Source organism: Bacteroides sp. D1 (assembly GCF_000157095.2).
Lineage (GTDB): Bacteria > Bacteroidota > Bacteroidia > Bacteroidales > Bacteroidaceae > Bacteroides > Bacteroides xylanisolvens.
The window spans coordinates 364-58,034 of sequence record NZ_JH114337.1; the positions used below are offsets into that span (position 1 = coordinate 364).

Consider the following 57,671-nt stretch of genomic DNA (forward strand, 5'->3'; position numbering starts at 1 on the left):
AACTTTTACGCCCAAAAGGAGAGGACTTCAAATGCATTTGTCGGGCCAGTTCCGAGAAAGGGAACAGAGAATGGAGGCGACCTAATTCACTCGTTGCAAAACTTTGACGATATTTTTTAAGCATATCGAACTCGGTAAAACCTAAACAAGGTTCGATTTCTGAGATTTTTTGTATCTTTACCATGTGTTTTTATTTTTAATTACCCCCGTTTTGGCCGTCAAACCGTTTTTTGGGGGGAATGCTTAAAGATACAAAAAAGGCAACTAACTCGCAATGAATTAGTTGCCTTAAATTTTATTATTTTAGGAATATCCCTAGTTAAATATCAGTGCGATAAACAATAGAAATTTGTTTGTCGCACTGGTGTTTTATACTCTTTGATGGTGTAGTTTATTTGTCTAAAGTTCCATATCTTTGTTTCTCCTCAAGAATATTGGTAAAAGGAATTCTAAGACTTGGTAAGTCTTTTCTCCTTTTTTATTGCAAATTCCTTGTCGGCTATCGCTGCATACTGTTTCTTTGAAAGGAAACCCGCCATTGATGTGAGGTTTATCAATGACGGGCAACTGACTATTTTTTCCACATTTCAGGTATTCCTTCATAAGTCACATATACTCCTTTTTCCATGGGGAGAGGAGCGAGTTTTTCCAGAACGTTTTTCCATGACTCTTCTGGAGGTAAGCCAAGGCGTTCTCTCCATTTTGGGTTTAAACTGAAATTCTTTATTCATACAACTGTAGTTTCTCATTAATTGGAAACTATACAGTTGTAAATAATGGAAGAATGAAGCACCGGGGGCATTAGAGAACCCTATATATTGCTTCCGCTATCTTCTTCATGCCTTCGTCGTCGGGATGTGCGATGATGAAATCCTTGGTTACAGTATATGGCTTTCCGTGTATGTCATAAAGAGTGTCTCCGACTTTCGGACGTGAATTATACAAGCGGTCTATCCAGTCAATCGGAATGAAAGTGAGTCCATGCATATGCGCAGCGTTGATGATGGCACGTTCTTTTTCCTCATCCTTCCAGAAACAACCGGTGATGACTACTTTGTCTGCTTTCCGCTTGCAATATTCCACCAATCGGAGGATACCTGATTTGAATGCTTCCTTATCTTGTACGTTTTCTCCCAAGCGGATAACAATCACATCCTTGTCCGTAACATGAGTGCCAATCAGCGAGTCGATATTGCAATTCAGGTTACGTTCCCAATAAGCGATGTTCAGCGGGGTAACCACTGTGCCGGGACGGTTTTGCGAGAGCATCTTCTCCAATTGATGGCAATAGTCGTTTTCTTCTTTGGATGCTGCCATGCCCCATTCGGAGAACCATTCGATGTCCGCTTTATATTCGTGGCGGGTGATAGAGTTGCCTAAGCAAAGAACACGTAACGGAGGGCGTTGTTCTATCCGGTTGTCGGAAAATGAGGGAGTTACTTTCTCCAGATAAAGCACGCGGCTGGCATATTCGTTTTGTTTCGAAGGTTCCACTCTGTGGGTAGAGGGAATTTCCAGTCCGTTGTCATTCAGATATGCACCGCTGAAACTTTTACCTTCAAATTTCAAAGGTTCAGTGTCGATGCGGTTCAGCTCATGCACCTTATAATATTTGTCCGGAGCAAGTCCTGCCATCTTCACCCGTGGCAAGTGCCGGTTGCAGAAATGTTCCGTTTTCCACCAGTAGAATACGGCTTTGTCCTTTTCTGGCGATACATACATCAGCGAAGCTGCGCCCTGTTTGTCATACGGAGAAAGTAAACGGTAAATATCTCCGAACTGTACGACGGGACGTATCGTCTTGTATTCGGCAATAGCGTTTCTGCACAATGCCTTTTCCTCTTCCGTCATATTCTTGGGCTGTATTTCCATACCTAATCGTCCGCTCATCGCTACATCAATACGGAACTTCAACGGAACGGAACGCGATGTCTGATGGTTGGGGCTTGCGCTGATATGCGCCCCCATGCCGATGGCGGGGAAGAAATAGGAAGTTCCCCATTGGATGTAGATACGCTGAAGTGCATCCGTATTGTCGCTTGTCCAGAATTCGTCGAAGTAGGGAAGTACGCCGTAGTTGACACGTCCGCCGCCGCTGGCGCAAGCTTGTATCGTCAGTTGCGGATAGCTGGCGCGAATGCGTCGGCACACGTTCTCAAAACCCCGGTGGTATTCGATGTTCAGGTGGCTTTGATTGTCTTTGGTCAGGTATTGCGAACCTTGGGTGATGATGGACATATTGGCGTCCCACTTGATATAATCAATGTCGGGATAGGAATTCATCAGTTCGTCCACCGTCTGTACGATAAAATCCTGCACTTGCGGGTTGGAGAGGTCGAGCACGACTTGTGTGCCGCCGCGGGCGCATACCACTTCCCGTTCGGGTGCCTTGATAATCCATTCGGGGTGCTTTTCGTACAGTTCGCTTTTGGTATTAGCCATTTCCGGTTCCAGCCAGATGCCGAACCGTATGCCGTGTTTCCGGGCGTTGTCAAGTAATGATTGCAGTCCGCCGGGGAGTTTGGTCTTGTCTACGGTCCAGTCGCCTAAGGCATAAGAGTCGTTTTCGCGCGGATATTTGTCGCCGAACCAACCGTCGTCCATTACAAACAGTTCGCCTCCCATGGCAGCGATATCACCCATCATCTGGTCCATGCCTTGTTCGTTGATGTCGAAATAGACGCCTTCCCAACTGTTCAGCAGAATTTTGCGGGGAGTGTTCCCGTTGGCGAGTTTATGCAGGCGTGCCCATTGGTGGAATTTCCGGCTGCATCCGCTCATCCCTTCATCGCTGTAGGTTAGTGCCAATGCGGGGGTGCGGAACACTTCTTCTTTTTTCAGGTTGTACCAGGAGTTTTCTTCGTTGATGCCGGCGAGGAAATGGTGCCAGTCGTCTTCTTGCGTGTCAATACGCAGTTTGTAGTTGCCGCTGTAGCAAAGCGCTGCGCCGATGACGCGTCCCGTGTTCTCCTGCGGTTTGCCGTCGAGCGAGAACATCACTTCTGCATGTGCCGATTGGGAGTTGCGTACCCCGTCCGTGTTTTTGATGACTTTCATACCCGGTTGCAACGCTTCCTGGCAGAGTTGTCCTTCGTTTGCCCAGGCACCGGAAAGATGTGACAGCCAGACATTGCCGCGGCGGACAGGCAAGTAGGCAGAAGCAAACTGCTGAAGTTGGACAGGCTTCTTCTCTTCGTGACGGATTTCAGTCCATGTCTCGATGACATCCGCATCCTGCCATGCTTTGTAGCAGATGTTGACGAAGAAAGGATACACTTTGTCTTTCAGTTCTATCACCGTCAAAGTGGCATTTTCTTTTGTAAGGCGTGTTTCTTTTACGCCTATGACTGCCATTTGAAGTGTCAGGTTGCCGTCGGCATGGCGGACAGACAATGCCGTTTCGCATGGATACCCCATTCCATAGACGGGATAAGCATTTCTTCTGCATGCTGTTTCACAAATGCTTCGGATATCCGCATCGGAGGTGCGTGAGCCGTAATACAGTTGTTCCGGTGTACCGCCGTTTGGTACCGAGAGGAGCAACTGTGTCTGGGGAGTAGATATGGTGACATTCTGCGCTGACAGAAGTGTAGACAACAGCCAGACGGAAATTAGGAAAAACAGATTTCTTTTGTTAATAATTATCATAATAGCAAATTACGTGTTTTCTATGTTTACTAATGGAAACTTTTTGTATAAAGTGGATTCTCACATGAAGGCCAATCAAGAAAGCGACCTTCATTATCATTGAATTTTTCAAGTCCGTCTTCTCCAATTCTCGTCATTATAAGTTGCAACAAGTCACATAGATGGCCTTTTTGTTCTTTCAAATAATCCAAGTTGCCTTGATAAAGATACCAGTCTCTCTGAATCAATATCCACCAAAGAGAATACGTACACATTGTCATCCATTGGGGAAGTGGTGTAGAGTCACGGATCAAGTCGAGGCTTTTGGGGATCACTTCATTATACCCAAAAACCGTATTGACTGTCATCACTTCGGGATGCAAGTCTCTAATCCAAACCAAGCGGTCACGTTTTATCCCATCCCAGATATAATCTTGCATATTCAAATGCACCGTATAAGCTCCAGTTTGCCATATCTGATTCAAGCGTTCGTCATTACATCGGAACGAACCTTTGTAAGGGATATCTTGAAAAATAGAAATAGCCCGTATCTCTTTGAGGTGCAATTCTGCAGAATCGTCCAAAAGGTCAATCCGGGCAAACCGGAAACCGGAATTCCCGACTTCCAAGACCCCAAGCCAAGGTACACTAATAACAAAATCACGCATAGCATGATCGTTTGTCGCTCCATTCACTTCGTCTATGTCACACATAGCTTCGCTTACCGACTCTCCTAAGCGAACACGAATAGTAACAGGAGCATGTGAGGCTGGCATACCGGTGACAATTTGTAAGCCGCCTTGCAATTCCTTTCCGAAATCGAAAAGAATAGCAGGATGTTGCTGCCCGGTACTCGAAAGTTTACAGAGTTCATTATTCACAAGATTTGCTTGTCCATGCCCTGATCGGAGTAAATATTCTGCTCCTTGTATTAGTTGACTCTCCTGTTGCCAAACAATGTGTATCGGAGAAAGATACTCCCGTACACGGCTATCACGTTGTTGAGCAAATGATGTGACAACATGGAATAGAAAAATAGGAATGAGTACTATTATCTGACATTTTTTATACAGCATCAATTTTTCCATTATTTAGTAATTCGCATTTTTAGGGCTTGTAATCATATTCACCATTCATTACCCGTTTTACGGCATTCAAGTAACCATAACCATGCTTCATATCGGGCAAGAGATAACTTCCTTCCACCCATTCGTTCCACGAGTTGATTGTAATCAGTTTGGGGCGGTCGGGGCGTTGGTCTACATATTCTTTCGTCTTCTGCAAGAAAGCTGCAAAACTTTCTGGCGAGTCATTGTAATGAACCACTTCTTTGGCTGTTTTATTCGGGAAACGCGGGGTGTCATCCCATCCTATTGATGCATTTGGGAAGAATGGCACACCCAATGAATCCAGTTTCGCTGTCCATTGATCGCGACGTTGCATGGCTTTTGTACCCCATGCCAGATAATCTTCTTCGTATGGCCATCCCCAATTGTATTTTGTCACACTGTTTACTTCTGCCTTTACAACAAGTTCTATAAACTTGTCGGTGGGAGACCCGTCACCGATGAGTTGCAAGTGCAAATCAGGGAATCCTGCCTTTTTCACTTCGCTACGGAAATAATCCATAGCCTTCTTCACACCGTCTGCATTACCGAAACTTTCCAACAGTTCATGAAAACCAAATATGGAAAATACCGGACAATTGTCTATCTTGTAATAGTTGGGCTTGTGAAAGTATTGGCGTATCACTCGTTCTACAATGATTTTAAAGTTGGCCCAGTCTACCACACCGGTCCACAGACGCGAGTTGTTGTCCTTGTAACGGTGTACATTCCAATAGTTGTGTGCCACGTTATGGTTGGCCCACATCAGGTAAAACTTCATTTTTTTATTATTCTTGGCTTTCAGAAATCCATTGTTTACGGTGCTTTCTAAAAAAGGCTGTCCGTTGAACCAGTACCAATCGAAGATAAACGTATTGATGCCGTGAGCGGTTGCCACGTCAATCCATTTCTCCATCACCTGCGTGTCATCGTCCATTTCGTATCCCCACAAAGGAACCTTTGGCTGATAGTGTCCTTCGAAACGGGGATTACCTTTTTTGATAATTTCCCATTCGCCTGTACCTTCACTCCACAGTGTGTCGCGTCCCATCGGATCATTGTGACACGACGGCCAAATATAAGCTGCCACATCATATTCATCTTGTTCTTTCAACTGTCCGCTTCTTTGGGGTGTAGAGACACAGGAGCAGATTGTTGTGATAGCAACCATTAAAAGAAGAGTAAGTAAACTCCATAAATAAGTCAGTGTTCTTAAATAATGCATATCTTTTTTTATTTTAAATAGTGAATAATTTAATCTGTTCATTAAAGTAGAAGGTACACCTTGATTTCATTTAAAGGTAACGTCGCGCTGATTTCTTCCGAGTTGCAGAACTTTCCTCATAACAAAATCATAGTGTCGGCAACAATATCTTCGGCTTGTACTATGTCATGAGTGCAAGCTCGTGCGATTATAATAAGTACTCCCTACAATACAACTTTTATCAGGTGTTACTTTATTCTGCTTGGAAACTTTTAGTTTGTACATCACGGGAGTTCGGCCCTACCATAACATCAAATTCTCCGGGTTCGTAAACATAGTGTAATTCGGAATTATAGAATTTCAAGTCATCTTTCGTAATAACAAACTTAACATCACGACTTTCCCCGCTTTTCAGGAAAATGCGTTCAAAACCTTTCAACTCTTTCATTGGACGGGCGACCTCCGCGTAAATATCACGAAGGTACAGTTGTACCGTTTCATAACCATCATAGTTCCCCTTGTTTGTTACAGTGACAGACACAGTCAACTCACCATTTTTAGGCAAGGTTTCCGAGCTAATCTGCAACTCACCATAAACAAAGTCCGTATAACTCAAACCATATCCGAACGGATACAGAGGTTCATTGCTCTCATCCAGATAATTGCTGGCATAGCGGTTGAATATATGACTGTCGGGATCAGGACGACCTGTATTCAAATGATTGTAGAATAATGGCAGCTGTCCCACCGAACGCGGGAAGGTAGTTGTCAGTTTGCCACTTGGAGTGATCTTGCCAAACAATACATCGGCAACCGCGTCCCCTGTTTCGCTACCGCCAAACCAGACATTCAATATGGAATGAACATTCGCATCCTCCCAGTTTAAGACTAAAGGACGTCCCGTGAACAGAAGAAGTACGACAGGTTTGCCCGTCTTCACTAAAGCCTTCAATAAATCCTGTTGTGCATCGGGTATCTCAAGACTGGTGCGTGAAGCCGATTCACCGCTCATTTCCGCACATTCACCCAAAGCGGCAACAATGATGTCTGAACGGGAAGCCACGCGTAAAGCCTCGTCCAACAGTTCCCGGTTGTCTCCACGTTCCAGCGGGCGAATGCCCGTAGCTGCTTTTTCTGTTTCCGCATCATAATATATGTTGCTGCCTTTCGCATATAGAATTTCAGCCTTGTCACCCGCTGCCGCACGAATTCCTTCCAACAATGTTCTGTGACGAGACGGCGTACATGTCATGCTCCACATACCGCACATATTATTACGTGCGTCTGCCATTGGACCGATCAGGGCAATCCTGCCTTTTTGTTCAAGTGGAAGCAGGTTGTTGTCATTCTTCAACAGAACAAATGTTTCAGCTGCAATCGCACGTGCAGCAGAACGGTGTTCAGGCGTATAAAGTTTCTCTTTGGCACGCAGGGCATCGCAATATTTATACGGATTGGAGAACAGTCCCAGTTTATATTTGGCTTCCAATACACGGCGACAAGCCATATTAATCTGCTCTTCCGTTACCTTCGCTTCTTTCAGGGATTCCTCCAATGTATTGAGGAACCCGCATGAAACCATATCCATATCCGTTCCTGCCTGTAAAGCGCGAATGGAGGCTTCCTTCAGAGGGGCGACACCATGGGAGGACATTTCGGCTATCGAATTGTAATCTGTTACCAATAGTCCTCCGAAGCCCCATTCATTCCGGAGCAGGTCGGTCAGTAACCATTTGTTGGCTGTGGCTGGAATACCGTCAACGATATTAAACGAGCTCATGATGCTGCCTACACCAGCGTCAACGGCAGCTTTATAAGGAGCCAGATATTCGTTATACATACGTAGTCGGCTCATATCCACTGTATTGTAATCGCGTCCCGATTCGGACGCTCCATAAAGTGCGAAATGTTTCACGCAGGCAAGAATTTCATCGTTGCCTTGCATATTGTTTCCCTGATAACCACGCACATACGCTTTTGCCATTAAAGAACCCAGGTAAGGATCTTCTCCGTTCCCTTCTGCGATACGTCCCCAACGGCCATCACGACAAATATCGACCATCGGGCTGAATGTCCAGTTAATACCGTCTGCGCTGGCCTCAATGGCGGAGATGCGTGCCATACGTTCGACGGCCAGCGTATCCCAACTACAGGATAGTGCCAATGGGATTGGAAAAATAGTTTCGTAACCGTGGATAACGTCTGCACCTACAAGTAGAGGTATTTTCAACCGGCTTTCTTCTACCGCAAGGTGTTGCAGGGCATTAATTTTCTGGATCCCCTTGACATTGAAGAAGCCGCCTATTTCCTGTTTGCGAATCATATCGCTAAGTTCACCGTTCATCACCGAACCCGTCACGAGATCACCGCCCGAAGGCAGGTTTAATTGTCCGAGTTTCTCACGGAGAGTCATCCGGTCCATTAAGTCGGTAATGAAACGGTCCATTTCCCTATCTTTCCCTCCCCCGGATGGTGAGCAGGCAAAGAGAGTAAGCCCGCAAAGGGCGCAAGATATAAGATTTCTTATCTTCATTTTTCTTGTTATTGGGTTATTTATACTTGTTGTCCGATTTTTCTTTCCACACCACTACTCCCGCAGGTTCAAGGCGTGCACTGCCAATCAGTACTTCTGCCTCATCGGGAATGACTATTTCCTGAATGTCCGACGTATAATTCAAGGCGATGTAAAAACCGTCACGCCATTCCTTCACCACTCCGTACGGTAAATCTTCAGTCGGTACGCCGGCTTCCGTATATACACGACGTACTACTTCTTTCTCCAATTTGCCGTCATCGGTATCCGTTCCGATATAGGTGACCGTTCCTTTACCCAGCCTACGGTGTATCACGGAAGCAGCTCCCTTATAAAACTGGTCCGCATACACAGCCCACACATCTGTTCCGGCAGCCGGGGTTAGTACGTCCGCCCAATTGTTCCAGGCGTATTCCTCACTGCCGAAATCTACTTTTCCGTAGAGACTGTGAGGCAGATGGTCATAGTACAGGCTGTTTATTCCGGCCAGTTGATGAATAGGAGCAGCCAAAGGAGCCTCCCACAATTTGGCGTCACGGTCTTTCTGACCGGTACGGCAGGTCAGAATCAGATGTCCCCCATTCTTCACGTATTCAGTCCAACGTTTTACCAAATTGTTATCAAGCAACTGATAAGCCGGCGCAATCAGGAAGGGATAATCTGAAAAATCCTCCTTCTCCGAGATCACATCGACGGGAGCGGCGAAGGACTTTAGCAGGTTGTAATACTTATGTATGTGCGGCATCGTCCGCCACTGGTCTGTCTGACGCTGGAACTCCATTTCCCAATAGTTGTTCATATCGAAAAGCAGTCCAATGCGTCGGGAAGCCAGCTGTTTGGGCATACGGCTTTTCTTATCGTAGGCGGCACGAAGCTTTTTCATCTCCTGCGTAATACGTACATATTCTTCACCGCCCGGAGAAAGAGTCACCCCATCGGTCATTATCATGCCGTAATGGTATTGCTCACTGCCTTTCAGAGGTTGACGGAAACGGTAATTGCACACAAACTTCCCACCACCTGCAAAAACGTGATACACCCACATACGCACAGCGCCGGGTAAGGGTTGAGGGTTATACACTCCCCAGTTTACTTGACCGGGCTGTAGTTCCATCACTCCGAATGTTTTGCCGACACGGTTACGAAACTGGTCATTTGAAAATCCGAGATCTTCGGGAATCCCCATCCGGAAACCTTGGCTACCTATTCCCTGATTATGTCCAGTCACCAGATAGCGGGTGTAGGTCAGGAAGTCCGTATGATCGATCCGTACCGGATCAACCGGATTGAAAACAGGAATCAGGTTGGTAGTGATCCATTGGTCTTTGTGGATATGCCGCCGGAGGATGTCTGCCTGCATATTAACAAAGCCCGCCAATTCGTCCGCCATAAAACGGTTCAGGTCGAGCATGGCATGAGGATTGGGCTTTTCAGGTACCTCCTGCTGGTTGGGAAGGCGAACCTGCTCGAAGTTCTGATAGGTTTCGCTCCAGAAAGAGGTGCCCCATGTATCATTCAGTTTGTCGATGGTGCCGTATTTCTTCTGTAACCAGACACGGAATTTTATTTGTGCATTTTCACTGTAATCCACTACTCCGTAATGTCCCGGCTCGTTGTCAATCTGCCAGCCGATAACAGCAGGGTGATTGCCATAACGCATTGCCAGACGGGAAACAATGTTTTCTACATAACGACGGTAACGGTCGCTACTCCAGGAAGCATGCTGACGCCGTCCGTGTTGAATAGAAACTCCATTATCCCGCTGAATCAGTATGTCGGGGTACTTTTTTGACAGCCAGACGGGAGGTGTGGGAGTAGGAGTACACATAATTACCTTCAGACCATATTTCTCTGCTAAAGAGACGGCACGATCCAGCCACTCAAAATCATACTTTCCTTCTTCCGGCTCCATCATGGCCCAGGCGAACTCCGCAAAATGGGTGAACTTGATTCCCATCTCCGACATTTTCTTCAAATCACGTTCCCATTGGGAGGAATCCCATTGCTCGGGGTAATAGTAAGATCCTAGAGCAAACAACTCTTCCGGAGGAAAAGATTTATCGACCGGAGATTGAGCAAAGGATACCAATGAAAACAATAAAGCTAAGACTAATAAGGACTTTTTCATGGATATTATTTTAAGTTTCATCGCTATAATAAATAACAGGTTAGCGCAGTGGTCTGGCTTTTATTCCGCCGGAGGTCATTTTTACAGGTTTGATAGTACCGTTTTTATTAAAATACATTCGGTCAATGCAAGTAATGCGGTAGTTCCCATCGGTTTCACCCAAAGGGCGGCGATGATAGACAATATACCATTCATCCTTTCCCGGACCTTTGATAATGGAATGATGTCCGGCACCATTAGCTATTTTAGTGTCCTGCTCCAAAATCTTTCCGACTCTTTTGAACGGACCAAAAGGCGAATCCGCAATGGCATACGCTACACAATAATCGGGTCCTGTCCAGTCGCCTTCTGACCACATGAAATAATATTTGCCATTGTGTTTAAGCATAAAAGGTCCTTCTATATAATTTTCCGGAGTCACTTCTTTATAAGTTGTTCCGTCTTCAAAAGGTACGATACTGATTAGATCAGATCCCATCTTCACCATATTGCAATGTCCCCAACCGCCGTAATACATATAATACTGACCGTCATCGTCCTTGAAAACAAACTGGTCAATAGGTTGCGCTCCGTTCACGATCTTGCCAATCAGCGGCTTTCCGAGCGCATCCTTGAAAGGACCTTCCGGACGATCGGCTACAGCCACACCTATACCTCCCACTTCACTCTCATGATATATGTTGTTTGCTCCAAAATAGAAATAATATTTCCCATTTGCTTCTATCACGGCAGGTGCCCATAAAGCATTCCTTAACCAGCTGATATTTTCGACAGAAAGGACTTTCGGGTGTTTTCTCCAGTGTACCAAATCTGGGGAAGAAAAGGCATCCATGTACAATTGTTGTTCGAAAGGAGCTGAATAAGTCGGATAAATCCAGTATTTATCACCGAAAACGACTCCTTCGGGATCTGCATACCAACCGTCAAAAACCGGATTAGTACTTGTCTGTTTTTTGCCCGTATTTGTTTGAGCAAATAAGGTTACTGAACAGCAACACATAATCATGAAAAAGAATACTATTTTGGAATTCATGTCTATAAATATTAAAGTTATGCCACAAAAATGATGAAAAATCAATGAAATAAAGGTTGATTATTTGCCAATAAATAGCGAGAATCAACCAAATTGCCGGAAAAATAATTATTTCATATATTGCTGCTTGTAAAGGGCTGTTTTGATTTGTTTTTTCACTTTCTTTGTTTGCAGATTCAACACTTTTGTTATATATTGCCGTCCCATTTTCGTTGTATCTGTCTTGAATTTCTTAATTGGTCATTTAACAGGCTATTATTTATATATATTATAAGTATTACTATGCGAATTTTATTGTATTTTCTCCTTATTCTTTTAGTGGGTTGCTCATCCGGTCAGAATAAAAAAACACATGAGCGGGTAGACCTCGATTCCGTACCTGTTTATACGAATCCGCTTTTGTCAAGAGGAGGAGACCCATGGGCGGTATTCCATAACGGAATATATTATTATACCCAAAGTATGAGCGACCGCATCACTTTATGGGCAACAGATGATATAACCCGGTTGGCGGAAGCATCCCAGAAAGATGTGTGGGTACCTCAAAATTCGTCAAACGCATTTCATCTTTGGGGACCTGAAATACATTACATTAATAATAAATGGTATATTTATTGTTGTGCGGATGATGGAAATATTGATAATCGTCAGATTTATGTGCTTGAGAATGAGTCTGCTGACCCGATGAAAGGGGAATTTGTCATGAAGGGAAGAATATCAACTGATGAAGATAATAATTGGGCAATTCATGCCAGTACTTTTGAACATGGAGGAAAGCGTTATTTAATCTGGTGTGGATGGCAGAAACGTAGAGTTTATCAGGAAAATCAATGTATTTATATTGCCGAAATGGAGAACCCATGGACACTGGCTTCTGACCGTATTTTGATTTCCGAACCAGAATATGAATGGGAATGTCAGTGGATCAGTATAGATGGTAATAAAACTGCCTATCCGATTCGTGTCAATGAAGCACCGCAATTCTTCTATTCTTTGAAGAAAGATAAGTTATTGATTTATTATTCGGCAAGTGGTAATTGGACTCCTTACTACTGTGTAGGACTGCTGACTGCCGATACTGACAGCGATCTGCTGAATCCGGCTTCTTGGAAAAAGGCACCGGAGCCTGTGTTTAAGCAAGCACCGGAAAATCATGTATATGGACCCGGTAGTATCTGTTTTATTCCTTCACCTGACGGTAAGGAATGGTATATGCTTTATCACGCCCGCAAGAGTTTGTATGATATGCTTGTTTTGGATAGCCGGACGCCGCGTATGCAGAAAATAGAGTGGGATAAGGAAGGAATCCCTGTTTTAGGAATTCCGCAGAAAGAAGGATTCCCGCTTCGCAAACCGTCAGGCACTCCTGAACGCAAATGAAAATAGGGGGCGTACTTTTTGCAATACGCCCGTTTTATTCAAAAAGAGCCCGTTTCTTTCTTTTCTTATTCAAATGGTCTTCTTTTTCACGAAAAGAAAAATTCTCATCTTTTATTGAATGTTTTTTTTCCTTTTTTTTAGTGCGTATTACTTATGTTTGCAACGTAATCTATTAAATAAATCAACTAATGTAAAACGCGCAATGAGAAATGAAAATCTATTGTCCTTTCTTCTTATAAAGAGAAGAATTTTAAAATTACTGGCTATAAAATATGCATACAGTTTAATTGTTTTATGCGGAATTAGTTTTATGGCATGTTCAGATGATGATCCCGTAAAAAAGAATCCTTATCTGCAAACGAGCACCCGTGCTATGCTGAAAGAGGTAGTGGAAGTGGTGTTTAACAATATCGATAGTAATACTGACATTACTGTCGACTTTGGTGACGGAACGGTCAAGGAAGGGAAAGCTGCTACGCCTATCACTCATGCTTATACACAAAGTGGTGACTACACGATGTTAGTGACAGCGGGTGAGCGCGTAGTACAGAAAAGGATCCGTATTTACGACCTATTGGCGCTGACAGAAGCCATGAAGCAATTCAGGGATGCAGATAACAAAATGGTATGGGCTATGACGCATCGCTCTCATACAACAGACAAGACTATTCCCGAAAATTCGGTATCTGCTGTAGAAGCTGCCATCAATGCAGGAGCGGATGTGATTGAATGTGACACTCATCTCACAAGCGATGGAGTAGTTATGGTGTGCCATGACCAGACAATCAATGCTACGACTAACGGCACAGGGGATATTACGAAAATGACTTATGCTGAAATTCAGCAATATAATCTGTTGGACCGGAATGGAAGGGTGACCGATGAGAAGATGCCCACATTGGAAGAGTTTCTGAAAGCAGGGCGTGGAAAAATATATTTCAATCTGGATTATTCTCCACGTACAGCCTCTACCCAAGAAGTGATGAATGTTGTCAAGGAACTGGATATGATGGAACAAGTCTTTTTCTATTGTAACAGTAGCCAGAAAGCAGAAGAAGTGTTGTCTATTTCTAAAAAGGCACACGTGTACACATGGGCACAAAGCGCTTACAAACCTCTGGTTGGGCTTCCGGGCAATTACTTCGTGCAATATTCTTATGCTCCCGACGGGCAAAGTACTCCTATAGGAACTGCCGTCAGTGAGGGAATGATTCCTACAGTCAATATGCTTCATGTATTATCCGGATTGATACCTGAATATGATATAAATACGACTTATCTGGATGAGCTTCTTCAGATTTATCCTGAAGTACGTATGATACAGACAGATGCACCGGAAGTATTAATCTCCGCTTTACAAGCAAGAGGATTGCGTTAACTTTATCATCTAACATAAAATCATTTATTTATGAAGAATATTCATTTCAAAACGTGTACCTGTCTGTTAGGTATACTGCTGATACTGTTTTCCGGTATACAGGTAAAGGGAGCTTCTTTGGAAGTTCAGCAGGAAAGTAAGGTGTCAGGTACGGTGACGGACGAAAAGGGCGAACCAGTTATTGGCGCTTCCGTAGTAGTCGTAGAATCGAAGCAGGGTACTATTACAGATATAGACGGTAAATTTCTGGTGAACGTACCTAAGAATGGACACCTGAAAGTGTCTTATATCGGTTATGAAACACAAGAAGTGGCTGTTAAAAACGGCCAGTTATTGAAGATCGTATTGAAAGAAGAATCGACCGCTTTGAATGAAGTGGTAGTGGTGGGTTACGGTACGATGAAACGGAAAGAAATGACTTCGGCTATTTCGCATATAGGTGCGAAAGATCTGAATCAGATATCCAGCCTCGATGCCTCCATGCTTTTGCAGGGGAAAGTTTCCAGCGTTTCGGTTTCTAACACAGCTCTGGCCGATCCGAACAATCAAGGAAGTATTCAGATTCGTGGTGTCTCTTCCCGTAATGCAGGTTTAGGACCGTTAATTGTGGTAGACGGAGTGCCGGGAGGTGATATGACGAATATTAACCCTGCCGATATTGAATCGATTGATGTATTGAAAGACGGTGCTGCTTCTGCGATCTATGGTACGCGGGGTAGTAACGGGGTTATCCTGATTAATCTAAAGAAAGGGACCAAAGATGGACAGGTTCATACAACCTATAGTACTTCCGTTACTTTTAATAAAGCTAAAAAAGAACTCGACATCATGAATGCGGAAGAATACCGTGCTTATCGCACAGTGTCTAATCCGCTTTCCGATATGGGAGCTGATTCAGACTGGTTTGATGCCGTTACTCAATTGGGGGTGACTCACATGCATACATTGACATTTTCCGGCGGTAATGCGAGAACCAACTATCGGGTGACCGCCGACTATCGTAATGCCCGTGGTATTGATTTGCGTTCCGACCGTCGTGAATATGGAGCACGTGCCAATATTAACCATACAACCAAAGACGGGCTATTCACGTTTTCTGCTAATATAACTCCTCGTGTTATCGACCGGAACAAATCAGCCAATGTATATAGCAATGCTATTAAAAACAATCCGACAATGCCTATTTATGATTCGGAATCGGCTAATGGGTACTATCGTTTTCCCAGTGGAACGGAAGGTTCTAATATCGTAGAGCAATTGAATGAAGAAGAGAATGGTACGGAAATTAAGTTGCTGGAATGGAATGCTACGGCTGCCGTTAATCTGCTGCCTCTGTTTAATCCGAAGAATCCGGACATGGTATTGAAGTCGCAGGTCACTATTTCTCAATATCAAGTTGATAAATTTAACGGATGGTTTACACCGTCTACTTATGGTTCTAACGTAAATGATGGTGTCACCGGAAAAGCCAGCCGTGACTTCGACAAAAGTACGACTAACAATCTGGAATGGGTAACAAATTTCTCTACACGTATCAAGAATCATCAGATCCGTGCAATGGTGGGGTATAGCTATAATTATGGTGTAAATTCCGGAATGTCTGCTGAAAACTGGAATTTCTCTTCGGATGGATTGACGTATAATAATCTGGGTTCCGGGCTGGAAGCGGCAAAAGATGGAAAAACAATGATGGGCTCCTATAAGAATGACCATAAGTTAATCAGCTTCTTCGGACGTGTTAATTATGATTGGAAAGAGCGCTACCTGTTTACTTTTTCTTTACGCCACGAAGGGTCTTCCCGCTTTGGCGAGAATCATAAATGGGGCAATTTCCCGGCTGTATCTGTCGGTTGGCGTATCTCGGATGAGAAGTTTATGAAAGGACTTTCATGGATTGATGACTTGAAAGTACGTTATGACTATGGGGTGACAGGTAATCAGGAAATAGGAAATTATAATTCTCTGGCTACTTACCGGGCTTTCGGTTGGTATCAATACAATGGTAACCGTTTTCATGTATGGGGACCGAGCAAAAATACGAACTCGGAATTGCGCTGGGAGAAAGGACATAATCAGAATGTGGGTTTGGACTTCTCACTCTTCTCACACAAAGTGACCGGTTCATTTAACTATTTCCATCGTAAACAAAGTGATTTGCTCGGAGATTATTCTGTACCGGTACCACCTAACTTGTTCTCCACCATCTATACCAATGTAGGTACATTGCGTAATACCGGTTTCGAACTTGATGTTACAGTAAATGCTGTCCGGACAAAGGATTTCACTTATAGTTTCACATTAGTGGGGGCTACTAATAACAATAAGTTTGTCAGTTTTTCCAACGATATATATAAAGGACAAAAATATTACTCTACCTGTAGCATGGCGAATCCGAATAATCCGGGATATTTGCAGCGGATTGAAGAGGGGGAACGTATTGGTAACTACTTTACATATCGTTATGCAGGAGTGGATAAAAAAGGTGACTGGCTGATTTATGATAAAAAGGGGAATGTGATTCCTGTAGCCCAAGGTACGGAAGAGGATAAGTCTGTGACCGGAAACGGTTTGCCGAAATTCACCGGCTCTATGACGCATAACTTCACTTATAAGAACTTTGATTTGTCTGTTGCCCTCCGTGGTGCTGCCGGGTTTGACATATTCAACGTGCATGATTTCTATTTCGGATTGCAGAGCATGACTACCAACCAGTTGACGACCGCTTATTCGAAGAATGCACATATCACGACAGGTAAGAATGTGATTACCGACTACTTCATTGAACCGGGTGATTATCTGAAGATAGACAACGTCACTTTAGGATATACCATGAACCTGAATAAGAAATATATTGAAAAGATACGTTTGTTCGGTACGGCCAACAATCTTTATACGTTTACGAAGTTTACCGGTGTAGATCCTTCTACCTACGAAGTGAACGGACTGACACCGGGTACTTTCGGAGGAGGATATAACTATTATCCGTCTGCTTTTCAGTTTATTTTAGGATTACAAGTAAGTTTCTAATAAAAGACGATTATGAAAATAACAAAATATATCATTGGATTAGGGATAATGGCAGGTACAGTCATTAGTTTGCCATCCTGTACAGATCTGTCGGAAACGGTGTATGATCAGGTCATGTCTCAAAACTATTATAATACCAAACAGGATGTTATCAACGCCGTTTTTCGTCCGTTTGAGCATATCTATGAATCCATTGTCAGACGTCATGAACACGAAGAACTGACAGGGGATCAGTTGATAACGCCTACTCGGGGAACTTGGTGGTATGATGGCGGTAAATGGGAAAAATATCATTATCATCAATACGATGACATTAATCAGGAAGACTGGACAAATGAGTGGGAAGGCATGTATGGCGGTATCGGTCAATGCAATCTGGTGTTGGATGATTTGTCTCAATTGAATCCTTCTAAATTTAATTTAAGTGACAGTGAGTTTGATAGTTTTAAAGCGCAACTACGTTGTATGAGAGCTTACTGTTATCTTCGCCTGCTTAATAGTTACCGTAATTGTATCTTAACTACGACTTCTGACCAAGCGGTCAATGAACAGCCGGAAAACCGGAAGCAGGTATCTCCACAGGTTATGTTTGATTTTATCGAAAGTGAGTTGAGAGATGTCTGTCTGGTAGCTTTACCTTCCAAAATCGGACAATCTGGTAATGGCGGTCAACAAGGACAATTTACTAAAGCGGGGGCTGCTGCATTGCTGGTACGTCTTTATTTAAATGCGGAAAAGTGGATTGGACAGCCTAAATGGCAGGAATGTATTGATATGTGTGAGCGTATTACCGGAGGAGAATTCGGCTATTATGCAATCGCTGATAACTGGTACGAACCTTTTGACTGGAATAATGAAATGTGTAATGAAGTAATCCTCGGTTTTCCCGGTTCTTATGGACTGACTAGCTGGCATCTGAAAAATGATAAGAGAACAGTTTACGGGCGGGCCCTTCCTTATGGTTGTGAGAAATATCTGAAAATTGAAGGAGATGGCAGCCGAAATCCCAAATATGCACTTTCGCCAAGTTATAATAACCAGCAACCACGTGCATTGTTTGATTATGAATTGGGCATGGTTACGCAGAAATTCGCCAAGTATGCGGGCGATAAACGTTATAAACAATATGTAAATACGAGTAATAATACACGGGAAGGTATGTTCTTCATGGAAGGGAAAATAGCTAATTCCAGTATTAGTGGGGGATATGCCAAGAATCCGGATAATCAATATGTCCTTTACCTACTTGATCAAGTGGGACGTTTTGAAGGTAACGCAGAATCCGGTTATATTGCCAACCCGAATTATCAGGAGTCTAAACTGGGAAACGGAGATTTCAACTCGGGGCTTTACTGTGTGAAGTATCCTTTCTATCCGTTTGATGGAGGATATTTTATAGAGTCGGATTATACGGAAATCCGTTTGGCGGAGATTATTTATTCGCAGGCGGAATGCCTTCTTCGTCTCGGACAGGCAGGCGAGGCCGGCAAGCTGTTGAACAGCGTGCGTAAACGCAACTATGAAAACTTTACTGCAGATATCGCTTATCAGCCGGAAGGTAACGTGGTACTTGATCTAAAAGAAATGCTTGATGAATGGGGGCGGGAATTTCTTGCGGAGAGCCGTCGTCGTACGGATTTGATCCGCTTCGGAAGATTTCAGGATGCATGGTGGGACAAGAAACGGGATGCAGATACTCATTATGAATTGTTCCCGTTTTCACAGACCCAATTGGAGCAGAATGAATATCTGAAACAGAATCCCGGTTATCCGGATATTGCCCGTTAAGCGGTGAACTGTAATTATTTCAATTTAGTGTACAAGTTTAAAATGAAGAAAAATGAAAAATAAGTTGCTCACAATATCAAAGATTGGGCTTTTGGCCTTCACTATTTTAGTGAGCCAGGCGTGTCAGGAAGATTATGAGATGGTTGATCCTCCGATGATTACTGATTATGATGATGATCTGGATGAAGAAGTTGTCTTGCAAAAAGGACTGGAAAGTTATTTTGTAACTCAATTCGGTGAAGGGGACATGGATGGTACTTCATGGGATCAGGCAATGGATGTAGCTGGTTTTCGCAAATTATTGAGTGGATCTATCGATCTGTCCAAGAGTACTATTTACATGAGCCAGGGAAAATATGTGATGTCCGAGACCGGAGGACTCGGGGTGATTATCCGCAAAGACATTAAAGCGATCAAAGGAGGATATAGTTTGTTGAGCGAAGGGACAGATCTGACTAATCGTCGTATTGATACGTATAAGACAGTGATCAGCGGAGATGTAAACGGTAATAATCAGGCTGATTCCGGTGATTGCGGACTATTGTTGGTGAAAGGAGGGATTATTGGGATTGAAGGAGTTACTTTTCAATATGGGTACCTTTCTAATAATGATGCCAAGTCTAACGAGTGTGGTAGCGGAATTTATATCAATGGTAACGTCAATAGCACCTCTGTCGAATTAACGGATTGTATTATCAGGGATTGTAAAACGGAAGCTGTCAACGGGCAAGGAGGAGTAGCGGGAGGTACAGCTATTCTTATTGCTTCCGGGAGCTCGAAACTGAACAATGTGAAGTTTCTGGATAATGCGGCGGATAGCCGTGGCGGAGCAATACGGTGTAACAGCAATAAGGCTGTTGTGTTTATGAATAATTGCCTGATAACTGGCAATTCAGTAAGAGAACTTTTTGGGGTCGGTATTCAGATATCATCGGGACATATTTGTATGAATAACACAACCATTGTCGGAAATCCGGGAAAAGGTGCTGCTTTAAACGGGGGAGGTAGTTTCATGCTCGCTAATAGTACGATTGTAGGGCATGATATTGATCAGGAGTATGGCGCCTTTCGATGTGAAACCTCTATTGATGGTGATACTAAGTTTATTAATAACCTGTTGATTTCCGAGAATTCTACCGCTCCAAGCTTCATTTTGAATGGAGCGAATAAAGAAGCTTACTCCATGGGATATAACTTGTATCAGCGAGTTAATAATTTCACAATGGACGTTTCTGATACTGCTTATCCTACCCTTGTGAATGGCAACCTGACGGAAGAGGGTGTTTATAAGTGGAATATTGACCAGATCGGACAGGTGACTGGCTATGCTACCAAACAAGCTGTGGTTAATGCTGTGAAAAGTTTCAATCCTGCTGCTTCTCCTGTGGTTAATTTAGGTGAAGTCTTTGTGGAATGGATGGGTGAAGATGCTTTCGGATTGGATCAGCGTGGCGTGACACGCAATCCTGATAAGATGCAAATGGGAGCTTATGATGCTGTATTGTCCAACTGAATCTTTAAAAAGTAATTGTGATATGAAAAACAAATTTTATATAATGACCGCTTTGATCATCAGTCTGACAGGATGTTCAAGCATTGAAGACGGAACACTGCCGACCGTTAACTTTCCCGAAGATCATATAATCCGTGTTGTAACAGAAGTGAAGGCTCCTGTGTCGCGTGCCGGATATGATGCAAGTAATCTGGAGAGTTTCGGACTGATCATTCATAACAGTGAAAACATTGCTTATGATTATAATTCGCAAATGGTAAAATCTGATAATGACTGGAATACGGTGGACGGGCAACAAATGCTTTGGGATAATGCAAGAACTCCGGTAACAGTAATAGCGTATGCTCCTTACATTTCGGAAGCTGGTTTAGATACTCCGTTAGCTATCAACATACAAAGCAACCAAACTACCGAGGAAAATGTGATTGCTTCTGATTTCCTGTTGACTAAATCAATGGTTGATCCGAAACAGGATCTCACCGCAGATGGTAGATTGAAAGTTACTTTGGATCATGCCATGAGCAAGCTGATTATAAAAGTGACGGTAAATAATGGTATGGAAGATGCGGCGATCAGTAAACTGGGCGATATGGCTGTAAATGGTACAATAGTGGGTGGTATTTGTGATTTGTCAGTGCCGGAACCGGTAGTCATTCCACGGGAAGATGCTGTAGCTACAACTATCGCCCCCTATAAGGGTACGGATGGGTATGAATGCATTCTTCTCCCGCAAACAATAATAGAAGGCTTTTCTGTCAATTTCAGTTATGACGGAAAATTGTATATATGGACTGCCGAAGAGCCCATTGAGTTGCAAAAGGGAGTAGAGCATACGCTGACATTGAATGTAAATGAAACGGCACGGTTGGCTACCATGCAAATGAAATATCGGGCAACCGGTCAGATTATCGATCAGAAATAAAAAGGAGGAGATGAGTTATGAAAATTACTAAACATATATTGACTGCATGTATATTAACGGGTATGGCAGCTTGTGATACGGATAAAGAGATAGCCGTGTTCAATGAAGACTCCGGTGCAATCAAGATCAATGCTGTTATTGATGCTGCATATACCCGTAGTAATCCTACAGGAACAAATGAACAGCAAATGCAATTTAATAATGGAGACCAGATTCTGTTGAGTTGCGAAGATGGTAGTGTGACTTATATGTTGTCTGGAGGGCAATGGGCTCCTACGGATAACTATTATCTTAGGTGGGGAAATGAACCTGTTACTTATTCTGCCTTTTATCCGGTGACTGAAGGAACAAGCGTAGCCAACTTCTCTCTTCCTATTAATCAGCAGAGTTTGGAAAATCTGGCGAGCGCAGACTACATGACTTGCACAGTAGAAGATGCTATAAATGAGGGATCAGGTGTCCTTCATCTGAATATGAACCGGAGAATGGCGAAAGTTATCATGACATTGGACGATATAGACTCACAAAGTAAAGCTCTAGGAGTTAAAATCGGTTCCTATCAGGGATATACGGACGGAAATGTTTCATCGGGAACTGCACTTGTTTCACCGTATGTCACCATTCCTGAAGGAGGGAAAGCCGGACAAAGCGGATGTAAATATACGGCGATCGTAGCTCCGGGAACTGCAAATCCTAATAGTACTTTCGTTTCTTTAAATTACAAGGGGGAAGATCTGGTATTGCCGGGCATTCCTGCAATAAAGGCCGGATTTTGTTATGAATTTACTTTGAAAGTAGAAGGTTCGGTCATTAGATTGAGTGAACCGATTGTCACTCCATGGGAGACTGGTACAATCAATGGGGGAGATGCAACGGAATTGCAATTGGACGCTTATTATGTGAAAGAGCATGCTACAGGGAATGCTACCGGTATGGATTGGGATAATGCAATGGGAGTAGACGGGTTACGCAATCTATTGAGAACTAACACTAACAGTGCGATCACGACTGCGAATGCTAAGAAATTGGATGGTAAGAATATCTATGTGGCAGGCGGTACCTATTTGATAGCAGATCAGGAAGCCGGTCTGAAAATAGAGTATAGCGGATATAGTAAACAAGTCGAAATAAAGGTTGTGTGTGGATATGATCCTCAAAGTACCCGGAAGGATTTAAGCAAGCGTGATCCTGTCCGGTATCTGACTACTTTCACAGGAGATGCAAATAATAACGGCATTGCGGATGCGGGTGATTATTCCTTGTTTACATTAGGAAACCAGATAGATATTACATTTGAAGGTTGTACGTTCTCTTGCGGTTATCATCCCAATGAGAAAATAAATGGCTATAGTGGTGGATTCCTGATTGCGAATGGTAGCAGTGGCAATGCAACATTACAGTTGAATCATTGTATCATTGAAAAGTGCTATAATGCGGGAGTAAATGGTTCAGGTGAGGCTGGTGGTTCCGGTATATTCATGTATAAGGGGACAGCCAAACTAAATCATGTGCAGTTGAGAAACAACAAGGCATCTTCGCGTGGAGGCGCAATTCGTGTCAATGACAGTGGGAGTATTCTTTTTATGAATAATTGCTCCATTACAGGCAATGAAGGCGGACAGTTCGGTTATGCTATTCAAATGTCAAACGGTCATTTATGTATGAATAATACAACTGTTACCAATAATAGTGGTAGAGATGGAACCATTAACGGCGCGGGGAGTATGTTGATTGTAAACTCTACCATTATCGAGGATGGTGCTCAAAATAGCGGGGCTGTTATTCGTTGTGAATCCTGGCCGGCCCGGCAATCATTCTTGATGAATAATATCATCCTGAATAAAAATGCAGCTAATCCGGTTGTTGAAATGTCCGGTGATGATACTCGCCATTTGACATCCAAAGGGTATAATCTGATGGGCGGTACGATCATGCCTGCATCAACCAACAAGTTTACAACATCAGAGTTTGATAAGTATAACAGTACGATTAGCTCTTTAAATGTCGTATGGGATGCCAATCGTTCTGTCTATACTTGGGACGGGAATGTGAATGAGTTTACCCGGACTGCTGCCGACGCTGTTAAGAATGCGATCACAACCGGCTTTAAACCGGATAGTTGTCCTTTCCAGAATTTAGGTGAGGAGTTTGGAAAATGGTTGGATGAGATGGATGCTTTTTCCACTGACCAGTTGGGGAATCCGCGTGATAAAAATGCGATGTGGCCGGGAGCTTATCAAGAATAATGATACAATTTATTTAAACGAATGACAATGAAAAACTACAAACTGATATGGTTAGGGATATTCTGTTGTTTGCAACCTCTTATATTGTTTGCGCAACGGGGAGAAATGATCCGTAAGGCATTTTTAGATCCGAAGTCCGATCAGGTGTTAGTCGTGGCACACCGGGGGAACTGGCGGAGTGCACCGGAAAATTCCGTAGCGGCAATTGATAGTGCCATACAAATGGGAGTGGATATTGTGGAGATTGATATTCACAAGACTAAAGACGGACAATTAATATTGATGCACGATGACCGTGTAGACCGGACAACCAATGGTAAAGGATTGATTAAGGATTATACATTGGCAGAAATCAAGAAGTTGAAACTGAAAGATAAGGATGGAAATCTGACAGAACATATTGTTCCAACATTGGAAGAGGCATTGTTGGCAGGCAAAGGTCAGATTATGTTTAACTTGGATAAGGCGTATTCTGTGTTTGACGAGGTATACGCTGTGCTCGAGAAAACCGGAACTGCCAGTTTGGTGATAATGAAAGGAGGCCAGCCGGTGGAAACTGTCAAAAGTGAGTTTGGAGATTATCTGGATAAAGTGATTTACATACCGGTGATAGGACTTGACGGAAAGGATGGCGAAAAGAAGGTCAGGGACTATATGACACAGCTGCATCCTGCTGCCTTCGAATTGGTTTATTCGGATTCTTCCAGTCCTTTGCCTCGAAAAGTGAAATCGATTATTCTGGGAAAGAGTCGGATTTGGTACAATACGTTGTGGGCTTCTCTTGCGGGAGGACATGAAGACGATCAGGCTTTAAAAGATCCGGATGGAAACTATGGATATCTGATTGAAGAGCTAGGGGCACGGATTCTCCAGACTGATCGTCCGGGATTCATGCTGGATTATTTGAGAAAAAAGGGATTGCATGATTAATCGTCTGAAGACAATGAGGTAAATGTATTGTTTGGCACACAGATAACGTCGATGAGATCAATAGACGTTATCTGTGTTGTTTTTATCTATTCTCCAAGTGAAAATAATTTTGAGATTTGGCTTGGGTTACTAAAATAGCTATATTTGACTCGCTGAATCGACATGGGTATATAATATGAAAAAAGCAATAATAGCATTTATCAGTCTTATTATTTTTTGTATTGAGCCATTAATGGCATCTGCAGAGTTTTCTTTTAAGAAATATCAAGTAGAAAACGGATTGTCTCATAACACAACTTGGTGTGCAATTCAAGATAGTTATGGCTTTTTATGGATAGGTACGAGTAATGGGTTGAACTGCTATTATGGTAGCGGAAATAAAATTTATCGGAATGTTCTAAATGACAAATATTCTTTAGGGAACAACTTTGTCGGTTCTTTGATGGAAGAGGGTGAAGACCTTTGGATAGGAACAAGTTCCGGGCTATACATTTATGATCGCTCTGACGATCATTTCTTGTATTTTGATAAGACAACTAAATATGGAGTATTCATTAGTTGCGAAGTCAAGAAAATCGTAAAAACTAAAAATGGTTTGATTTGGATAGCTACTTTGGGACAAGGCATCTTTATTTATGATCCGGTAAAAGACGTTCTGACTCAAAATAGTATCCGGACTTTTTTTGCCTGGGATATTTGCCAAGGTACGGATTCTCTTGTCTATGTCTCTTCTATGCAGGAGGGATTATTGTGCTTTGATGAACAAGGAACTTTTCTGCAAAGTTATCCGGTTTCATTCGAATTGAATATTGGCAATCAGAGGATTAACTGTCTCCATAGTATTGATCATGAAATTTGGTGCGGTGTGGGGACGAATTCGTTAGGGTGCTATCAGGAAGGAAGTCAGGAATTAAAAATATATAATACGTCTGCAGAGAGTTTCAGTTCTATTCTTTGTCTGATGGACTATAACGGGAAAGAAATGCTGGTTGGTACAGACAATGGCATTTATTTATTTGACCGTGAGCGTAAGACATTTCGTAGGGGAGACTCTCCGTTTGGTTTATGGGCTTTGAGCGATCCGACTGTACACGCGATGATGCGGGATAATGAAGGTACACTTTGGGTAATGACTAATTCCGGTGGAATAAATTACATGTCTAAACAGTCGAAGCGTTTTTCTACTTATTCTCTGTCTTTGACGGGGATGGAAAAAGCAGATAAGGAGATAGGACCTTTCTGTGAAGATCGGGAGAAGAATGTTTGGGTGGGAACCCGGAATGGATTGTGGTTTTTCAATTCACAAACTCATTCTTTTCATGAGTATTTTTTGAAGAAATCAAATATAAAATACGATATACGTAGTTTGTTGTTGGAGGGCGATAATCTTTGGGTAGGAACTTATGCTGAAGGATTGCATGTGTTAAATCTGAAGACAGGGAATATTAAAAGTTATACTTATTCCCGTGATATTCCGAATACACTTTGCAGTAATGATGTATTAAGCCTTTTTAAAGATCGTAAAGGAGAAATCTTTGTCGGAACAAGCTGGGGATTATGTCGTTATAATCCACAATCGGATAATTTTATAACTGTGATAAATGTCGGTGCTATGGCTTCTGTAACTGACATCTATGAGGATATGTACAATAATCTTTGGATTGCGACTTCAAATCGCGGCGTTTTCTGTTATAATACAGTTGGTGAAGAGTGGAAACATTTTGAACATATCCGGGAGGACCTGACTACTATTACGAGTAACTCCGTGATAACATTATTTGAAGATAGGAAAGGTACGATGTGGTTTGGGACCAATGGTGGAGGATTATGCTCTTTTTCCAAAGAAACAGAAACTTTTGTTGATTTTGATCCGGAAAATATATGGTTACCGGATAAGGTTATTTATTCGATAGAGCAGGATCTGGCCGGCAACTTTTGGATTTCCTGTAATTCCGGGTTATATCAGTTTAATCCTGCAGATAAGAATAAGAACTGTCTTTTTACTATAAATGACGGTTTGCAGGGGAATCAGTTCACAGCGCAATCTTCATTAGCTTCATCGACTGGAAAGATGTATTTTGGAGGAGTGAACGGATTTAATGTTTTTGAACCGAAAGAATTTACAGATAACACCTATCTTCCTCCTGTTTATGTTATAAATATCAGTTTCCCTAATTTGAATAATGAGCGGGAAGTGAGGCGGTTGCTCCGGTTGGATAAGCCTTTTTATACTGTTGATAAAATAAAATTACCTTATGAGAATAACAGTTTTACAATTCGTTTTGCGATACTTAGCTATGAAGATCCTCTTAGAAATCGTTATGCGTATATCTTGAACGGAGTAGATAAGGAATGGATTAACAACTCTTCTAATAATACAGCTTCCTATACCAACCTTCCTCCGGGAGAATATGAGTTTTTGGTTCGTGGTTCAAATAATGACCATTATTGGACTGAAAAGGCAATTTCTTTATGGATTGTGGTTACTCCTCCCTGGTGGCGGACTACTATTGCTTATGTGGTATATGCATTGTTGTTACTTGCTGCTATCGTATTTCTTGGTTGGCGTTGGAATTTGTATGTCAGGCGTAAGTATAAACGTCGGATGGAGGAGTATCAGACTACCAAAGAAAAAGAAATGTATAAATCGAAAATCAATTTCTTTATTAATTTGGTACATGAAATACGAACTCCGCTAAGTTTGATTCGTTTGCCGTTGGAGAAATTGAGAGAAGAGGAAATCAAAGGGAAAGAGAATAAGTATATTTCTGTAATAGAAAAGAATGTAGATTATCTATTGGGAATCATCAATCAGTTACTTGATTTTCAGAAGTTGGAAAGTAGTGCTTTGCAGTTGAATTTGAAGAAATGCAATGTTAATGCATTGGTCAGTGATATTTTTAATCAATTCTGCGGTTCTGCGGAGTTGAGAGGACTGACATTACATCTTTGTTTGCCTCATGAAGAGATTAACATGATGATTGATTCGGAAAAGATGAGTAAGATTCTGGTAAATTTGATAGGGAATGCGATGAAATATGCGAAATCCAGAATTGAATTGAAGGTATTATCAGTAGATGACGAGGTGAGGATAGAGGTCACTGATGATGGTCCCGGTATTCCGGAGGACCAACGCGATAAAATATTTCAAGCTTTTTATCAATTGCCTGATGATCCTGTGGCATCATCTAAGGGTACTGGGATTGGTTTGGCATTTGCAAGGTCTTTGGCAGAAGCCCATCATGGAAGTTTGTTTCTGGAAAATAGTTCCGAGGGCGGTGCTTCATTTGTATTATCTTTACCATTGGGAACTGTAGAAACAGAAGATGTATCTGATGAATTGACTGAAACGGATGCTGTAGATGTTGGAGAAGAGGTGACTTCTGTTTCTGAATTTGCTAATAGGAGATTCACTGTTTTATTGGTGGAGGATAATCTTGAATTGTTAAATCTAACTCGGGAAGCTTTAAGTACTTGGTTTAGGGTGATACGTGCCGGTAATGGAAAAGAAGCATTGGAAATACTCACACGCCAGAGTGTGGATGTTATTGTCAGTGATGTTATGATGCCTGAAATGGATGGACTTGAACTTTGTAATCATGTAAAATCCGATATGGCTTATTCTCATATTCCTGTTATTTTGCTGACTGCAAAAACGACATTGGAATCTAAAGTGGAAGGACTTGAAAGTGGTGCTGATGTATATCTTGAGAAACCGTTTTCTGTTAAGCAGCTCTATAAACAGATCGAGAATTTATTAAAACTGCGATTGGCGTTTCATAAACAGATGACGGACATCACAATTGGTTCATCTTCTTCACTTTCGGATTTTGCTATTTCTCAAAAAGATGTAGAATTTATAGACAAGATCAATGCAATTTTATCGGAGCAGGTTATTAATGAAAATTATTCAATTGATATATTGGCAGATCAAATGAATATGAGTCATTCTAATCTTTACCGGAAGATGAAAGGTTTGTTTGGTATGCCTCCTAATAACTATGTGAAGAACTTCCGCTTAAACAAAGCAGCTGAATTAATTGCAAATGGTGTTCGCATAGCTGAGGCAGCAGAACGGTTAGGCTTTGCTTCTTCTTCCCATTTTGCAAAATGTTTTAAAGAGAAGTTCGGAATGTTGCCAAAAGATTATAAATAACAAGTCTTTTCATGATGGGAAAAATGATGGGAGGGTAGATGAAGTTTAAAAATGCAAGAAGTATACCGTAGTAATATTTTTTATCCATTCGTTTTATATTCTTGACTCCGGGAAAATCGTAATTGCACATAAACCAGTCACTTTCGCCCCTCGAATTTGCAGCGTTTTTGAATCTCCCGCATCTAAACTAACGTGAGTTCGATATAATTTAGAACATTACAAATTGTCCATAGTTCTTTGTATATATTATAGAACAATGATTACTAAAAAGCGTTAAAGGATTCTTTATGATGTCATCTGGTTTATTGATCGTTTGCCCCTCTTGTGCTAAACGCAAGACTGAATCTTTGTCTTTGCTGAGAGCCAAACGCTCATACAGGCTTGAATTATATTGCCGCTGCAATTGACGTACACTCCAATTTTGTTTCTGAGACTCAATTTCGTAAAATCTGCGTTCTTCATCAGATTCAATGCGCATTAATATCAAATAGTGAGACCATGAAAGCGTAAACGGATATTCCCTAGTTGATTTTATGGGGCTTTCGGTGAGTTTTTGAATTTGGTCAACGCTGTTGTTCCAATCTCTTTTGTCGAGTATGTTGAGAAAAATTTGCGACATCTTTTCAATGTTTTGTGTATTGGGTCAAAAAGAAGTTGTATATTTGTTCATCAATATCTAGTCTCAATATAGGTAATCTATGGAATTCATCACATCAACACATTTGAAGCAATGGGCTGACACAAAAGAATGTCAGTCTCTCTTGCCAGAATTGATGAGACGGCTTATCTGTGCTTCCGTGAAGCAGTTGAATAGACTGTCTTTCCCCAGTGGGGATGCTGTGCATATGTCTGAATGGGCCGGAGCAGATACCTGGGTTCTGATTTAAAAAGACCGAACATATAAGAATACCCGATAACTGTTGTAAGAAGCTATCGGGTATTTTTTTATTGTCAGCCCGGTTTCTTGCTTTAGAATTAGAATACAGGCATCTGCCAGATAAATCCTACAGAAATACGGTTAGTACTATAATTCTCCTGTCCCAGCACCTTGGCGCGGGAAGTGAAATCATACGAACGTCCCACGTAGGTAACAAAGAAGTGCAGATTGGTTTCCATCGGGTAATATTCGATACCGCCCAGATATCCCCAGGAAGTACGATAATTTCCCTTCTCTATTCCCTCGGACGCCTTGCCTACGGAAGCCGTCTCGTACATACCCTTCACAAAAACATTCCATTTCGGAAGAAAGCGGTAATTACATTTGGCAACAACCGAAAGATAGTTAGCATCAAAAGCGTTATGCCCGCCCGGACGGCCTACGATACTGGTAATAATACCTTTGCGGTCAATGTCCTCTTTTGAATACATGAAATCGACAAAAGCATTCCATTTGCCGAGATTCAATTCGTTACCTAAAGCATAATAATACATATTGTGACTTTTGGCCTCGTTCATGACAGAAGCCGACCAACGGGTCTTGAAGACATTGTTGAAATTACCGTTCCAGTTCAAGGTGTAAACCAGCGGCATTTTGCCGGATTTCAGATCGGGAAGATTTCCTTCGGCATCTTCCGTGATTCCGTAAGTGCTGTCGAACGAACTGTTGCGGCTGTTCAGTATTTGCAGGTTAAGTTGCTGTTCGGGAGTAATGTTATAGCCTACATTCAGTCCGGTCATAAAGTTACTCATATAGTCGATCATATCGCTGTACTGATAGATGTCGATTGGGTTGAGGTCGAACTCGATACCACCGTATGCGGCACATTGCTTTCCTGCGAAGAGGCTGAACTGGTCATTCAGTTTGATACCGATTCCGGCATAGTCGATGGAAGTAGGCAGATTGTCAATCATGCCGTTTGCATCGTTCGAGCGGTTGAGGCGCTGGCGATAGCGGTAAGAAAGCCAGTTGTTGATATTTCCTTTGGCTTCGATACGGAGCTGGTGCATGTTGAAGTCACCTTCCTGAAAACCATTTTGGAAATGAGCGTCAAAGCTTCCTTGCATATTCAGATAAAGATTGAACTTATCTGTCTTCTTTTTCACGTCTGTCAGTTCTTCAAACAGGGGAGTGTTCGGGTTGAATTTATCCTTCTTCTCCGTTTTTTGAGCATATACTCCCTGTATGCTGCCCGCGAGGAGCAACATAAATATCCATTTTTTCATAAGTAGGTCAGGCTTTTAGTATTCGTTAAAATATTGCTGAATTTGTTTCCAGTCAGTTGTTTTGGTTAGTGCAAGCATTAACAAAACGCGTGATTTCTGCGGATTCAGTTCCTGTGAAGCCACAAACTGATATTTGGCGTCGTCTACCTCTGCATCCAGTGTGGTAGGACCTGTCGGGACACGGGAAGAACGAACCACAAGGATTCCTTTTTGGCGGGCGTCTGTCAGTACCGGGAAGATATTCTGATGGATATTTCCATTTCCTACTCCTGCATGGATAATGCCTTTGTAGCCGTTGTTGAGCATCGGAGTTACCATATCTGCTTCAATGTTCGAATAGCTGTATACGATACCTACTTTAGGCAGTGCGTTCAGATGAGTAACATCGAAAACGGATTGGGTGGTATGTTTTTTTAGCGTCACCTGATTATAGAATACTTTTCCGTTCAACACATACCCTAGCGCGCCGGAGTTGGGAGCTTGGAAAGTTTGCACGTCGACCGTATTCATTTTAACTGTACTCTGTGCTCCAAGGATCAGTCCGTTCATGGCAACCAGTACTCCTTTGTCTTTGGATTCCTTTGCAGCGGCGGTAACTACGGCGTTATAAAGATTCAACGGGCCGTCGGCACTTAGAGCAGTAGACGGACGCATGGCACCTACCAGTACCACCGGTTTGTTACTTTTAACGGTCAGGTTCAGGAAATAGGCCGTTTCTTCCATCGTATCGGTTCCGTGAGTAATCACAATGCCGTCGATGTCCGGGCGTTTCAATAGTTCATTTATTTTTTTGGCAAGCGTCAGCCAAACTTGGTCGTTCATGTCCTGCGAACCGATTTTGACAATCTGTTCTCCGGTCACGTTGGCGATGTCCTTAATTTCGGGCACGGCATCGAGTAGTGCGCCGATGGCAACTTGTCCTGCTGTGTAGCTGGTTCCGGTAGCTGAACTTCCTGTGCCTGCAATCGTTCCTCCGGTGGCAAGGATATGAATGTTCGGTTTTGCGGCAAATGCCATTGTTACAGAAAATAGTAGTGTGACTACTACCAGTCCAAAGCTTTTGAATTGTTTCATAACTGAATGATGTTTAGGTTAATAATATATGTATATTAAAATATTTGTATAAAGAGCAGTCCCAGGGCAATGGCAACAATCGTCGATACCAAGCCGGGCATCATGAACGAATGATTCAACACATACTTGCCGATTTTTGTTGTCCCGGTACGGTCGAAATTAATGGCAGCCACTACGGTAGGGTAATTCGGAATAAAGAAATATCCGTTCACTGCCGGAAACAAGGCGATCAGCATATAAGGCGAAATCCCCAACGCAATGCCCAGAGGCACAAGTGCCCGAACTGTGGCAGCCTGGCTGTATAGTAGAATAGACATCACAAACAGCGCGACACCAAACAGCCACGGCATTTGTTGCACGATCCCTTCAATAGAAAGAGTTAGCTGTCCCATATTTCCCTGAAGGAAGGTATCTCCCATCCAGGCAATACCGAAGATGGCAATCACCGCCTGCATGCCTGCCGGAAATACGGAACCTTGCGTTGCTTTGATTCCGTCGGTCTTGGTTACTAACAGGATGATGGCAGCAGCCGATAACATCACGATTTCGATGATGGAAGACATTCCTAATGTAACTATTTCCCCGTCGATCAGGAAACTGGGGCGCATTCCTTCAAAAGAACCGAAGAGTACGATAAACGCAGTTGCCAATATAAAGATAAGGACGGAAATCATAGCGGAACGTTTGTTCTTCACATCTTTAATCTCTATCTTTTTATTGTTGAATAATCCTTCTTTCAGACGTTTCTGATATTCGGGGTCTTCCACCAATTCTTTACCGACTTTCATCGAGAACAAAGCACCGACCAACACGCCGACAATGGTAGCGGGAATCGTAATCTTGAGAATGTCGAATAGGGTAATATCGAATCCGGCTAAGAGTCCGAGAAGTGCTACGGTAGCCGCGGAAATCGGACTGGCTGTAATGGCCTGTTGGGAAGCAATGACAGCAATACCTAGCGGACGTTCCGGACGGATTTTTGTTTCGGTGGCAACCTCCGCGATGACCGGCAACACAGAATAGGCGACGTGTCCCGTTCCGGCTACAAAAGTAAACAGGTAAGTCACCAGCGGACTAAGCAAGGTGACGTGTGAAGGATTCTTACGAAGCAAATGTTCTGCCAGTTTTACCATATAGTCCAGTCCGCCGGCTGCTTGCATACAGGAGGCAGCCGAAATCACTGCGGCAATCATTAACATAACGTCGATAGGAGGCGCGGTGGGTTGTAAACCAAAAACGAACGTAAGTATAGCCAACCCAACTCCTCCCATCACGCCGAGGCCGATACCTCCCAAGCGTGCGCCAATAATAATAGCTGTCAGAACAAATGCTAATTGTAATATCATAGAATGCTGTTTTAAGTTCCCAACAAAGATACGTGATTTCTCTCTTTGTATTTTCTTTTTCTTGTATTAACAACAAAAAAGTCTTTGAATAGTTTTTGCATATTTATTAAAACAATAACTAAACTCATTGGTTATTATAAGAACTAACGAAACTGTTATTATTATAAAACAACCGATATGGAACAAAATTTATCAAAAAAAACTCGTACGGAGAGTGACCTGATAGGTAGTCGTGAAGTGCCGGAAAGTGCACTGTACGGAGTACAGACGCTCCGCGGTATCGAAAACTTTCGCATCAGTAAGTTTCATTTAAATGAGTACCCTTTGTTTATCCAGGCATTGGCTATCACAAAAATGGGAGCCGCCGTTGCCAACCGCGAACTGGACTTATTAACCGAAGAACAAACGGATGCTATCTTGAGAGCTTGTAAAGAAATACTTGAAGGAAAGCATCACGAACAGTTCCCCGTAGATATGATTCAGGGGGGAGCGGGTACTACCACGAACATGAATATCAATGAAGTGGTTGCCAACCGGGCATTGGAATTGATGGGGCATCAGCGCGGAGAGTATCAATACTGTTCGCCTAACGATCATGTCAACCGCTCGCAATCTACCAACGATGCTTATCCCACCGCCATCCACATTGGACTCTATTACACTCATTTGAAATTGGTTAAGCATTTCGAAGTGTTGATAGAGGCTTTCCGGAAGAAAGGACGTGAGTTTGCGCATATCATCAAAATGGGACGTACCCAACTGGAAGATGCCGTACCGATGACTCTCGGACAGACCTTCAACGGGTTTGCGAGTATTCTTGAACATGAAGTGAAGAATCTTGATTTTGCCGCGCAGGACTTTCTGACAGTCAACATGGGAGCCACGGCCATCGGAACCGGAATCACCGCCGAACCGGAATATGCGGAAAAGTGTATTGCCGCTTTGCGCAAGATTACGGGACTGGATATAAAGCTTGCCGATGATTTGGTAGGAGCCACTTCGGACACTTCCTGCATGGTAGGTTATTCGGGAGCGATGAGGCGTATAGCTGTCAAAATGAATAAGATATGTAATGACTTGCGATTGCTGGCTTCCGGTCCGCGTTGCGGATTGGGCGAAATCAATCTGCCGGCTATGCAACCGGGCTCATCCATCATGCCGGGAAAAGTGAACCCGGTGATTCCTGAAGTGATGAATCAGGTGGCTTATAAGGTGATAGGAAATGATCTTTGTGTGGCTATGAGTGGCGAAGCCGCTCAAATGGAGCTGAATGCAATGGAGCCGGTGATGGCGCAATGCTGTTTCGAGTCTGCCGACTTGTTGATGAATGGCTTCGATACCTTACGTACGTTATGTATCGACGGCATAACAGCCAATGAAGAAAAATGCCGGAGAGATGTGCACAACAGCATTGGTGTAGTGACAGCCCTGAATCCGGTGATTGGTTATAAAAATTCTACCAAGATAGCTAAAGAAGCATTGGAAACAGGAAAGGGAGTGTATGAACTTGTTTTGGAACATAATATCCTTTCCAAGAAAGATTTGGATACCATTCTGGAACCTGAAAATATGATAAAACCAGTCAAACTGGATATTCATCCCAACCGTTGATAGATAGTAAGTGGGAATCGATTCAATAGGGAAATCGCCGGGCAGGTCACTGATCTGCTCCGGCGATTTTGATTATTTGTTACTTTTATTCTATATGGGAATAATTGCTAACTTATCCGGTAAAATGGTTATTGTTCATTCTTTCAAAAACAGTGAACTTTGCAACATCATTAGTTATGAACTTAACAAGTAAATTTAGAACCAATTAAAACTATATGGATATGAATGCATTTGACGTTATTATTATCGGTTTTGGCAAGGGAGGGAAGACCCTTGCGGCAGAGTTTGCAAAGCGTGGGCGAAAAGTTGCCATTGTTGAACGTTCGGATAAAATGTATGGAGGAACGTGTATTAATATTGGCTGTATTCCGACCAAGACATTGGTTCATCAGGCTAAAATTGCTTCCGGTATGAAAGATGCTACATTTGAAGAAAGGAGTGAGTTCTATCGCAATGCCATTTCTGTGAAAGAAGCTGTGACAAGTGCATTGAGAAATAAGAATTACCATAATCTGGCAGATAATCCCAATGTAACAGTCTATACAGGTGTGGGCTCTTTTGTCTCTTCCGATGTGGTTTCTGTCCGTACATCTACTGAAGAAATAATGCTGACATCGAAGCAAATTATTATCAATACGGGAGCAGAAACAGTTATTCCTCCCATTGAGGGAGTTGTGGGTAATCCGTTGGTTTATACAAGTACCTCAATCATGGAATTGACAGAGCTTCCCCGCCGACTGGTTATTATCGGTGGCGGTTACATCGGTTTGGAGTTTGCGTCTATGTATGCTTCGTTCGGTTCACAGGTGACCGTACTCGAAAGTTATCCTGAACTGATTGTGCGTGAAGACCGGGATATTGCTGCAAGTGTAAAAGAAACATTAGAGAAAAAAGGCATTGTTTTTCGAATGAATGCAAAGGTTCAATCTGTGAAACATATCGAAGATGGAGCAGTCGTTGTTTTTTCTGATTCACAAACTGGTGAGGTGGTGGAACTTGAAGCTGATGCTGTATTGCTGGCTACAGGACGCCGACCGAACACGAAAGATCTGAATTTGGAAGTTGCCGGAGTGGAGACGGATGCACGCGGAGCGATCATTGTGGATGAATACCTGAAAACAACCCAACCGAATATACGTGCCGTTGGTGATGTGAAAGGTGGTTTGCAGTTCACTTATATTTCATTGGATGATTACCGGATTATCCGGGAGGATCTGTTTGGCGATAAAGAACGGACAACCAATGATCGCAATCCGGTTAGCTACTCTGTTTTTATTGATCCTCCATTAGCACGTATCGGATTGAATGAAGAAGAGGCTCGTAAACAGAATTTGGATATTATTATCAAGAAATTGCCCGTTATGGCGATACCAAGAGCGAAAACATTGGGAGAAACGGATGGCCTTTTGAAAGCTGTTATTGATAAGAATACGGGAAAAATATTGGGCTGTATGCTGTTTGCGCCTGATTCCAGCGAAGTAATCAATACAGTTGCTGTTGCAATGAAGACAGGTCAGGATTATACTTTCCTGCGTGACTTCATTTTTACTCATCCTAGTATGAGCGAGGCGTTAAATGATTTGTTTTCATAGTAGTAAGAATGAGTATAATCTTCCTCCATAAAGTTTAAAAAACATCAAAGTATCTGCCACCTGCAACAAAACGCTTGTAATGTATTAGTAAATAGGCAGTTGGAGCGTTGCAGATACCTGTTGCAGATACGTTGCAGATAAAGTATCTGCAACGTATAATATAACTAAAGAAAAGTCCTTGATTTCTTTATGCAAAGCTATGGGAGGTTCATGGTATCCCTATAAGGAGACTGCAGTATCTACGTACAGAAACTGCGGTATCCATACATGGACACTGTCGTTTCCTGCCTTGGAAACTGCGGTTTCCCGCCTCGGAACTGTAGTTTCCTACGCTGGAAACCGACGTTTGCTTGGATGAGAGTAAAAGTTACTCTCATCTTACTATCATACTTACTCTCATACCTGTAACTCCGATGAATAAAGGCTTTTCAAACGATTGATGAGAGTATGAGAGTAAAATTGCTTATTTATTTTTATTGGTGACGGATTTCGGTAATCAGAAATAAGAAACAGGATTATATTTTATCAAATTCATTTTAATACGTAACTTCCTATATTTATTCCCATATTTCTACTACGTTTCAAAAAAAACATATATCTTTGTCGTACGCTTTCAGCCCATCAGCGTGATGAAATAGGCAGAAAGCGGTTTATATTTCTTAAATGAAGTATGGATGTATTATCTCTCACATCTGAAAAATTAGCAATTTTCGCGCAGAGAGATGATACGGCAGATACTTCACGTGAATGGTTATATGTCAAACATATCACTTGATGATGTGTTATATATAGACGATTGACGTGGGTGTCTGTTGTTATCATTATCTTGCGCAAGGGTCTTGCTAAGCCTCAGATGTGGATAATGGTACAGCAGCATCTGCGTCTTTCTTGTATTCGGCCGGTTATCAATTACCCCACAATTTAACCTAGCCAATCTCCATCCGGCGGACTGCAAAAAGAGTGGATGCTCGTTGTGCTAATATACATGAATAAAACATTATTCATCCCTTATTGTATCACACATAAAAGAACAAACGCTATGGCACAATGGATTAGTATAGAAGAAGCGGCTGCAAAGTACGGATTCGAGACAGAATATATCTGGGTCTTGATAGAGATAAGAGAAATCACCGTGGACTACCAAAGAACCGACATCGACATCATCGACGATGAAAGTATTCAGGATTTTATCAACCGGAATAAAAAGGGGATTACATTGATGTATATCGAAAAGTTGGAACGATATTGCATGGATAAATCTCAAGTTTGTTCAATATACGCATCACTTTTAGGCAAACAAGATAAGGAAATCACCATATATAAAGGAGCTAAATTTTTGTATGATGCACTGCAGAGCAAATGGTTGAAGCAATGTGACCGGGTGCGGCATTTAGAAAAAGAACTTGCATTGGAGCAGACCACTTGCCGTACGTGTTGGCTGAAAAGGTTATGTATGATAATTAGGAAGTAAATTTGATTAACTATCATTTTTCCAATATTTATAGATGATAAATAGGATGAAAATTGAACTAATAAGAACTTCTTATTAGTCTGTGAGTGTTAGATGAAACTGATGCTCTATTGTAAGTTCAATCTTCAAAAGAGCAAATATAAAGGTATGGGCGTCGGATTAAGTGAACAACAGCGACTTTGAGCGAACAAAAAACCGATAAATTGTGTTTATTTATTCTAATTATATATCTTTGTCCCGAATTATAAACACGTAAATTTATGAAAAAGATTTTTGGTGCTTTAATGATTGCCGTATGTATCGGTATGGCGATGCCTGCCCAGGCGCAAATACACTTTGGTGTAAAAGGAGGTTTGAACTTGTCGAAGGCGAGTTTCTCTAATGTAGGCGATAACTTTAAGAAGGATAATTTTACCGGTTTCTTTATTGGTCCGATGGCCGAGTTTAATATTCCAATCGTAGGGTTGGGAGTAGATGCTGCCTTGCTTTTTGCTCAAAGAGGTATAAAGGTTTCTGAAGGAAACGAGGATTTGACTATCAAGCAAAACGGTATTGATATTCCTGTAAACCTGAAATATACAATCGGTTTGGGAAGTATGGCCGGTATTTATCTTGCTGCAGGTCCTGATTTTTATTTCGATTTTGAAAAGAAATCGGGAATTGATAAGAAGAAAGCGCAAGTAGGTATTAATGTGGGTGCCGGTTTGAAGTTGCTGAACCATCTGCAGGTAGGTGCTAACTACAATATCCCATTGGGCGACACTGCGGATATTGAAGGAACAGACGCTTCTTATAAGACTAAGACTTGGCAGGTATCTGTTGCCTATATTTTTTAAATAGTCTGTCATTTTACATCGTATATAAAAAAGAGTTTCCGGTGAACGGGAACTCTTTTTTTTGTTCGGAGGCTGCCCTGTTGCAGCCTCGAAACTGTTTCTGCCCAATCCTGCCTTAAGAAGCGTTTTTCTTTTGAGTGTTCTCTCTTCCTTCTTTTTCATTCCCCATTTTTTTTATTGTATTTTTGTACCTGCAATGAAAAAATATGTAGATGTCATATTACCGCTTCCGCTTCCGAAGAGTTTCACTTACTCTTTGCCGGACGAATGTGCGGAAGATGTGAAGATAGGCTGCCGTGTGGTAGTTCCTTTCGGGCGAAAGAAGTTTTATACGGCTATCGTCCTTAACGTTCATTATTGTGCTCCAACGGAGTACGAAGTGAAAGATATATCTGCATTGCTGGATGCTTCTCCCATTTTACTACCCGTTCAGTTCAAATTTTGGGAATGGATAGCCGATTACTATCTCTGTACACAGGGAGATGTGTATAAAGCGGCACTTCCTTCCGGCCTGAAGCTGGAGAGTGAAACGATTGTTGAATATAATCTCGATTTTGAGGCGGATGCGCCATTGCCGGAACGGGAACAACGCATTTTGGATTTACTTGCCGTAGATGCGCAGCAGTCCGTCACTAAACTGGAGAAAGACAGCGGCATAAAAAATATTCTTACCGCCATCAAGTCCCTGCTCGATAAAGAAGCCATTTTTGTAAAGGAAGAATTGAAACGTACTTATAAGCCTAAGACAGAGGCACGGGTGCGGCTTGCGGGTACAGCAGATGAAAAGCAACTCCATATCTTGTTTGATATTCTGTCTCGTGCTCCGAAGCAACTGGCGTTGCTCATGAAGTATGTAGAGTATTCAGGTATTTTAGGAACCGGAACTCCGAAAGAAGTCTCCAAGAAAGAATTGTTGCAACGGGCTAATGTGGCTCCTTCGGTACTGAACGGACTGGTGGATAAGAAGATTTTCGAAATCTACTATCACGAAATCGGACGGTTGAATAAACAGGAGAAAGAAGTAGTCGAGCTGAACGCCTTGAACGAATTTCAGCAACGGGCACATGATGAAATCGTTCAGTCTTTTCAGGAGAAAAACGTGTGTCTGCTTCATGGAGTAACGTCCAGTGGGAAGACGGAAGTATATATTCATCTAATCGAAGAAACGATTCGTCAGGGAAAGCAAGTCTTATATTTGTTGCCGGAGATTGCCTTGACTACTCAAATTACAGAGCGTCTGCAACGGGTCTTCGGTGCTCGCCTGGGGATCTACCATTCTAAATTCCCCGATGCCGAACGGGTTGAAATCTGGCGGAAACAACTGGGAGAGAACGGATACGATATTATCCTGGGTGTTCGCTCTTCCGTGTTTCTTCCTTTCCGGAATCTGGGACTGGTGATTGTGGACGAAGAGCACGAAAATACGTATAAGCAACAAGATCCCGCCCCCCGTTATCATGCCCGTAGCGCAGCGATTGTGCTGGCTGCCATGTACGGAGCTAAAACCCTGTTGGGAACGGCTACTCCTTCCATTGAGTCGTGGCAGAATGCAGGGGAGGGGAAATATGGTTTTGTACAACTAAAAGAACGATATAAAGAAATTCAATTGCCGGAGATTATTCCGGTAGATATAAAGGAATTGCATCGCAAAAAGAGGATGGTGGGACAATTCTCACCGCTGTTGATACAATACATGAAAGAGGCTTTGGAACAAGAAGAGCAAGTGATTCTCTTTCAGAACCGTCGCGGGTTTGCTCCGATGGTGGAGTGTCGTACTTGCGGTTGGGTGCCCAAGTGTAAGAATTGCGACGTGAGCCTTACCTATCATAAAGGAATCAATCAGCTAACCTGTCATTATTGCGGTTATACCTACCAACTGCCGAAATCCTGTCCTGCCTGCGAAGGTACGGAACTGGTGAACCGTGGCTTTGGTACGGAAAAGATTGAAGATGACATTAAAATCCTTTTTCCCGAAGCGGCAGTGGCACGAATGGACTTGGATACCACACGCACCCGCTCTGCTTATGAAAAGATTATTGCGGATTTCGAACAGGGAAAGACGGATATATTGATCGGTACGCAAATGGTTTCAAAAGGATTGGATTTCGATCATGTCAGTATTGTAGGTATACTGAATGCCGATACGATGCTGAATTATCCGGATTTTCGTTCCTATGAACGGGCTTTCCAGTTGATGGCGCAAGTAGCGGGACGTGCCGGACGTAAGAACAAGCGGGGTAGGGTGGTGCTGCAAACCAAGAGCATCGAGCATCCTATCATTCATCAGGTCATTGCCAATGATTATGAAGACATGGTAGGCGGGCAGTTGGCGGAACGGCAGATGTTCCATTATCCTCCTTATTACCGGTTGGTATATGTTTATCTAAAAAATCATAATGAAGCGTTGCTGGATCAGATGGCGGCAGTGATGGCGGATAAGCTGCGGGCGGTATTTGGCAATCGGGTGTTGGGGCCGGATAAACCTCCTGTTGCCCGTATCCAAACGTTGTTTATTAAAAAGATTGTCGTAAAGATTGAGCAGAATGCTCCGATGGGACGTGCCCGGGAGTTGCTGTTGCGCATCCAACGGGAGATGTTGGAAGATGAACGCTATAAATCTTTGATTGTCTACTATGATGTAGACCCTATGTGATTGAATATTTTTCCCCCTAATAAAAAACTTTAATCATTTAATTAACTAACCATGAAACGACTTACTATTTTTTCCCTGACTTGTCTCTTTAGCGTAGGCGCAGTTTTTGCCCAGCAAGGAGTCACTCAATGTGGCGTTCCGACAGGACAACCGAAGTTCCCTTTACTGACTTATCAGGAATTGCCCGACCCTGCTGCGCCGTCTGATAAAGAATGGGCGGCAGTGACAACAACACAAGTGTCTTGGGGTACAACAGACGTCCGGTACGCAAAACACGGGCTTCCCCGGTTGAAGAACCAGCAAACGGTTGCTTTGAAAGGCTGGCGTGGTGAACGTGTGAACGCGCAAGCGGTTGTATGGACAGGTGTAGAACTGAAAGACCTGAATTTTAGCTTTGGTGATTTCAAAGACAAGAAAGGAAATGTTCTTCCCCAAGATGCATTCACCGGCGGTTTTGTCCGTTATGTGATGACGGATGAATTGAACAAAGACGGTCGAGGTGCCTGCGGACACCGGAAAGCGGTGGATTATGATTCATTATTGGTGGCCGACCCTATTGATACCAGTCTGAAAGCAATGGCTTTGCCTGCCCGCACAGTTCAACCTGTCTGGGTGCAATGTTGGATTCCTCAATCGGCTGTTCCCGGAACGTATAAAGGGGAGTTGCTAATCAACGACGGCTCTCGTCTGTTGCAACGCCTGAATCTGGAAATTACGGTTTCTTCCCGCGAACTTCCGGCGCCTTCGGAGTGGGCCTACCACTTGGATTTGTGGCAAAGTCCTTATGCAGTGGCACGTTACTATCAGGTTCCTTTATGGAGTCAGGAGCATTTAGACGCCATGCGTCCTTTGATGAAAATGCTGGCAGACGCCGGACAAAAGATTATCACGGCTACTTTGATGCACAAACCTTGGAACGGTCAGACGGAAGATTATTTTGATACAATGGTTACCTGGATGAAACGGGCGGACGGCACATGGTCTTTTGACTATACCATTTTCGACCGTTGGGTAGAATTTATGATGAGTGTGGGCATTGACAAACAGATCAACTGTTATTCAATGGTTCCCTGGGAGTTGTCATTCCAGTATTACGACCAGGCAACCAACTCGCTGAAATTTGTGAAAACAGCACCGGGCGAGGAGGCTTACGAAGAGATGTGGGTAGCAATGCTTTCGTCTTTCTCCAAGCACCTGAAAGAAAAAGGATGGTTCGATATCTGTGCTATTGCAATGGATGAACGTCCGATGGAAGTGATGCAGAAGACCTTGAAGGTGATTCGTAAGGCCGATCCGGATTTCAAAGTTTCGTTGGCAGGAAATTACCATGCGGAGATTGAGCCCGATTTGTATGATTACTGCATTGTAATCGGACAGAACTTCCCCGAAGAAGTACGCCTCCGCCGTGTGGCAGAAAACAAGCGTACCAACTATTACACCTGCTGTACGGAAGCTCACCCCAATACATTTACTTTCTCCGATCCTGCAGAAGCTGTCTGGATAAGTTATTATTCTTCTAAGAAACACCTGGACGGTTATTTGCGTTGGGCATACAACAGCTGGCCATTGGAACCGCTGCTCGATTCCCGTTTCCGCAGTTGGGCAGGTGGAGATACGTATCTTGTATATCCGGGAGCGCGTAGCTGTATCCGTTTCGAACGCTTGATTGAAGGAATTCAGGCGCACGAGAAGATAAATATCCTCCGTCAGGAATTTGAGAAAAAGGGAAATAAAGCCGGATTAAAGAAAATAGAGAAAATGCTTGCTCCGTTCAACTTGGGTAGTATGCCGGAAACCCCGGCAGCAGTAACCGTGAACCGGGCAAATCAAATATTGAACTCATTGTAAATGATTGTTCGTTAAATGGGAATTTAGGGGCGTAGCGCCCCAACAAGGTTTCCATTCGGCATGTTATCGTTTTAGACATACCCTAAAGGGCGGAACTGTATACAATTATGCCCTTTCAGGGCGCAAATTCAGATTACCGTTTTTTCGTAGGGCGTTGCCCTACGCTATATAATTAAGCCCTTTCAGGGCACTCCGCAAAATTATCATTTGACTTATTCTTGAATCTGTTAAAACTGAAATTATGAAAAAGATATTGTTTGTCTGCCTTGGAAATATCTGCCGTAGCTCTACGGCTGAAGGCGTGATGCTTCATTTGATAAAAGAAGCGGGATTGGAAAAAGAGTTTGTGATAGATTCCGCCGGAATCTTGTCTTATCATCAGGGCGAACTGCCGGACAGCCGGATGCGTGCTCACGCGGCTCGTCGCGGTTATCAACTGGTGCATCGTTCGCGCCCCGTCCGTATAGAAGATTTCTATCATTTTGATTTGATAATCGGTATGGACGACCGGAATATAGATGATCTGAAAGACAAAGCACCTTCTCCCGAAGAATGGAAAAAGATTCATCGCATGACAGAGTACTGCACCCGTATTCCTGCAGATCATGTCCCCGACCCCTATTATGGAGGGGCCGAAGGATTTGAATATGTACTCGATGTGTTGGAAGACGCTTGTGCCGGCCTGCTTACTTCTTTAACTCCGGATAGCTGATCCGGGTATGATAAGCAATCTTTAGTTTTTCCTTGAATACAGCTTTCACAGTTGCTATATCCTTGAAAGTGATAGGACATTCTTTAAAGTAACCTTCAGTAACCTGCGAGTCGATAATTTTGTCGACCAGGTTGCTGATGGTTTCTTCCGTGTATTCCGGAAGACTGCGTGAGGCAGCTTCCACAGCATCCGCCATCATCAGGATAGCCTGCTCTTTGGTAAACGGATTCGGTCCGGGATAAGTGAACAATTCTTCATTCGGCTCTTCGTCCGGATGCTCGTTCTTCCAGGAAATATAGAAATATTTTGTTTTTCCCCGTCCATGATGGGTGCTGATAAAATCTTTGACCGCTTTAGGCAGATTGTGTTTATCCGCCAGCTTCAATCCATCCGTCACATGGCTGATAACGACCTGTGCACTTTGTTCGTAATTCAAATTCTTATGCGGATTAACCCCTCCCGACTGATTCTCCGTAAAGAAAGCCGGATTTTCCATCTTCCCGATATCGTGATACAAAGCCCCCGTACGTACTAACTGGCTTTTTGCTCCAATGCGGATAGCGGCTTCTGCTGCCAGATTAGCCACCTGCATGGAATGTTGGAAGGTTCCGGGAACCGTTTCAGACATCTGCCGCAAAAGATCGTTATTGATATTCGAAAGTTCCACCAAAGTAACATTGGAAGTAAATCCGAAAGTCTTTTCCAATAAGAATAATAAAGGATAAGTGAATAATAGCAGGATTCCGTTAATGATAAAGTGAGTGTACATGCGTATGTTCAACTTAGAGAAGTCGGTGGAAAGACCATTCTCCGTCATCAGTTCGAAAGCAAAATAAATGGCTGCATAAGTCAGTATCACTAATAAGGCCGTTCGGAAAAGCTGGGATCTCTGCGATAGTTCCCTTAGGCTGAATATCGCCACTAATCCCGCTGCCAACTGCGTCAGAATAAACTCATGAGGGAAGCGCAAGGAGATGGAGCATATCAATATAGTGATGACATGCGTCAGAAAAGCGGTTCTCGAATCAAGAAAGACACGGATGATAATCGGCAGCATCGCGTATGGGATGATGTACACATTAAATATATTATGTGTCACCATGAAAGCCGTTATGACGCTGTAGAACACAATCAGGGTGAATAGTAACGACAGACTGCCTTTCCGTTGATAATAGTCTTTCCGGAATAAATCGAGATAGAGCATGAAACAAAGCATCAGCATACCCACAAATAAAACCTGGCCACCGAGAATCAAACGGTTTTGTCCCATAGACTCGTTGCGTTTGATGGATTCTTTGCGCAATGATTCGAGGATATTATAGGTATGCGGACTAACGATCTCTCCACGGTCGATAATCTTTTGCCCGCTGACTACCAGCCCGTTTGCCCAGGAATAATTATTTAATATCTCCTCTTTGGCGGCCAGGGTGCGCTCCTCGTCAAAAGTGAGGTTGGGAGTAATGTATTCGTTCAGCGCGCATTGCCTTAATACTTCCCGGTTGAAATGGGTCGAGTCTGCTGTCAGCAGGTGTTCATACGCTTTCTTTACCGTGTAAATGTTTCCGGTAGCCTGCGGGTTGGCAAGTTTATCGTCAATCACCATGACGGATGAAGTGCTGTCTTTTTGAAGCTGTTGTATATTCTCTGTCGATACGATACCTGCCTGATAGATTTCTTTTAAGGTACGCTCGATATACCGCAAGTAATCGATGGAAGGAAGAATTCCTTTCAGATTGGTGTGATAATTCTCTTTCAGCTTGGCGATTGCATTTTTTTCGATGTCTTTATCCAATTGGTAATAAGGCTGGAAGAAAGCCATCAGACTGTCTTGCTCTCTTTTTACTACCGCATCCTCTTTATAAATAGGAAAGTCGAAAGTAGCGATCAGCTGCCCATATTTCCAGGGCTTATTGATGTCAAACTGGTAATTGAATTTTCCGTCACGTGGCAGGAAATAGACAATCAACGTCACAGTGCTCACAAATAGCAGTGATTTATATAGTAAATCTCTCCATGAAAAACTTTTTTTCTTCTTCAAATGTTCCATATCCACTGAAATTTTTGCGAAAAGTAACAAAAAAAAACAATAGTGTGGAAAAAAAGGTTTAATTTTGCCACGATTTACCTATACTAACCCAAATTATGGCAGAAAGAAAAGTAAGAGTTCGTTTTGCTCCAAGTCCTACGGGAGCACTGCACATCGGTGGTGTGCGTACAGCTTTGTATAATTATCTATTTGCGCGTCAACACGGCGGAGACTTGATATTTCGTATTGAAGATACTGATTCTAACCGGTTTGTTCCGGGAGCGGAAGAGTATATACTCGAATCTTTTAAGTGGTTGGGTATCCACTTTGATGAAGGAGTGAGCTTCGGTGGTGAATGTGGTCCGTACCGCCAGTCGGAGCGCCGCGAAATCTACAAAAAATATGTGCAGGTTTTGCTGGAAAATGGAAAAGCATACATCGCTTTTGATACTCCGGAGGAACTGGACGCTAAGCGTGCTGAAATTGCTAACTTCCAATATGACGCATCTACTCGCGGAATGATGCGCAACTCATTAACCATGCCGAAGGAAGAAGTGGATGCACTGATTGCTGAAGGCAAACAATACGTCGTTCGTTTCAAAATCGAACCGAATGAAGACGTACATGTGAATGACCTGATTCGTGGCGAAGTTATTATCAACTCATCCATTCTGGATGATAAAGTGCTTTATAAATCGGCTGATGAACTGCCGACTTACCATCTGGCAAATATCGTGGACGACCATTTGATGGAAGTTTCCCACGTGATTCGTGGTGAAGAATGGCTCCCTTCCGCTCCTTTGCATGTGTTGTTGTACCGTGCTTTCGGCTGGGAAGATACAATGCCGGAATTTGCCCACCTGCCTTTATTGCTGAAACCGGAAGGCAATGGAAAATTAAGTAAACGTGACGGTGACCGTCTCGGATTCCCTGTATTCCCATTGGAATGGCACGATCCGAAATCGGGAGAAATCTCTTCAGGTTATCGTGAATCGGGGTATCTGCCGGAAGCAGTGATTAATTTCTTGGCTTTGTTGGGATGGAATCCGGGCAATGACCAGGAAGTGATGTCAATGGACGAATTGATTAAATTGTTTGATCTTCACCGTTGCAGCAAGTCGGGTGCCAAGTTCGACTATAAAAAGGGAATATGGTTCAACCATCAATATATACAGCAGAAACCTAACGAAGAAATTGCGGAACTGTTCTTGCCTTTCCTGAAAGAACATGGTGTAGAAGCTCCTTTCGAAAAAGTGGTGACTGTGGTTGGCATGATGAAAGATCGGGTAAGTTTCATTAAAGAACTGTGGGACGTATGTAGCTTCTTCTTCGTTGCTCCTACCGAATATGATGAAAAGACGGTGAAGAAACGTTGGAAAGAAGATTCTGCAAAATGTATGACCGAATTGGCAGAAGTGATTGCTGGCATTGAAGACTTTAGTATTGAAGGACAGGAAAAAGTCGTTATGGACTGGATTGCGGAGAAAGGTTATCATACTGGTAATATCATGAATGCTTTCCGTCTGACATTAGTGGGTGAAGGAAAAGGCCCGCACATGTTCGATATTTCCTGGGTATTGGGCAAAGAGGAGACGATAGCTCGCATGAAACGTGCGGTAGAGGTTTTGAAGTAATCGACACAGTACTATGCTTTACGACCTGGCAATAGTCATTTATGACTTTATCGTCCATTTGGCTGCTCCGTTTAGCCGTAAGCCCCGAAAGATGATGAAAGGGCATTGGGTAGTGTATGAACTCCTGCGGCAGCAAGTGGAGAAAGGGGAACAGTATATTTGGTTTCATGCTGCTTCACTGGGAGAGTTTGAACAAGGGCGTCCTCTGATAGAAATGATTCGTGCGAAGTATCCTAACTATAAGATATTGCTGACATTTTTCTCTCCTTCCGGTTACGAGGTGCGTAAGCATTACCGGGGGGCGGATATTGTCTGCTATCTGCCGTTTGATAAACCGCGGAATGTGAAAAAGTTCCTGGATATTGCAAATCCTTGCATGGCGTTCTTTATCAAATATGAGTTTTGGAAGAATTATCTGGATGAGCTTCACAAACGCCGTATTCCGGTATATAGTGTATCGTCTATCTTCCGTCGCGAACAAATATTCTTTAAATGGTACGGTGGAACTTATCGCAATGTATTGAAAGATTTCGATCATCTGTTTGTTCAGAATGAGGCATCCAAACGTTACTTGTCGAAAATCGGTATCAGCCGTGTGACAGTAGTGGGAGATACCCGTTTTGACCGCGTGTTGCAAATCCGTGAAGAGGCCAAAGAACTTCCGTTGGTAGAGAAATTTAAAGGAACCAATTCCTTTACTTTTGTTGCCGGAAGCTCATGGGGACCTGACGAAGATTTATTCCTCGAATATTTCAATAACCATCCGGAAATGAAACTGATTATTGCTCCGCATGTGATCGACGAGAATCACCTGGTTGAAATCATCAGTAAATTGAAACGTCCGTATGTGCGCTATACCCGTGCTGACGAAAGGAATGTATTGAAAGCGGATTGTCTTATTATAGACTGCTTCGGACTGCTGTCCTCTATTTACCGTTATGGCGAAATAGCTTATATCGGTGGAGGTTTCGGAGTAGGTATTCATAACACATTGGAAGCGGCTGTATATGGTATTCCGGTGATTTTCGGACCGAAGTATCAGAAATTTATGGAAGCCGTTCAATTGATCGAAGCAAAAGGCGCTTATTCCATCAAAGATTATGATGAACTGAAAACTTTGCTGGATCGTTTCTTGGCGGATGAATTGTTCTTGCGTGAAACCGGAACAAATGCCGGTTATTATGTGACTAGTAATGCCGGTGCTACAGAGAAGATAATGCACATGATTAATTTTTGATTAGAGGAAATAGTGTCGAAAAGAGATGAATCCAATGAATTCGCTTTTTGTAAAAAAACGGCTTTATAAAAAATCTTATAAAAACAGCGGGATGTTCTTTCATTAGAATGTCCCGCTGTTTTTATTAACTTGTTAGAGTCTGCTATTTATCTTCCTTATACCATTGCGAATACATCAAATAATTGTGAGCAATCTTCTGATTCAGTTCTTTGGCTTGTTCAGGATCTACCTTTTTAATGAATTTCGCGGGTACCCCTCCCCAAATGCTTCCCGGCTCAATGATGGTATTGCTTAATACCAGAGAACCGGCGGCAACGATTGCTCCTTCGCCAACTACGACGTGATCCAGGACGGTTGACCCCATCCCTACCAATGCATAATCTTTGATGGTCGCCCCATGAATGGTGACATTATGCCCTACGGATACGTGATCGCCAATTTCAATAGTCGATTTCTGATATAACGTATGCAAGACACTTCCATCCTGAATGTTGACACCATTGCCGATTCGTATGGAGTTGACGTCACCTCTTAATACCGTATTAAACCAAATGCTACAATCGTTTCCTATTTTTACATCTCCTATGATAGTTGCATTATCTGCGAGGAAGCAGTTTTCTCCGATTTCGGGAGTAAAACCCCGTACTGATTTAATTAAAGCCATATAATATTTGTTTCTAATAAAGTTTTTTATTTAATGCAGTTCTATGTTGTACGACACCCGGGTGTCGTGATGTATGAGACCCGGGTCTTGAGCAGTCTGACACCCGGGTCTCAGTATGCTTGACACCCGGGTCTCAGACAAGTTCTGTTTAAAGGGAAGCAGTTGCCTCTTGTAACCAAACTTTTTCTTCTTCGTTAAGATCCGGTGACAACTTCTCGTAGACAGTCTGATGGTAATTGTTTAACCATTCAATTTCTTCATTTGTCAGCATCTCCTTGATGATCCCTTTTTTGCAGATTGGGCATAAAGTGATAGTTTCAAACTTAAAATATTCTCCAAACATTCCCTCTCCATCTTTGCAAACCAACGTCAGGTTCTCCGTACGTATCCCGTGACTGCCTGCTTTATAAACACCAGGTTCATTGGACGTAACCATACCGGGCTGCAAAATGACAGGGTTCTCATTCATACGAATACTTTGCGGACCTTCGTGTACACTCAGGAAATGTCCGACACCATGTCCTGTGCCATGAAGAAAATTCATCCTGTGGTTCCAGATAGGCATACGGGCTAGTACATCGAGCTGGGCTCCACGGGTTCCGGCAGGGAATTTGGCCATAGCCAACGCGATGTGTCCTTTTAATATAAGGGTATAATCCGTTTTTTCTTCTTCTGTAAGTTCGCCTAAGGCAATGGTTCGGGTGATGTCAGTGGTTCCGTCCAGATATTGGGCTCCTGAATCTAAGAGTAAGAACCCTCTGGGCTGAAGAGTCACGTCACTTTCCGGGGTAGCTGAATAATGTACGATTGCCCCATGTTCTTTATATCCTGCAATCGTGTCGAAACTTTCCCCCATGTAGAGAGGCTGTGCAGCCCTAAACTCATGCAACTTTTTATCTATACTTAATTCTGTCTCTTTTCCGGTAGATACGGATTCTTCCAGCCATTTGAGGAATTTGACGAGTGCTACTCCATCCCGTTGCATGGCAGCGTGGATGCCGGCGACCTCCTGCTCATTGCGAATCGCTTTCAATAATGCGACAGGCGACTCGCCACGAAGAATAGAACATTGCGGATTAATAGACGAATAGATAGAATAATTCGTTTTTCGTGGATCAATCAGAATGTTTTTTCCCGGAAAAGAATTCAGGAATGTCTCTACCTCATCATACTTCTGTATTCCAATCTGCCGTTCCTTTAGATAAGTCTCTACCTCTGCCGTCACTTTCTCCGGTGAAATAAAATAAGTCACTTCATCCTGTGTGATTAACAGGTAACTTACTATGACCGGATTGCAATGTACATCGTTTCCTCGCAAATTGAGAGTCCATGCGATCTCGTCGAGTGCGGATATGAATAAAGCATAGACACCTTTCTTTTTCAACTCCGTACGGATGGCGGATATTTTCTCTTCACAGCTTTTTCCTGCATATTTGATATCATAAATAAAGGCAGGAGAATCAGGCATGGCGGGCCGGTCTTTCCAAATGCTACTCAATGGATCTCCAAATATGTCGACCTGTAACTGATGTGCCGCCAGTTCTTCTTTCATCTGTTCGACCTGTTGCACAGAAAACATTTTCCCGTCGATACTTACAGATTCTCCAGGTTTTAAGTGTTGGCAGAGAAATTCTGTAATACTGGGAGTCTCCGGCAACATCTCTTTATATAAGGTAATGCCGCTGCCCTCCAATTCTTTCGTAGCTTGCAGAAAATAACGCGAGTCGGTCCATAATCCTGCTTTATCCATCAGGATAACCGCTGTTCCGGCAGAACCAGTAAAACCGGAAATCCACTCCCGTGACATCCAGTGGGGAGCCACATATTCACTAAGATGAGGGTCGGTGCTGGGAATAATGAACGCTTTGATAGAATTGGGATGAAAGGTCATGCGCAGTGCATGCACTCGCTCTTTTATGCTCTGTTTCATACTTTATTATATTATTATAGACATGTAAGTGTTTCAAAGGTACTAACTTTCTGCATTTAATAACTTGTTTATGAATAGTTTTTGAGAAATATTTGCCGAAAGTTTTGTGAATAAAGAAAGTATGTGTAATTTTGCGGCGCAATTTGACTGCGGAATTTTTTAATCATAACATATTAATAGTAACAAAATGATTGTAGTACCTGTAAAAGAAGGCGAAAACATTGAAAAAGCGCTGAAGAAGTTCAAAAGAAAATTTGAAAAGACTGGCATTGTAAAAGAGTTGAGAAGCAGACAACAGTTTGATAAACCGTCTGTAACTAAAAGACTTAAGAAAGAACGCGCAGTTTACGTACAACAACTTCAGCAAGTAGAAGATTAATAATTCGTAATTTCCTTTGAATTATTGAATTCTTTTCATACATTCGTTGCACGATTTTAGATGTAGCGATATTATGTTGATAGAATCTTTTCTTGATTATCTCCAGTATGAGCGGAACTATTCTGAAAAAACCGTTCTTGCGTACGGTGAAGATATAAAGCAACTGCAGGAGTTTGCTCAGGAAGAGTATGGAAAATTTAATCCGTTAGAAGTCGAGGCGGAACTGATTCGTGAATGGATTGTTTCATTGATGGATAAAGGGTATACCTCAACTTCTGTAAATCGTAAGCTAAGTTCGCTCCGAACGTTTTACAAGTATCTCTTGAGGCAGGGAGAAACGACTATAGATCCTTTGCGTAAAATAAAAGGACCTAAAAACAAAAAACCGTTGCCTGTGTTCTTAAAAGAGAACGAAATGAATCGGTTATTGGATGAAACGGACTTTGGCGAAGGGTTTAAAGGCTGTCGGGATCGGTTGATTATTGAAATGTTTTATGCTACCGGCATGAGGCTTTCGGAATTGATAGGTCTGGATAATAAGGATGTGGATTTTTCGGCTTCTCTTCTGAAAGTGACCGGGAAAAGAAACAAGCAACGGCTGATTCCGTTCGGTGACGAACTGCAGGAGTTGATGCTTGAATATATTAATGTAAGAAACGAAACGATTCCGGAAAGGTCGGAAGCTTTCTTTATTAGAGAGAACGGTGAACGGCTTTATAAGAATCTAGTCTATAATTTAGTGAAACGGAACCTGTCAAAGGTGGCGACGTTGAAGAAAAAGAGCCCTCACGTGTTGAGGCATACTTTTGCTACCACAATGCTGAACAATGAAGCAGAACTGGGAGCGGTAAAAGAACTTTTGGGTCACGAGAGTATAACAACTACCGAGATCTACACACATGCCACATTTGAAGAACTTAAAAAAGTGTATAAACAAGCTCATCCAAGAGCTTAAAAAAAGGAGGTAAGTATGGATGTTAGAATTCAATCAATTCACTTTGATGCGTCAGAGCAATTGCAGGCATTTATTCAGAAGAAAGTGTCCAAGTTGGAAAAATATTACGAAGATATAAAGAAAGTAGAGGTGTCATTAAAGGTAGTTAAACCAGAAGTTGCTGAAAACAAGGAAGCGGGCATTAAAATATTGATCCCCAATGGAGAGTTTTATGCAAGCAAAGTATGCGATACATTTGAAGAAGCAATTGATTTAGATGTGGAAGCACTCGGAAAACAGCTGGTTAAATACAAGGAAAAGCAACGTAGCAAATAAAAAAATCCCAAATATTTTGCGGGAAAGAAATAAATAACTAAATTTGCAGCCGTTTCGCTCGCGTTAGAACGTGACGGTTGCTTTTTTTAGTAAGTTTGCCTCTTTAGCTCAGTTGGCCAGAGCACGTGATTTGTAATCTCGGGGTCGTTGGTTCGAATCCGACAAGAGGCTCAAAAAGAAACCGAAGAACAAAGATAGAACATCTGTCTTTATCATATTGTTTGAAAATAGTTCTTTTATTTCTTGATTTTGAAAAGGGCAAATACCAGAGTGGCCAAATGGGGCAGACTGTAAATCTGCTGGCTTACGCCTTCGGTGGTTCGAATCCATCTTTGCCCACAATCAGAGTGACAACTTTGGCAAGAATGCGGAAGTAGCTCAGTTGATAGAGCATTAGCCTTCCAAGCTGAGGGTCGCGGGTTTGAGCCCCGTCTTCCGCTCTCTTTTCTTGCTGTTATAGCTCAGTGGTAGAGCACTTCCTTGGTAAGGAAGAGGTCCCGGGTTCAAATCCCGGTAACAGCTCATAAAGGATGTAAATGCTGATTATTAATCAAATAAATAACAAGTAAAGCTATGGCTAAAGAGAAATTTGAACGTACCAAACCGCACGTAAACATTGGTACAATCGGTCACGTAGACCACGGTAAGACAACGTTGACAGCTGCTATCACTACTGTGTTGGCAAAGAAAGGTCTTTCAGAATTGCGTTCTTTCGATTCTATCGACAACGCTCCTGAAGAAAAAGAAAGAGGTATTACTATCAATACTTCTCACGTTGAATATCAAACAGCTAACCGTCACTATGCACACGTAGACTGTCCGGGTCACGCCGACTACGTAAAGAACATGGTAACTGGTGCTGCTCAGATGGACGGTGCTATCATCGTTTGTGCTGCAACTGATGGTCCGATGCCTCAAACTCGCGAACACATCCTGTTGGCTCGTCAGGTAAACGTACCTCGTCTGGTTGTATTCTTGAACAAGTGCGATATGGTAGACGACGAAGAAATGTTGGAACTCGTTGAAATGGAAATGAGAGAACTTCTTTCATTCTATGATTTCGATGGTGACAATACTCCTATCATCCGTGGTTCTGCTCTTGGCGCATTGAACGGTGTTGAAAAATGGGAAGATAAAGTTATGGAACTGATGGATGCAGTTGATAACTGGATTCCACTGCCTCCGCGCGATGTTGATAAACCATTCTTGATGCCGGTTGAAGACGTGTTCTCTATCACAGGTCGTGGTACTGTAGCAACAGGTCGTATCGAAACTGGTGTTATCCACGTTGGTGATGAAATCGAAATCCTTGGTTTAGGTGAAGATAAGAAATCAGTTGTAACTGGTGTTGAAATGTTCCGTAAACTGTTGGATCAAGGTGAAGCTGGTGACAACGTAGGTCTTTTGCTTCGTGGTATTGACAAGAACGAAATCAAACGTGGTATGGTTCTTTGTAAACCAGGTCAGATTAAACCGCACTCTAAATTCAAAGCTGAGGTTTATATCTTGAAGAAAGAAGAAGGTGGTCGTCACACTCCGTTCCACAACAAATACCGTCCTCAGTTCTACTTGCGTACTATGGACTGTACAGGTGAAATCACTTTGCCGGAAGGAACAGAAATGGTAATGCCGGGTGATAACGTAACTATTACAGTTGAGTTGATCTACCCAGTAGCATTGAACCCGGGTCTTCGTTTCGCTATCCGCGAAGGTGGACGTACGGTAGGTGCTGGTCAGATTACTGAAATTATCGACTAATACACAATAATTAATCAGTTCCCGGTTTTCCATCGGGAACTGATTATGTACACACGGGAGTAGCTCAGTTGGTAGAGCACCGGTCTCCAAAACCGGGTGTCGGGAGTTCGAGCCTCTCCTCCCGTGCTAATATTATTGAAATGAAAAAGGTAATAGCTTATATTAAAGAATCTTACGACGAACTTGTACATAAAGTATCGTGGCCTACGTATTCTGAACTTGCTAACAGTGCAGTAGTTGTTTTATATGCTTCCCTGCTTATTGCATTGGTAGTATGGGGTATGGATGTCTGTTTCCAGAACTTCATGGAAAAAATCGTTTATCCACATTAAAAAATTAGGAATTGAAAATGGCTGAGATTGAAAAGAAATGGTACGTTCTACGTGCTATTAGTGGTAAAGAAGCTAAGGTTAAGGAATATCTTGAAGCTGATCTTAAGAACAGCGACCTTGGTGAATATGTATCTCAGGTATTGATTCCTACTGAAAAAGTTTACCAGGTTCGCAATGGTAAAAAAATTGTGAAGGAAAGAAGTTATCTTCCTGGCTACGTTTTAGTGGAGGCTGCTTTGGTTGGTGAGGTCGCTCATCACCTGCGCAATACTCCGAATGTGATAGGCTTTTTAGGCGGCTCCGAAAAACCGGTGCCTCTCAGACAATCAGAAGTGAATCGTATACTTGGTACAGTGGACGAACTGCAGGAAACGGGTGAAGAACTCAATATTCCGTACGTAGTGGGAGAAACTGTAAAAGTTACTTTTGGACCTTTCAGCGGATTCAGTGGCATCATTGAAGAAGTGAATAGTGAAAAAAAGAAACTAAAGGTCATGGTGAAGATATTCGGGCGCAAAACACCGCTTGAATTGGGCTTTATGCAAGTGGAAAAGGAATAACGCGGAATTGTTACGCTGTTGTTGTTCTTCGTTTAATGTTTATATATAAATCAATAAAAAAATGGCTAAAGAAGTTGCTGGACTAATCAAGTTACAGATTAAAGGAGGCGCTGCAAATCCATCACCTCCCGTTGGACCTGCTTTGGGTTCTAAGGGTATCAATATCATGGAATTTTGCAAGCAATTCAATGCCAGAACCCAAGACAAAGCAGGTAAGATTTTACCTGTTATCATTACTTACTACGCAGATAAGTCTTTCGATTTTGTAATCAAGACTCCTCCCGTTGCTATTCAATTACTTGAAGTAGCTAAGGTAAAGAGTGGTTCTGCTGAGCCTAACCGTAAGAAAGTTGCCGAGCTTACTTGGGAACAGGTTCGTACGATTGCTCAGGACAAAATGGTTGACTTAAACTGTTTTACTGTGGAAGCTGCCATGAGAATGGTTGCAGGTACAGCTAGAAGTATGGGTATCGCTGTAAAAGGGGAGTTCCCGGTTAATAATTAATAAACTTCAATTGTAATGGGTAAACTGACAAAAAATCAAAAGTTAGCTGCAGAAAAGATTGAAGCAGGGAAAGCATACTCACTGAAAGAAGCTGCATCTTTGGTAAAAGAAATCACTTTTACTAAGTTTGATGCTTCACTGGATATTGATGTACGTTTAGGTGTTGATCCACGTAAAGCTAACCAGATGGTGAGAGGTGTTGTTTCACTTCCTCATGGTACTGGTAAAGAAGTACGTGTATTGGTACTTTGTACACCGGATGCTGAAGCTGCTGCAAAAGAAGCTGGTGCTGACTACGTTGGTCTTGACGAATATATTGAAAAGATCAAAGGTGGATGGACTGATATTGATGTAATCATCACTATGCCATCTATCATGGGTAAAATTGGTGCGCTCGGTCGTGTTCTCGGTCCTCGTGGATTGATGCCGAACCCTAAGAGTGGTACTGTAACTATGGATGTTGCTAAGGCTGTAAAAGAAGTAAAACAAGGTAAGATTGACTTTAAAGTTGATAAGAGCGGTATCGTTCACACTTCTATCGGTAAGGTATCATTCAGTCCTGATCAGATTCGCGACAACGCGAAAGAGTTCATCTCTACTCTGAACAAACTGAAACCGACCGCAGCAAAGGGTACATATATTAAGAGTATTTATCTTTCTAGTACAATGAGTGCGGGTATTAAAATCGACCCGAAATCAGTGGATGAAATCTAATAAAACAGAGAAATAATGAGAAAGGAAGATAAAAGTACGATTATAGAGCAAATTGCTGCTACAGTAAAGGAATATGGTCACTTCTACTTGGTAGACGTTACAGCTATGAACGCTGCTGCTACCAGTGCATTGAGAAGAGATTGTTTTAAATCAGACATCAAATTGATGTTGGTTAAAAACACGCTGCTTCACAAAGCACTTGAAAGCTTGGAAGAAGACTTCTCACCTCTTTACGGTTCTTTGAAAGGTACTACTGCTGTTATGTTTAGCAATACTGCAAACGTTCCTGCTAAGTTAATCAAAGACAAAGCGAAAGACGGTATTCCCGGACTGAAAGCTGCATATGCAGAAGAAAGCTTCTACATTGGTGCTGATCAATTGGATG

At 42.6% G+C, this 57,671-nt stretch carries 39 protein-coding genes, 5 tRNA genes and 4 pseudogenes (1 of these 48 running past the window's edge); 34 read left to right on the forward strand and 14 right to left on the reverse strand.

From position 1 onward, the window contains the following. Positions 1–184 (reverse strand): annotated as a pseudogene (locus tag BSAG_RS23695) (DDE transposase); the annotation flags it as partial. A gap of 284 nt (positions 185–468) precedes the next feature. Between BSAG_RS23695 and BSAG_RS25580 the strand changes: the two are divergent. Beyond that, positions 469–579, forward strand: a pseudogene (locus tag BSAG_RS25580) (IS982 family transposase); the annotation flags it as partial. Between the two features lie 222 nt (positions 580–801). Here BSAG_RS25580 and BSAG_RS15430 read toward each other — a convergent pair. The 6 genes and pseudogenes from BSAG_RS15430 to BSAG_RS15405 form a co-directional block, all read right to left on the reverse strand. Then, a complete protein-coding gene (locus BSAG_RS15430) occupies positions 802–3,648 on the reverse strand; it encodes an alpha-galactosidase (protein ID WP_004316148.1) in 2,847 nt (948 codons plus the stop codon). Between the two features lie 56 nt (positions 3,649–3,704). Beyond that, a pseudogene (locus BSAG_RS15425) lies at positions 3,705–4,715 on the reverse strand (glycoside hydrolase family 78); the annotation flags it as partial. Between the two features lie 19 nt (positions 4,716–4,734). Continuing rightward, on the reverse strand, positions 4,735–5,958 hold the full coding sequence (locus BSAG_RS15420) for a glycoside hydrolase family 99-like domain-containing protein (RefSeq protein ID WP_004316150.1): 1,224 nt from the start codon (positions 5,956–5,958) through the stop codon (positions 4,735–4,737). 232 nt (positions 5,959–6,190) lie between these two features. Further along, positions 6,191–8,470, reverse strand: a complete 2,280-nt coding sequence (gene bglX / locus BSAG_RS15415) for a beta-glucosidase BglX (RefSeq protein ID WP_008770592.1) — start codon at positions 8,468–8,470, stop codon at positions 6,191–6,193. A 16-nt stretch (positions 8,471–8,486) separates the two neighbouring features. After that, positions 8,487–10,598: a beta-galactosidase gene (locus BSAG_RS15410; protein WP_004316152.1), complete on the reverse strand. Its 2,112-nt coding sequence runs from the start codon at positions 10,596–10,598 to the stop codon at positions 8,487–8,489. A gap of 40 nt (positions 10,599–10,638) precedes the next feature. Further along, positions 10,639–11,631 (reverse strand): glycoside hydrolase family 43 protein, encoded by a 993-nt coding sequence (locus BSAG_RS15405; protein ID WP_004322309.1) that lies wholly within the window; start codon positions 11,629–11,631, stop codon positions 10,639–10,641. A 282-nt stretch (positions 11,632–11,913) separates the two neighbouring features. On the opposite strand from BSAG_RS15405, the gene BSAG_RS15400 reads away from it, so the two are divergent. From BSAG_RS15400 to BSAG_RS15365, 9 genes are all read left to right on the forward strand, one after another. After that, a complete protein-coding gene (locus BSAG_RS15400; protein WP_004316154.1) occupies positions 11,914–13,011 on the forward strand; it encodes a family 43 glycosylhydrolase in 1,098 nt (365 codons plus the stop codon). A 202-nt stretch (positions 13,012–13,213) separates the two neighbouring features. Then, on the forward strand, positions 13,214–14,389 hold the full coding sequence (locus BSAG_RS0223040) for a glycerophosphodiester phosphodiesterase family protein (protein WP_008642680.1): 1,176 nt from the start codon (positions 13,214–13,216) through the stop codon (positions 14,387–14,389). Positions 14,390–14,419: 30 nt separating this feature from the next. Beyond that, a complete protein-coding gene (locus BSAG_RS15395; protein WP_004316158.1) occupies positions 14,420–17,416 on the forward strand; it encodes a SusC/RagA family TonB-linked outer membrane protein in 2,997 nt (998 codons plus the stop codon). A 12-nt stretch (positions 17,417–17,428) separates the two neighbouring features. After that, entirely contained in the window at positions 17,429–19,204 is a 1,776-nt protein-coding gene (locus BSAG_RS15390; RefSeq protein ID WP_004316159.1) for a RagB/SusD family nutrient uptake outer membrane protein, read from the forward strand. Positions 19,205–19,256: 52 nt separating this feature from the next. Further along, positions 19,257–20,717, forward strand: coding sequence for a right-handed parallel beta-helix repeat-containing protein (locus tag BSAG_RS15385; RefSeq protein WP_008019707.1), 1,461 nt, complete (start codon positions 19,257–19,259; stop codon positions 20,715–20,717). Between the two features lie 22 nt (positions 20,718–20,739). Further along, a complete protein-coding gene (locus BSAG_RS15380; protein ID WP_008770594.1) occupies positions 20,740–21,639 on the forward strand; it encodes a fimbrillin family protein in 900 nt (299 codons plus the stop codon). Positions 21,640–21,656: 17 nt separating this feature from the next. After that, positions 21,657–23,885, forward strand: a complete 2,229-nt coding sequence (locus tag BSAG_RS15375) for a fimbrillin family protein (RefSeq protein WP_008019708.1) — start codon at positions 21,657–21,659, stop codon at positions 23,883–23,885. A 27-nt stretch (positions 23,886–23,912) separates the two neighbouring features. Further along, positions 23,913–24,815 carry a glycerophosphodiester phosphodiesterase family protein gene (locus BSAG_RS15370; protein WP_008019709.1) on the forward strand — a complete coding sequence of 301 codons (903 nt, stop codon included), beginning with the start codon at positions 23,913–23,915 and terminating at the stop codon, positions 24,813–24,815. 175 nt (positions 24,816–24,990) lie between these two features. Further along, on the forward strand, positions 24,991–28,971 hold the full coding sequence (locus tag BSAG_RS15365) for a two-component regulator propeller domain-containing protein (RefSeq protein WP_004313437.1): 3,981 nt from the start codon (positions 24,991–24,993) through the stop codon (positions 28,969–28,971). A gap of 268 nt (positions 28,972–29,239) precedes the next feature. On the opposite strand, the pseudogene BSAG_RS15360 reads toward BSAG_RS15365, so the two are convergent. Beyond that, positions 29,240–29,590: pseudogene (locus tag BSAG_RS15360) on the reverse strand (DUF1016 N-terminal domain-containing protein); the annotation flags it as partial. A 79-nt stretch (positions 29,591–29,669) separates the two neighbouring features. On the opposite strand from BSAG_RS15360, the gene BSAG_RS15355 reads away from it, so the two are divergent. Continuing rightward, positions 29,670–29,858, forward strand: coding sequence for a hypothetical protein (locus BSAG_RS15355; RefSeq protein ID WP_008019711.1), 189 nt, complete (start codon positions 29,670–29,672; stop codon positions 29,856–29,858). An 88-nt stretch (positions 29,859–29,946) separates the two neighbouring features. Here BSAG_RS15355 and BSAG_RS15350 read toward each other — a convergent pair whose 3' ends face one another. From BSAG_RS15350 to BSAG_RS15340, 3 genes are read right to left on the reverse strand one after another with little or no spacing between them, the layout of a single operon-like run. Continuing rightward, on the reverse strand, positions 29,947–31,134 hold the full coding sequence (locus BSAG_RS15350) for a porin (RefSeq protein WP_008645721.1): 1,188 nt from the start codon (positions 31,132–31,134) through the stop codon (positions 29,947–29,949). A 15-nt stretch (positions 31,135–31,149) separates the two neighbouring features. Further along, positions 31,150–32,208 (reverse strand): L-asparaginase 2, encoded by a 1,059-nt coding sequence (gene ansB / locus BSAG_RS15345; protein WP_004313439.1) that lies wholly within the window; start codon positions 32,206–32,208, stop codon positions 31,150–31,152. A 35-nt stretch (positions 32,209–32,243) separates the two neighbouring features. Beyond that, a complete protein-coding gene (locus BSAG_RS15340; protein ID WP_004313440.1) occupies positions 32,244–33,554 on the reverse strand; it encodes an anaerobic C4-dicarboxylate transporter family protein in 1,311 nt (436 codons plus the stop codon). Between the two features lie 177 nt (positions 33,555–33,731). Here BSAG_RS15340 and BSAG_RS15335 point away from each other — a divergent pair, with 177 nt between their 5' ends. The 7 genes from BSAG_RS15335 (at position 33,732) to BSAG_RS15305 (ending at position 44,277) form a co-directional block, all read left to right on the forward strand. Further along, complete coding sequence (locus BSAG_RS15335; RefSeq protein WP_004313441.1) at positions 33,732–35,165, forward strand: aspartate ammonia-lyase; 1,434 nt, start codon at positions 33,732–33,734, stop codon at positions 35,163–35,165. Between the two features lie 221 nt (positions 35,166–35,386). After that, entirely contained in the window at positions 35,387–36,757 is a 1,371-nt protein-coding gene (locus tag BSAG_RS15330; RefSeq protein WP_008770596.1) for an FAD-dependent oxidoreductase, read from the forward strand. A 1,039-nt stretch (positions 36,758–37,796) separates the two neighbouring features. Continuing rightward, positions 37,797–38,228 (forward strand): hypothetical protein, encoded by a 432-nt coding sequence (locus BSAG_RS15325; RefSeq protein WP_004313443.1) that lies wholly within the window; start codon positions 37,797–37,799, stop codon positions 38,226–38,228. Between the two features lie 260 nt (positions 38,229–38,488). Continuing rightward, positions 38,489–39,064 (forward strand): porin family protein, encoded by a 576-nt coding sequence (locus BSAG_RS15320; RefSeq protein WP_004313444.1) that lies wholly within the window; start codon positions 38,489–38,491, stop codon positions 39,062–39,064. 196 nt (positions 39,065–39,260) lie between these two features. Beyond that, positions 39,261–41,717: a primosomal protein N' gene (gene priA / locus BSAG_RS15315; RefSeq protein WP_004313445.1), complete on the forward strand. Its 2,457-nt coding sequence runs from the start codon at positions 39,261–39,263 to the stop codon at positions 41,715–41,717. Between the two features lie 51 nt (positions 41,718–41,768). After that, complete coding sequence (locus BSAG_RS15310) at positions 41,769–43,565, forward strand: DUF4091 domain-containing protein (RefSeq protein WP_004313446.1); 1,797 nt, start codon at positions 41,769–41,771, stop codon at positions 43,563–43,565. A gap of 241 nt (positions 43,566–43,806) precedes the next feature. Beyond that, positions 43,807–44,277, forward strand: a complete 471-nt coding sequence (locus BSAG_RS15305) for a low molecular weight protein-tyrosine-phosphatase (RefSeq protein WP_004313447.1) — start codon at positions 43,807–43,809, stop codon at positions 44,275–44,277. On the opposite strand, the gene BSAG_RS15300 is transcribed toward BSAG_RS15305, so the two are convergent. Further along, complete coding sequence (locus BSAG_RS15300) at positions 44,252–46,324, reverse strand: HD family phosphohydrolase (RefSeq protein WP_004313448.1); 2,073 nt, start codon at positions 46,322–46,324, stop codon at positions 44,252–44,254. The genes BSAG_RS15305 and BSAG_RS15300 overlap by 26 nt on opposite strands. A 95-nt stretch (positions 46,325–46,419) precedes the next feature. Between BSAG_RS15300 and gltX the strand changes: the two genes are divergently transcribed. Both gltX and BSAG_RS15290 read left to right on the forward strand, forming a co-directional pair. After that, positions 46,420–47,937 (forward strand): glutamate--tRNA ligase, encoded by a 1,518-nt coding sequence (gene gltX, locus BSAG_RS15295; protein ID WP_004313449.1) that lies wholly within the window; start codon positions 46,420–46,422, stop codon positions 47,935–47,937. 13 nt (positions 47,938–47,950) lie between these two features. Beyond that, positions 47,951–49,174 (forward strand): 3-deoxy-D-manno-octulosonic acid transferase, encoded by a 1,224-nt coding sequence (locus BSAG_RS15290; RefSeq protein ID WP_004313450.1) that lies wholly within the window; start codon positions 47,951–47,953, stop codon positions 49,172–49,174. A gap of 142 nt (positions 49,175–49,316) precedes the next feature. Here the strand turns inward: BSAG_RS15290 and BSAG_RS15285 are convergent, their stop codons facing one another. Both BSAG_RS15285 and BSAG_RS15280 read right to left on the reverse strand, forming a co-directional pair. Further along, positions 49,317–49,838 (reverse strand): gamma carbonic anhydrase family protein, encoded by a 522-nt coding sequence (locus BSAG_RS15285; protein WP_004313451.1) that lies wholly within the window; start codon positions 49,836–49,838, stop codon positions 49,317–49,319. Positions 49,839–49,986: 148 nt separating this feature from the next. Further along, positions 49,987–51,768 carry an aminopeptidase P family protein gene (locus BSAG_RS15280; RefSeq protein WP_004313452.1) on the reverse strand — a complete coding sequence of 594 codons (1,782 nt, stop codon included), beginning with the start codon at positions 51,766–51,768 and terminating at the stop codon, positions 49,987–49,989. Positions 51,769–51,955: 187 nt separating this feature from the next. Here BSAG_RS15280 and rpsU point away from each other — a divergent pair, with 187 nt between their 5' ends. The 14 genes from rpsU to rplJ form a co-directional block, all read left to right on the forward strand. Continuing rightward, complete coding sequence (gene rpsU / locus BSAG_RS15275; protein ID WP_002558090.1) at positions 51,956–52,147, forward strand: 30S ribosomal protein S21; 192 nt, start codon at positions 51,956–51,958, stop codon at positions 52,145–52,147. Positions 52,148–52,220: 73 nt separating this feature from the next. Next, a complete protein-coding gene (xerC, locus tag BSAG_RS15270; protein WP_004313453.1) occupies positions 52,221–53,102 on the forward strand; it encodes a tyrosine recombinase XerC in 882 nt (293 codons plus the stop codon). 15 nt (positions 53,103–53,117) lie between these two features. After that, a complete protein-coding gene (gene hpf / locus BSAG_RS15265; protein WP_004310895.1) occupies positions 53,118–53,417 on the forward strand; it encodes a ribosome hibernation-promoting factor, HPF/YfiA family in 300 nt (99 codons plus the stop codon). A gap of 97 nt (positions 53,418–53,514) precedes the next feature. Then, positions 53,515–53,588 (forward strand) — tRNA-Thr (locus tag BSAG_RS15260). An 85-nt stretch (positions 53,589–53,673) separates the two neighbouring features. Then, a tRNA-Tyr gene (locus BSAG_RS15255) sits at positions 53,674–53,756 on the forward strand. Between the two features lie 28 nt (positions 53,757–53,784). Next, positions 53,785–53,857 (forward strand) — tRNA-Gly (locus BSAG_RS15250). A gap of 10 nt (positions 53,858–53,867) precedes the next feature. Further along, positions 53,868–53,939 (forward strand) — tRNA-Thr (locus tag BSAG_RS15245). A gap of 51 nt (positions 53,940–53,990) precedes the next feature. Continuing rightward, positions 53,991–55,175 carry an elongation factor Tu gene (gene tuf / locus BSAG_RS15240; RefSeq protein WP_004307553.1) on the forward strand — a complete coding sequence of 395 codons (1,185 nt, stop codon included), beginning with the start codon at positions 53,991–53,993 and terminating at the stop codon, positions 55,173–55,175. A 53-nt stretch (positions 55,176–55,228) separates the two neighbouring features. Further along, a tRNA-Trp gene (locus BSAG_RS15235) sits at positions 55,229–55,301 on the forward strand. A gap of 14 nt (positions 55,302–55,315) precedes the next feature. Further along, positions 55,316–55,507, forward strand: coding sequence for a preprotein translocase subunit SecE (gene secE / locus BSAG_RS15230; protein WP_004296363.1), 192 nt, complete (start codon positions 55,316–55,318; stop codon positions 55,505–55,507). Between the two features lie 17 nt (positions 55,508–55,524). Next, positions 55,525–56,067: a transcription termination/antitermination protein NusG gene (gene nusG / locus BSAG_RS15225; protein WP_004296362.1), complete on the forward strand. Its 543-nt coding sequence runs from the start codon at positions 55,525–55,527 to the stop codon at positions 56,065–56,067. 61 nt (positions 56,068–56,128) lie between these two features. Beyond that, positions 56,129–56,572 carry a 50S ribosomal protein L11 gene (gene rplK, locus BSAG_RS15220; protein ID WP_004296361.1) on the forward strand — a complete coding sequence of 148 codons (444 nt, stop codon included), beginning with the start codon at positions 56,129–56,131 and terminating at the stop codon, positions 56,570–56,572. Positions 56,573–56,587: 15 nt separating this feature from the next. Beyond that, on the forward strand, positions 56,588–57,286 hold the full coding sequence (rplA, locus tag BSAG_RS15215; RefSeq protein WP_004310894.1) for a 50S ribosomal protein L1: 699 nt from the start codon (positions 56,588–56,590) through the stop codon (positions 57,284–57,286). Positions 57,287–57,301: 15 nt separating this feature from the next. Then, on the forward strand, positions 57,302–57,671 hold the 5' portion of the coding sequence (gene rplJ, locus BSAG_RS15210) for a 50S ribosomal protein L10 (RefSeq protein WP_004310893.1). Its footprint extends 149 nt past the window's final position; 370 of the gene's 519 nt are visible here — the first part of the coding sequence; it begins with the start codon at positions 57,302–57,304; the stop codon falls past the right edge of the window.

Excerpts from the sequence above, each read along its gene's own strand:
- BSAG_RS15410 (WP_004316152.1), bottom strand. The coding sequence starts at position 10,598 with ATGAAAAAGTCCTTATTAGTCTTAGCTTTATTGTTTTCATTGGTATCC.
- secE (WP_004296363.1), top strand. The coding sequence starts at position 55,316 with ATGAAAAAGGTAATAGCTTATATTAAAGAATCTTACGACGAACTTGTA.
- BSAG_RS15350 (WP_008645721.1), bottom strand. The coding sequence starts at position 31,134 with ATGAAAAAATGGATATTTATGTTGCTCCTCGCGGGCAGCATACAGGGA.
- rplK (WP_004296361.1), top strand. The coding sequence starts at position 56,129 with ATGGCTAAAGAAGTTGCTGGACTAATCAAGTTACAGATTAAAGGAGGC.
- BSAG_RS15405 (WP_004322309.1), bottom strand. The coding sequence starts at position 11,631 with ATGAATTCCAAAATAGTATTCTTTTTCATGATTATGTGTTGCTGTTCA.
- BSAG_RS15305 (WP_004313447.1), top strand. The coding sequence starts at position 43,807 with ATGAAAAAGATATTGTTTGTCTGCCTTGGAAATATCTGCCGTAGCTCT.
- BSAG_RS15420 (WP_004316150.1), bottom strand. The coding sequence starts at position 5,958 with ATGCATTATTTAAGAACACTGACTTATTTATGGAGTTTACTTACTCTT.
- BSAG_RS15390 (WP_004316159.1), top strand. The coding sequence starts at position 17,429 with ATGAAAATAACAAAATATATCATTGGATTAGGGATAATGGCAGGTACA.
- BSAG_RS15370 (WP_008019709.1), top strand. The coding sequence starts at position 23,913 with ATGAAAAACTACAAACTGATATGGTTAGGGATATTCTGTTGTTTGCAA.
- priA (WP_004313445.1), top strand. The coding sequence starts at position 39,261 with ATGAAAAAATATGTAGATGTCATATTACCGCTTCCGCTTCCGAAGAGT.
- BSAG_RS0223040 (WP_008642680.1), top strand. The coding sequence starts at position 13,214 with ATGAGAAATGAAAATCTATTGTCCTTTCTTCTTATAAAGAGAAGAATT.
- rplA (WP_004310894.1), top strand. The coding sequence starts at position 56,588 with ATGGGTAAACTGACAAAAAATCAAAAGTTAGCTGCAGAAAAGATTGAA.
- BSAG_RS15395 (WP_004316158.1), top strand. The coding sequence starts at position 14,420 with ATGAAGAATATTCATTTCAAAACGTGTACCTGTCTGTTAGGTATACTG.
- gltX (WP_004313449.1), top strand. The coding sequence starts at position 46,420 with ATGGCAGAAAGAAAAGTAAGAGTTCGTTTTGCTCCAAGTCCTACGGGA.
- rpsU (WP_002558090.1), top strand. The coding sequence starts at position 51,956 with ATGATTGTAGTACCTGTAAAAGAAGGCGAAAACATTGAAAAAGCGCTG.
- BSAG_RS15355 (WP_008019711.1), top strand. The coding sequence starts at position 29,670 with ATGGAATTCATCACATCAACACATTTGAAGCAATGGGCTGACACAAAA.
- BSAG_RS15335 (WP_004313441.1), top strand. The coding sequence starts at position 33,732 with ATGGAACAAAATTTATCAAAAAAAACTCGTACGGAGAGTGACCTGATA.
- ansB (WP_004313439.1), bottom strand. The coding sequence starts at position 32,208 with ATGAAACAATTCAAAAGCTTTGGACTGGTAGTAGTCACACTACTATTT.
- BSAG_RS15320 (WP_004313444.1), top strand. The coding sequence starts at position 38,489 with ATGAAAAAGATTTTTGGTGCTTTAATGATTGCCGTATGTATCGGTATG.
- tuf (WP_004307553.1), top strand. The coding sequence starts at position 53,991 with ATGGCTAAAGAGAAATTTGAACGTACCAAACCGCACGTAAACATTGGT.
- BSAG_RS15300 (WP_004313448.1), bottom strand. The coding sequence starts at position 46,324 with ATGGAACATTTGAAGAAGAAAAAAAGTTTTTCATGGAGAGATTTACTA.
- BSAG_RS15375 (WP_008019708.1), top strand. The coding sequence starts at position 21,657 with ATGAAAATTACTAAACATATATTGACTGCATGTATATTAACGGGTATG.
- BSAG_RS15365 (WP_004313437.1), top strand. The coding sequence starts at position 24,991 with ATGAAAAAAGCAATAATAGCATTTATCAGTCTTATTATTTTTTGTATT.
- bglX (WP_008770592.1), bottom strand. The coding sequence starts at position 8,470 with ATGAAGATAAGAAATCTTATATCTTGCGCCCTTTGCGGGCTTACTCTC.
- BSAG_RS15285 (WP_004313451.1), bottom strand. The coding sequence starts at position 49,838 with ATGGCTTTAATTAAATCAGTACGGGGTTTTACTCCCGAAATCGGAGAA.
- BSAG_RS15310 (WP_004313446.1), top strand. The coding sequence starts at position 41,769 with ATGAAACGACTTACTATTTTTTCCCTGACTTGTCTCTTTAGCGTAGGC.
- BSAG_RS15400 (WP_004316154.1), top strand. The coding sequence starts at position 11,914 with ATGCGAATTTTATTGTATTTTCTCCTTATTCTTTTAGTGGGTTGCTCA.
- BSAG_RS15340 (WP_004313440.1), bottom strand. The coding sequence starts at position 33,554 with ATGATATTACAATTAGCATTTGTTCTGACAGCTATTATTATTGGCGCA.
- BSAG_RS15380 (WP_008770594.1), top strand. The coding sequence starts at position 20,740 with ATGAAAAACAAATTTTATATAATGACCGCTTTGATCATCAGTCTGACA.
- BSAG_RS15290 (WP_004313450.1), top strand. The coding sequence starts at position 47,951 with ATGCTTTACGACCTGGCAATAGTCATTTATGACTTTATCGTCCATTTG.
- nusG (WP_004296362.1), top strand. The coding sequence starts at position 55,525 with ATGGCTGAGATTGAAAAGAAATGGTACGTTCTACGTGCTATTAGTGGT.
- BSAG_RS15330 (WP_008770596.1), top strand. The coding sequence starts at position 35,387 with ATGAATGCATTTGACGTTATTATTATCGGTTTTGGCAAGGGAGGGAAG.
- BSAG_RS15430 (WP_004316148.1), bottom strand. The coding sequence starts at position 3,648 with ATGATAATTATTAACAAAAGAAATCTGTTTTTCCTAATTTCCGTCTGG.
- xerC (WP_004313453.1), top strand. The coding sequence starts at position 52,221 with ATGTTGATAGAATCTTTTCTTGATTATCTCCAGTATGAGCGGAACTAT.
- BSAG_RS15280 (WP_004313452.1), bottom strand. The coding sequence starts at position 51,768 with ATGAAACAGAGCATAAAAGAGCGAGTGCATGCACTGCGCATGACCTTT.
- BSAG_RS15385 (WP_008019707.1), top strand. The coding sequence starts at position 19,257 with ATGAAAAATAAGTTGCTCACAATATCAAAGATTGGGCTTTTGGCCTTC.
- BSAG_RS15325 (WP_004313443.1), top strand. The coding sequence starts at position 37,797 with ATGGCACAATGGATTAGTATAGAAGAAGCGGCTGCAAAGTACGGATTC.
- hpf (WP_004310895.1), top strand. The coding sequence starts at position 53,118 with ATGGATGTTAGAATTCAATCAATTCACTTTGATGCGTCAGAGCAATTG.